43 protein-coding genes and 1 pseudogene (1 of these 44 running past the window's edge) are annotated in these 57,671 nt (G+C 63.6%); 19 read left to right on the forward strand and 25 right to left on the reverse strand.

Features of this window, described 5'->3' with window-relative positions; genetic code table 11:
• A partial coding sequence (locus ABEA18_RS22860) for a recombinase family protein (RefSeq protein ID WP_345453147.1) occupies positions 1–786 on the forward strand: 786 nt, incomplete at its 5' end.
• Positions 787–1,414: 628 nt separating this feature from the next.
• Here the strand turns inward: ABEA18_RS22860 and ABEA18_RS22865 are convergent.
• On the reverse strand, positions 1,415–2,386 hold the full coding sequence (locus ABEA18_RS22865; RefSeq protein ID WP_345453150.1) for an MIP/aquaporin family protein: 972 nt from the start codon (positions 2,384–2,386) through the stop codon (positions 1,415–1,417).
• A gap of 245 nt (positions 2,387–2,631) precedes the next feature.
• Here ABEA18_RS22865 and ABEA18_RS22870 point away from each other — a divergent pair, with 245 nt between their 5' ends.
• Complete coding sequence (locus ABEA18_RS22870; RefSeq protein ID WP_345453153.1) at positions 2,632–3,021, forward strand: hypothetical protein; 390 nt, start codon at positions 2,632–2,634, stop codon at positions 3,019–3,021.
• 342 nt (positions 3,022–3,363) lie between these two features.
• A complete protein-coding gene (locus ABEA18_RS22875; RefSeq protein ID WP_345453155.1) occupies positions 3,364–4,548 on the forward strand; it encodes an FAD-dependent monooxygenase in 1,185 nt (394 codons plus the stop codon).
• Between the two features lie 59 nt (positions 4,549–4,607).
• Here ABEA18_RS22875 and ABEA18_RS22880 read toward each other — a convergent pair whose 3' ends face one another.
• From ABEA18_RS22880 to ABEA18_RS22890, 3 genes are read right to left on the reverse strand one after another with little or no spacing between them, the layout of a single operon-like run.
• Positions 4,608–6,728: a redoxin domain-containing protein gene (locus ABEA18_RS22880; RefSeq protein WP_345453157.1), complete on the reverse strand. Its 2,121-nt coding sequence runs from the start codon at positions 6,726–6,728 to the stop codon at positions 4,608–4,610.
• Entirely contained in the window at positions 6,725–7,756 is a 1,032-nt protein-coding gene (locus ABEA18_RS22885) for a cytochrome c oxidase assembly protein (protein ID WP_345453159.1), read from the reverse strand. Before ABEA18_RS22885 ends, ABEA18_RS22880 begins: the two co-directional genes overlap by 4 nt.
• A 1-nt stretch (position 7,757) precedes the next feature.
• A complete protein-coding gene (locus tag ABEA18_RS22890; RefSeq protein WP_345453161.1) occupies positions 7,758–8,267 on the reverse strand; it encodes a MarR family winged helix-turn-helix transcriptional regulator in 510 nt (169 codons plus the stop codon).
• 49 nt (positions 8,268–8,316) lie between these two features.
• On the opposite strand from ABEA18_RS22890, the gene ABEA18_RS22895 reads away from it, so the two are divergent.
• The 5 genes from ABEA18_RS22895 (at position 8,317) to ABEA18_RS22915 (ending at position 16,627) form a co-directional block, all read left to right on the forward strand.
• Positions 8,317–10,119 (forward strand): chloride channel protein, encoded by a 1,803-nt coding sequence (locus tag ABEA18_RS22895; RefSeq protein ID WP_345453164.1) that lies wholly within the window; start codon positions 8,317–8,319, stop codon positions 10,117–10,119.
• A 285-nt stretch (positions 10,120–10,404) separates the two neighbouring features.
• The gene (gene lgt / locus ABEA18_RS22900) at positions 10,405–11,295 is read left to right on the forward strand and encodes a prolipoprotein diacylglyceryl transferase (protein ID WP_345453167.1); all 891 of its coding nucleotides are present in this window, start codon (positions 10,405–10,407) and stop codon (positions 11,293–11,295) included.
• Between the two features lie 194 nt (positions 11,296–11,489).
• Positions 11,490–13,802, forward strand: a complete 2,313-nt coding sequence (locus ABEA18_RS22905; protein WP_345453170.1) for a transglycosylase domain-containing protein — start codon at positions 11,490–11,492, stop codon at positions 13,800–13,802.
• Positions 13,803–14,259: 457 nt separating this feature from the next.
• A complete protein-coding gene (locus tag ABEA18_RS22910) occupies positions 14,260–15,792 on the forward strand; it encodes a cation:proton antiporter domain-containing protein (protein WP_345453173.1) in 1,533 nt (510 codons plus the stop codon).
• Complete coding sequence (locus ABEA18_RS22915; protein ID WP_345453176.1) at positions 15,710–16,627, forward strand: tyrosine-type recombinase/integrase; 918 nt, start codon at positions 15,710–15,712, stop codon at positions 16,625–16,627. The genes ABEA18_RS22910 and ABEA18_RS22915 overlap by 83 nt, the downstream gene beginning before the upstream one ends.
• Before the next feature lie 27 nt (positions 16,628–16,654).
• Here ABEA18_RS22915 and ABEA18_RS22920 read toward each other — a convergent pair whose 3' ends face one another.
• Positions 16,655–18,799 carry a hypothetical protein gene (locus ABEA18_RS22920; RefSeq protein WP_345453179.1) on the reverse strand — a complete coding sequence of 715 codons (2,145 nt, stop codon included), beginning with the start codon at positions 18,797–18,799 and terminating at the stop codon, positions 16,655–16,657.
• An 834-nt stretch (positions 18,800–19,633) separates the two neighbouring features.
• Here ABEA18_RS22920 and ABEA18_RS22925 point away from each other — a divergent pair.
• Positions 19,634–20,515: pseudogene (locus ABEA18_RS22925) on the forward strand (ParB/RepB/Spo0J family partition protein); the annotation flags it as partial.
• Positions 20,516–20,734: 219 nt separating this feature from the next.
• Positions 20,735–21,043 carry a hypothetical protein gene (locus tag ABEA18_RS22930; protein WP_345453182.1) on the forward strand — a complete coding sequence of 103 codons (309 nt, stop codon included), beginning with the start codon at positions 20,735–20,737 and terminating at the stop codon, positions 21,041–21,043.
• 89 nt (positions 21,044–21,132) lie between these two features.
• Here the strand turns inward: ABEA18_RS22930 and ABEA18_RS22935 are convergent, their stop codons facing one another.
• The 6 genes from ABEA18_RS22935 to ABEA18_RS22960 all read right to left on the reverse strand — a co-directional run bounded on the left by ABEA18_RS22935 (position 21,133) and on the right by ABEA18_RS22960 (position 29,683).
• Complete coding sequence (locus ABEA18_RS22935) at positions 21,133–21,258, reverse strand: hypothetical protein (RefSeq protein ID WP_345453185.1); 126 nt, start codon at positions 21,256–21,258, stop codon at positions 21,133–21,135.
• A gap of 417 nt (positions 21,259–21,675) precedes the next feature.
• Positions 21,676–23,982, reverse strand: coding sequence for a glycoside hydrolase family 3 N-terminal domain-containing protein (locus ABEA18_RS22940; RefSeq protein WP_345453188.1), 2,307 nt, complete (start codon positions 23,980–23,982; stop codon positions 21,676–21,678).
• Positions 23,983–24,282: 300 nt separating this feature from the next.
• Positions 24,283–26,400 carry an amylo-alpha-1,6-glucosidase gene (locus ABEA18_RS22945; protein WP_345453191.1) on the reverse strand — a complete coding sequence of 706 codons (2,118 nt, stop codon included), beginning with the start codon at positions 26,398–26,400 and terminating at the stop codon, positions 24,283–24,285.
• 123 nt (positions 26,401–26,523) lie between these two features.
• The gene (locus ABEA18_RS22950) at positions 26,524–27,411 is read right to left on the reverse strand and encodes a carbohydrate ABC transporter permease (protein ID WP_345453194.1); all 888 of its coding nucleotides are present in this window, start codon (positions 27,409–27,411) and stop codon (positions 26,524–26,526) included.
• Entirely contained in the window at positions 27,408–28,352 is a 945-nt protein-coding gene (locus ABEA18_RS22955) for a carbohydrate ABC transporter permease (protein WP_345453197.1), read from the reverse strand. The genes ABEA18_RS22950 and ABEA18_RS22955 overlap by 4 nt, the downstream gene beginning before the upstream one ends.
• Complete coding sequence (locus ABEA18_RS22960) at positions 28,352–29,683, reverse strand: ABC transporter substrate-binding protein (protein ID WP_345453200.1); 1,332 nt, start codon at positions 29,681–29,683, stop codon at positions 28,352–28,354. Before ABEA18_RS22960 ends, ABEA18_RS22955 begins: the two co-directional genes overlap by 1 nt.
• A 348-nt stretch (positions 29,684–30,031) precedes the next feature.
• On the opposite strand from ABEA18_RS22960, the gene ABEA18_RS22965 reads away from it, so the two are divergent.
• The gene (locus tag ABEA18_RS22965) at positions 30,032–31,123 is read left to right on the forward strand and encodes a LacI family DNA-binding transcriptional regulator (RefSeq protein WP_345453203.1); all 1,092 of its coding nucleotides are present in this window, start codon (positions 30,032–30,034) and stop codon (positions 31,121–31,123) included.
• A gap of 1,232 nt (positions 31,124–32,355) precedes the next feature.
• Here ABEA18_RS22965 and ABEA18_RS22970 read toward each other — a convergent pair.
• The 5 genes from ABEA18_RS22970 to ABEA18_RS22990 all read right to left on the reverse strand — a co-directional run bounded on the left by ABEA18_RS22970 (position 32,356) and on the right by ABEA18_RS22990 (position 37,916).
• Positions 32,356–33,438, reverse strand: a complete 1,083-nt coding sequence (locus ABEA18_RS22970; RefSeq protein ID WP_345453206.1) for a LacI family DNA-binding transcriptional regulator — start codon at positions 33,436–33,438, stop codon at positions 32,356–32,358.
• A 66-nt stretch (positions 33,439–33,504) separates the two neighbouring features.
• The gene (locus tag ABEA18_RS22975) at positions 33,505–34,092 is read right to left on the reverse strand and encodes a gluconokinase (RefSeq protein WP_345453209.1); all 588 of its coding nucleotides are present in this window, start codon (positions 34,090–34,092) and stop codon (positions 33,505–33,507) included.
• A complete protein-coding gene (manD, locus tag ABEA18_RS22980) occupies positions 34,082–35,311 on the reverse strand; it encodes a D-mannonate dehydratase ManD (RefSeq protein ID WP_059387443.1) in 1,230 nt (409 codons plus the stop codon). Before manD ends, ABEA18_RS22975 begins: the two co-directional genes overlap by 11 nt.
• 96 nt (positions 35,312–35,407) lie before the next feature.
• On the reverse strand, positions 35,408–36,808 hold the full coding sequence (locus ABEA18_RS22985; protein WP_345453211.1) for a mannitol dehydrogenase family protein: 1,401 nt from the start codon (positions 36,806–36,808) through the stop codon (positions 35,408–35,410).
• 46 nt (positions 36,809–36,854) lie between these two features.
• Positions 36,855–37,916, reverse strand: coding sequence for an L-idonate 5-dehydrogenase (locus ABEA18_RS22990; RefSeq protein WP_345453214.1), 1,062 nt, complete (start codon positions 37,914–37,916; stop codon positions 36,855–36,857).
• Positions 37,917–38,094: 178 nt separating this feature from the next.
• Between ABEA18_RS22990 and ABEA18_RS22995 the strand changes: the two genes are divergently transcribed.
• The 7 genes from ABEA18_RS22995 (at position 38,095) to ABEA18_RS23025 (ending at position 45,371) form a co-directional block, all read left to right on the forward strand.
• Positions 38,095–39,150, forward strand: a complete 1,056-nt coding sequence (locus tag ABEA18_RS22995; protein WP_345453217.1) for a sugar ABC transporter substrate-binding protein — start codon at positions 38,095–38,097, stop codon at positions 39,148–39,150.
• A 207-nt stretch (positions 39,151–39,357) separates the two neighbouring features.
• Positions 39,358–40,293: an ABC transporter permease gene (locus tag ABEA18_RS23000; protein WP_345453219.1), complete on the forward strand. Its 936-nt coding sequence runs from the start codon at positions 39,358–39,360 to the stop codon at positions 40,291–40,293.
• Positions 40,290–41,279, forward strand: a complete 990-nt coding sequence (locus ABEA18_RS23005) for an ABC transporter permease (RefSeq protein WP_345453221.1) — start codon at positions 40,290–40,292, stop codon at positions 41,277–41,279. Before ABEA18_RS23000 ends, ABEA18_RS23005 begins: the two co-directional genes overlap by 4 nt.
• Positions 41,276–42,790, forward strand: coding sequence for a sugar ABC transporter ATP-binding protein (locus ABEA18_RS23010; protein WP_345453224.1), 1,515 nt, complete (start codon positions 41,276–41,278; stop codon positions 42,788–42,790). Before ABEA18_RS23005 ends, ABEA18_RS23010 begins: the two co-directional genes overlap by 4 nt.
• Positions 42,787–43,647 (forward strand): amidohydrolase family protein, encoded by an 861-nt coding sequence (locus ABEA18_RS23015; protein ID WP_345453227.1) that lies wholly within the window; start codon positions 42,787–42,789, stop codon positions 43,645–43,647. The genes ABEA18_RS23010 and ABEA18_RS23015 overlap by 4 nt, the downstream gene beginning before the upstream one ends.
• Positions 43,644–44,618 carry an aldo/keto reductase gene (locus ABEA18_RS23020; RefSeq protein WP_345453230.1) on the forward strand — a complete coding sequence of 325 codons (975 nt, stop codon included), beginning with the start codon at positions 43,644–43,646 and terminating at the stop codon, positions 44,616–44,618. The genes ABEA18_RS23015 and ABEA18_RS23020 overlap by 4 nt, the downstream gene beginning before the upstream one ends.
• Before the next feature lie 66 nt (positions 44,619–44,684).
• Complete coding sequence (locus ABEA18_RS23025) at positions 44,685–45,371, forward strand: GntR family transcriptional regulator (RefSeq protein ID WP_345453233.1); 687 nt, start codon at positions 44,685–44,687, stop codon at positions 45,369–45,371.
• A 246-nt stretch (positions 45,372–45,617) separates the two neighbouring features.
• Here the strand turns inward: ABEA18_RS23025 and ABEA18_RS23030 are convergent, their stop codons facing one another.
• The 5 genes from ABEA18_RS23030 to ABEA18_RS23050 all read right to left on the reverse strand — a co-directional run bounded on the left by ABEA18_RS23030 (position 45,618) and on the right by ABEA18_RS23050 (position 51,025).
• A complete protein-coding gene (locus tag ABEA18_RS23030; RefSeq protein WP_345453236.1) occupies positions 45,618–46,589 on the reverse strand; it encodes a carbohydrate kinase family protein in 972 nt (323 codons plus the stop codon).
• A 5-nt stretch (positions 46,590–46,594) separates the two neighbouring features.
• Positions 46,595–47,656 (reverse strand): NAD(P)-dependent alcohol dehydrogenase, encoded by a 1,062-nt coding sequence (locus ABEA18_RS23035; protein ID WP_345453239.1) that lies wholly within the window; start codon positions 47,654–47,656, stop codon positions 46,595–46,597.
• A 52-nt stretch (positions 47,657–47,708) separates the two neighbouring features.
• Complete coding sequence (locus ABEA18_RS23040; protein WP_345453242.1) at positions 47,709–48,647, reverse strand: carbohydrate ABC transporter permease; 939 nt, start codon at positions 48,645–48,647, stop codon at positions 47,709–47,711.
• Positions 48,644–49,612 (reverse strand): carbohydrate ABC transporter permease, encoded by a 969-nt coding sequence (locus ABEA18_RS23045; protein ID WP_345453245.1) that lies wholly within the window; start codon positions 49,610–49,612, stop codon positions 48,644–48,646. The genes ABEA18_RS23040 and ABEA18_RS23045 overlap by 4 nt, the downstream gene beginning before the upstream one ends.
• Positions 49,613–49,675: 63 nt before the next feature.
• Positions 49,676–51,025: an ABC transporter substrate-binding protein gene (locus tag ABEA18_RS23050; protein WP_345453248.1), complete on the reverse strand. Its 1,350-nt coding sequence runs from the start codon at positions 51,023–51,025 to the stop codon at positions 49,676–49,678.
• A 287-nt stretch (positions 51,026–51,312) separates the two neighbouring features.
• Here ABEA18_RS23050 and ABEA18_RS23055 point away from each other — a divergent pair, with 287 nt between their 5' ends.
• Positions 51,313–52,233, forward strand: a complete 921-nt coding sequence (locus ABEA18_RS23055; protein WP_345453251.1) for an AraC family transcriptional regulator — start codon at positions 51,313–51,315, stop codon at positions 52,231–52,233.
• Between the two features lie 357 nt (positions 52,234–52,590).
• On the opposite strand, the gene ABEA18_RS23060 is transcribed toward ABEA18_RS23055, so the two are convergent.
• The 4 genes from ABEA18_RS23060 to ABEA18_RS23075 form a co-directional block, all read right to left on the reverse strand.
• A complete protein-coding gene (locus ABEA18_RS23060) occupies positions 52,591–55,038 on the reverse strand; it encodes a tyrosine-type recombinase/integrase (protein ID WP_345453255.1) in 2,448 nt (815 codons plus the stop codon).
• On the reverse strand, positions 55,025–56,260 hold the full coding sequence (locus ABEA18_RS23065; RefSeq protein WP_345453258.1) for a tyrosine-type recombinase/integrase: 1,236 nt from the start codon (positions 56,258–56,260) through the stop codon (positions 55,025–55,027). The genes ABEA18_RS23060 and ABEA18_RS23065 overlap by 14 nt, the downstream gene beginning before the upstream one ends.
• An 89-nt stretch (positions 56,261–56,349) precedes the next feature.
• Complete coding sequence (locus tag ABEA18_RS23070) at positions 56,350–56,865, reverse strand: ATP-dependent DNA ligase (protein ID WP_345453261.1); 516 nt, start codon at positions 56,863–56,865, stop codon at positions 56,350–56,352.
• 131 nt (positions 56,866–56,996) lie between these two features.
• On the reverse strand, positions 56,997–57,671 hold the 3' portion of the coding sequence (locus tag ABEA18_RS23075) for an IS30 family transposase (RefSeq protein ID WP_425550573.1). It continues 603 nt past the right edge of the window; 675 of the gene's 1,278 nt are visible here — the last part of the coding sequence; its start codon lies beyond the right edge, outside the window; the stop codon is at positions 56,997–56,999.

Here is a 57,671-nt window from a genome sequence, read left to right on the forward strand (position 1 = left end):
CACACCGGCCGGTTCACAAAAGTCCCCCGCCTGGCGAAGGAACTGCGTATGCCGACCCCGGCCGGCCGTGGACCGGGCCAGCCCTGGCGGCCGGACGCCCCGCCTCCGGCACCCATCCCCGCCGACACCCCTGGCGCGGACATCCGCGTCGGTTACGCCCGTTGCTCCCACGCGACCCGGGAACTCCAGTCCCAGCTCGATGCACTGGCCGCGCACGGCATTCCGCGCGAAAAGATCTTCGCCGAGCAGGTCTCCAGCCACCTGCGGGTGCGTCCGAAGTTCGAAGCCGCGCTGCAGGCAGCCCGGCAGATCAAAGCCCACGCCCCGCACTGCCGGGTCATCTTCACCGTCTACGAGATGAAACGACTGGGACGGGATTCCGCCGAGCTGACCGCGCTGGCCGATCACCTCGCCGCACACGGCATCGCCCTGGAGATCCTCGCCGGGCCACTCACCGGGATCTACGACCCGGCCGGCACCGGCCGGGTGCTGTTCGCGTTCTTCGCCGCGATGGCCGAAACCGAACGCGAGAACATCCGCGAAGCCACCCTCGAAGGCCTCAACCCGGCCGCCCGCAAGGGAAACAACGGAGGCCGGCCCCCGGTCATCACCGAGGACATGCTGCACACCCTGCTGCGCCGCCGCGCGAACGGCGACTCCCTCCACGACATCCGCAGCGACCTGATCATCCGCAACGGCAAACACAAAGGCCGCAACCCCAGCATGGCCAGCATCTACCGGGCGCTCAGAGCACCAGAAACGCCGGGCCCACCCTCAAGCCGTTGACCAGACCCACCCCTAAATCGCCACGCCCCCGCCGGACACCCGACGCGACGAACCGACCAGACCGCTGCGGTCAGCCATATCCGCCCGATTCTCAGCGAGTACTACGGCGACCCTAAGAGCATCGTGGGCACCGCAAAAGCTATTTCCTTACGGTGATTTTCCCTGCACACCCGACGCTCCTATAGTTGTCAAACGTAAGGTGCTAGTCCGTGGCTGTTCTGTTTCTGCTGTCCACAACCGAGGACAATTCCTCAAGGGTTGCCCACAGCTACCGCTGGCCGGGGGAGCGACTCAATGGCTCCCAAAATTCCCGCTGTGGATAAGTGGATATCCCGAATTGAACCCTGCCGTGGACAGCTCAAAGTCACCTCAATGCAAGGTCGACGTGCCCTGGCCGGTCTCCGTCCGCAGGCGTAAATTGATGAATGGTGTCGCCCGGAGCCAGCCACAGGTCTCCCTCACAGAGGTGTGGAACCGCCAAAATCACCGAATGGGGTGCCCGAACCTCCTCTTCGCAAGGTAGGGCACAGCAGCAGACGGCCGTCGGGACTGCCACGTATCGCTGCGATTCGCAGCTCCCGGGTCCCACGCGGCCGGTGCTGGCGCGGCCGCTTGCTTGGCCTTGTTTTTAGGCTGCCCGTTTCGGTTCGGACGCCGGGGCGATGTCTGCGCCCGCCCGTCCGGGAAGCGTGGGTTCCGCCAGCAGGGTGCGCGCGTGGAGCACGTCCCCGATGAACCAGTCGTAGATCAGCACACCGATCACTCCGCCGACGAGGGGGCCGACGATCGGGATCCAGAAATACCAGCTGAACGCTCCGTCAACGGTGCCCGGCAGTGCCGTCTGTCCCCATCCGGCGAGCCACGCAAACAGCCGTGGTCCGAAGTCACGGGCGGGGTTGATGGCGTATCCGGCGTTCGCGCCGACGGACATGCCGATCGCCGCCACGGCCAGCCCGATCATGAACGGGCCCAGGTTCGACTGCACGGCCGTGTTGCGCATGTCGATGATGGCCACGACGAACAGGACGAGGAAAGCGGTGCCGACAACCTGGTCGACCAGCGGCCCCACGGGATTCCCGTTGAAGTACGGTGCCGGGAACGTGGCGAAAATGGAGTAGGTGGCCAGGCCCTTAGGATCCCCGCGCCCGGTGCCGACAGCCTTGTTATAGGCGTCGATGGCATCGTGATAAAGCAGGTACACCAGCGCGGCGCCGGCGAAGGCTCCGACAATCTGGGCAAGGATGTATGGGCCAACCTTCTTCCACGGAAACTTCCGCCGGACCGCGAAAGCCAGCGTCACGGCCGGATTGATGTGGGCCCCGCTGACCCCGCCGCCGACGTAGATTGCCATCGTTACGGCGATGGCCCATCCCCACGTGATCAACAACCAGTCGCCGGCGGCCATGAAGATCGTGGTGGACGTCGCGGCCCGTCCCGAGCCGGGCAAGGCGGCAACTGCCATGGCCACGACGCCGTCGCCGAAAGCGATCAGGACAAACGTGCCGAGGAACTCGGCGAGGAGTTCACCCCAAGTACCACCCAGTTGCTTGAGGCCGCTTCCCTTGCGGACTGCATTCCTTAGTGGACTGACATCACTCATTCCGAGTGCCTCCTTGAGTCATCCGATTCACCTTTGGAAATTGACAACCCCAGCAACTTCATGGTATGTCGAACGACCTGCGGTAACCAGTCGATTGCCTGAGGTAACCAACGATTTCCCCTGGCATCCATGAGCCGAGGCCTTCCCGTGCCGGCCCACCGTTCCCTGTCGCGGAACAACGGTCCTCGCTAGACTTAAAGCGCGCTGTAGAAAGACGCGGAGTTCGTTTCGGGAAAGGCGCGAACATGACCGACAACAGCAGCTTCGAAGACACTGTCGATGAGACGGGCACGGCGAAGAAGCCAGAAGAACCAGACCTGCGGGGCCGATATGTCGAAGGCGACTATGGCTCAGCCGGGATACAGAGCGGCCGCCATGCGGACGACGAGGAAGGCCAATACATCGAAGGGGATTACGGTGCGGCCGGCAGCGAAGACGGACTGCCCGAACCTCTTGGAGAAAGGGCCAGGGAGTCGGGACGCTATGTAAAGGCAGACTTCGGCGACACTGGATCGACCCCCGGCCGCACCGCCGAGTCCGAGATCGGCCGGTATTCAGAGGGCGACTACGGAACAGACGGCACCGTGGACCCGCTCCGCAAACCCGCCACCGGTGCCGGAACACAGCACAAGTAAGCACCGGCCCTGCCGAACCGGGCTTACCACTCAGCTCCGGCAGGGAATCGGCGGGAGCGATGCCTAAAAACCCAAGCCGCTCAGAAGGCCCTCTCCGGCGCGGCACAGCACCGTTGTTCCTGGCTCTGCCGCAAGTGGGCAGCACGCGGAAATTGAGCAGCGCGCGGAATCGGAGATTCTTAGCCGCCTCGACTTCGCGTTCTCAACCGGAATCCCAACCGTGGGAATGAATCCTTGCTCTGGACAGGCACGGGAAGAAGAGCCAAGAATGAGCCGGCACGGGCCATCGGGACCCTGCCCGGGCGCCTCCTGCCCGGATCGACGGATGCTTCGGGACCGAAGATGAAGGCAGTTGTTGTCGGGGCAGGGATCGCGGGCCTGGTCGCGGCCCGCCAGTTCGGTTTGGCCGGCTGGGATGTCGAGCTCCTCGAAAAATCAGCCGTGCCGCGGCCAGATGGTTACATGATGGACTTTTTTGGTCCGGGAGTGGAGGCCTCGGAGCGGATCGGGCTCTACCCCCGGCTCGCCGCGGTTGCGTATCACGTCGAGGCGGCGGAGTACGTCGACGCGACGGGACGGCCCACTTCCAGCCTCGACTACGACCAGTTCGCCCGCCTTGCCGGAGGAAATGTCCTGAGCCTCCTGCGCCCGGACATGGAGCGGGCCGCCCTCGCCGCGCTTCAGGACGTGGCCCCCGGTAGGGTGCGGGTCCGCTATGGTGCGCCGGTTTCGCGGGTATGGGGCGGTGACGACGGCGTGCGGGTCGCCGTCGATGGCTCCCCGGAGCCGATCAGCGCGGATGTTCTTATCGGTGCCGATGGGATCCATTCCACGGTGCGCGACCAAATGTTCGGTCCCGAAGAGCAGTACTTGCGTCCCTTGGGCATGCGTGCAGCGGCCTTCATCGTGACCGAACCGCTCTTGAACGCCCGGTTCCGGAACCGGTTCGTCCTGACCGATACCATCGACCGGGTGGCCGGGCTTTACAGCCTCCGCTCGGATGAGGTCGCGGCTTTCATGGTCTACCGGGAAAGCACAGACCCGACGGAGGATCTGGGGTCCGGGAGCCCGCGGGAGCGGCTGCGCCGCGAGTTCGCAGGACTCGGCGGGGCAGTGGACAGGCTCCTGGAGCTCTGCCCTGAGCACCCGTACGACGATGTTGTCGCGCAGGTTGTCATGCCGGGCTGGCAGGGAAAACGGACCGTTCTTGTCGGGGACGCCTGCGGGGCCGTGTCCCTCCTCGCCGGTCAAGGAGGCTCGCTCGCCATCGCCGGTGCCGCGCTCTTGGGGGACGTCCTCGGACCGGTGGCCACGGCTGAGGGGATCGGTCCCGCCCTGGCCGGCTTCGAGCGGCGCTGGAGACCCGTGGTTGAGGAGGCCCAGGCAGCCGGGCGGCGGGCAGCGTCGTCGTTCCTGCCGGCAAACGGGTTCCAGCGCCTCCTGCGCCGGTGGATCGTACGGGCAACCCATGTGCCTGGAATCGACCGGATCGTGGCCCGCCAGATCGTGGGCAGGATCGCAAAGTGAAGCCCCGGCCGGGCGCTCGGCCGGGCCGGGCGGTCCCGTAGCTTTGTTTTAGTGCCTCGTTATTGCGGATTGTCTTCGAGGGTGTGGAGGATGTATTCGAGTTGTTCGGTGGTGAACGTTCCTGGGTGGCGTAGGAGCAGCGTGCCGTCCGGGCCGATGATGGCGGTGAACGGCAGGCCTGGTATTTGGTAGGCCCCTGCCGTGGCGCCGCTGGTGTCGGCCAGCAGCGGGTAGCTGATGTGGCTGCGGGCGGCGAGGTCTGTTGCCGGGCCGGCCGGGTCGGCGACGTCGATGCCCAGGAATGCCGTGGAGGATCCGAGGTCCTGGTGGGCTTGTTGGAGGGCGGGTAGTTCCTGGGTACAGGCGGTGCAGGTGCTGGCCCAGAAGTTGAGGACCGTGTATTTGCCTTTTGTCCCGTTCAGGGATGTCGGGGTTCCGGTTTTGTCCAGCGTTGGCAGGGTGAATCCGGGGGCGGGCTGGCCCAGTGCGGCGGGTTTCGCCGCGGTGCCGCCGGAGGGCGTGGGTCCGCCGACCGGGGTGCCGGCCCGGCCGGGCACGAGGTCGGCGGCCGTTTGGGCCATGCCGTGGGCGAAGAGTGCCGTGTTCGCGGATTCGGTGCCGAACTGCCCGATGGCGGCTTCTTTCCCGGCGGGGTTGATGAAGAACAGTTCGGATCCGTGGATGACGTCGTGGGTTTCCGGGTTGATGCCGAGGGGCTCGTGGTATTTGTCGGCCACGGCTTTGAGTTGGGCGGGGGTTCCGGTGCCGAAGACCCAGTTGGGCTCGGAGGCGAGTCCGTGGTCCTGGGTCCAGGCTTTGACGTCCGCGACGGCCGGATGCGCGGTGTTGGCGTTCACGGAGAGGAAGACGACGTCCGCGGCGGCCGCGCCCAGGTCGTGGTCGGCCTCGGTGACGTCCTGGGCCAGGAGAGTGCACAGGTCCTGGCATTGGTCGTCGTTGAAGGAGAGCACGACGGACTTGCCCCGGTATTGGGAGAGGCTGACCTGGGTGCCGTTTTGCCCGGTGAGGGTGAAGTCCGGCGCGGTGTCCAACGGGGCGTGAAGGACGTCGAGTTGCAGGAGTTGGGCCGTGGCGACGTTGATGCCGGGTTCGGCCGTAACGGAGGCTGCGGTGCCCGCCGTCGTTCCTGGCCGGGGCGGGGCCATCAGGAGGATCCCGGCAAGGGACACGGCGATGGTCAGCCCGGCAACTGCCCAGATGCCGGCGGCGATCAGACGGTTCCGCAACGGGGCGGCGCCGGTGGGCGGCGGGGCGTTTCTCATGTGCCGGTGTTCCCTTTCCCGGGGTCGGACGGGGTGGTTGATGCGGGGGGAGGCAGGGGCTCGGTGAGGATGCTGCGGATGATGAGGACGATCGGGGCAAGCACGAGGACGCCGAGTACCAGCGAGGACAGGGCCGGTGCGGCAGCGATCCGGGAGGCAAGCCAGCCCGGGGCCTGCTGAAGGGAAGCTGCCAGGGGCCCTGGTCCCCGCTGGATCCAGCAGCTCGGCCAGCCAGTAATAGGCCAGGTAGGAGCCCGAGACGGTCAAAGTGGCTCCCGAGACTGGTCTAAGCCAGCGTCGAGCTCCCCCGGCCTGACGCAGCGCGGCGGCACCAAAGGCGGTTTTGACCACGGCGGCGGCTGTGACGAAAAGAGCCATGCCCAGGGCGTAGGCGAGGTAGCTCCTGAGCCCGCCGAGGAAGCCTTGGCCGGTGAAGGACCCGGCGACCGCGGCCAGGAATAGCGGCAGGGAGCAGCTCAGTGACCCGGTCGCGTAGGCTACCCCGTACACGGCCATGGCCAGGACCGATCTTCCGGTACGGATCCTTGGCCCGGGAAGGCGGAGGGCTGGTGGGCGGCCGAACAGGGTGGACACCTCGGCCACGGCCATCAGCAGGCCCGCCGTGGCCATGATCGGGGGCAGCCAGCCTGTCGCGAGCCGGGCCCCGGTTTCGAAGAGGAGCCCGAGGACGCCGAACACGGTCACGAACCCTGCGCTGACACTGGCCCCGGCGAGCAGGGCACGGGCCGTCCCGGATCCACGGTGACCGGGACGGCGGCCGCAAAACAGCGCGAGGTAGGCCGGGAGCATCGGGAATCCGCAGGGGTTCACGGCCGCGACGAGCCCGAGCGTGAAGGCGTAGAAGACGGCCCCGGGACCGCTGTCGGGCGGGGTCATCGGCGCAGGGTCCTGTTCTCCAGTGAGCTCAGGTAGGCGTTGTAGTCGGCAAGCTCGGTGTCGCCCTCACGGGACGCGCGCCTGTCAGCGGCCCCGGTGGTGCGCTGGTCCGATTTCTGCCATTTCACGACAAGCACCCCGAGGACCAGGAGGGTCGGAAGCTCCGTGAATCCCCAGGCGATGCCCCCGCCGGCGGCCTGGTCAGCCAGAGGGGACACGTGCCAGCCGGGCACCGGCGTGGTGTAGAACCTGACCAGCAACGCAGTGGACATCATGACCACGACCCCGAAAAAGGCGTGGAACGGGGCGGTAGCGGCCAGTTCGAGCACCGGCAGTACCGGGCCGGCCTTGGCGCGCAGCCCGCCCCGGGATTTCCGCGGGGAAGGGTCGACGCCGATGATCCCCCAGAAGTAGATGAACCCGACGAGAAGGAAGTGCACGAGCATCAGGTTGTGCCCCCACCAGGTGCCCATCAGGTAGTCGAAGACGGGAGTGAAATACAGCCCGTACAGGCTGGTGATGAACAGGGCGAACGTCACGGCCGGATGCATCAGGACGGCGGCAGCCCGGCTGTGCAGGACCCGCAGAACCCCCCGCCTGAGGCTTCCGCGTCCACCCGCTCCTGCCGGCAAGGCCCTGAGCAGCAGGGTCACCGGGGCCCCCATGACCAGGAACACCGGAGCGAGCATGTTCAGGACCATGTGCTGGATCATGTGGATGCTGAAGAGCTCCATCCCGTAGCCCTCGATTCCGGTGGCCGTGACGGACAGCACGGTTGCCAGGCCCAGAAACCACCAGATGCTCCGCACGGCCGGCCAGCGCACACCCCTGCTGCGGAGAACGAGGACACCGCAGCCATAGAGCGCCAGCAGGAGCAGGACGAGCAGCGGCAGAACGGGGACGGGCTGGGGGTGCCAGGCCAGCACGCGGTCCAGGGTGGGTGGCAGGTCCGGCATCCACATCGGCCCGCTCATCATCGCGCCCGGATCCCCGGTGCCCGGTCCCGGCATGGCGGTCGGCGGCGCCATCCTAGATCCCCAGGATCAGGGTCTCGTCCGCGGAGGGCTCCCCGGCGGCGCGGGCGAAGACCTCAAAGCCTGCCCGGACCGCGTCCAGCTCCGCCCCGGAGAGCTTCTCCAGGACCAGTGCGATTTCCTTTTTGCGGGCCCCGGTGACCTCGGCATACACGCGTGCACCCTCTGCCGTCAGGGAGATGATGACCTCGCGGCGGTTGTCGGGGCTGACAGAGCGCGCGATGAGCCCGCCGGCGACCATCCTGTCGGCGAACCGGCTGAAGCTGGACTGGTTCGCCCCTACATGCTGGGCCAGGTCGCCCATCCGCAGCGGTCCGAAGTTGGACAGCACCACCAGGACCCGGAACTGGGGCAGCGTCACCGTGTCCATCACAGGTGCCAGTGACCGGGCGATGACCCCCAGCAGGGCCCGTGAGGCTGACAGGGTGCCCGTGAGGGCGGCATCGTCCGGGGACCCGGATCCCGGATCCCCCGATGGCGGGAGGGCGGTGGTGGTAGTCTTCATACTTGTCATAGTACATATATTGCACCACATCATGCACTGGAGATCTCCCTTGACCGCGCAGCCAGCCCGCTTCCGTCCCTGGTTCGGCCCCGGCCGGACCGGATTTCTCTGGAGGACGTTCACGGGCTCCTCCTATCAGCTGGTGGCCATGGCTGTCGTGGTGGGTGCCGGGGCCGGGTTCGCGGCGGTCGGGTTCCGCTGGCTGATCACCGCGGCGACCTTGTTCTTCAGCGGTACCGCCGATTACTCGGCCGCTCCGGGGGGCAGCGCCCATCCGTGGCTGCCGTGGCTGGGAGGCGCCTTCGTGATCCTGGCCCCGGCGGCCGGGGGCTTGTTGTACGGGCCGCTGGTGAAGCGCTTCGCCCCGGAGGCGCGGGGCCACGGCGTCCCGGAGGTCATGTATGCGGTCAGCCAGCACGGCGGCCGCATCAAGGGCAGGGTCGCCGTCGTCAAGGCGCTGGCTTCGGCGATCTGCATCGGTTCCGGAGGTTCCGTGGGCCGGGAAGGGCCGATCGTGCAGATCGGTTCGGCCCTGGGGTCCTGGCTGGCCCAGACGCTCAGGCTGCCCGAATCCAGGGTCCGGACCCTGGTGGCCTGCGGAGCCGCCGGCGGGATCGCCGCGACGTTCAACGCCCCCATCGCTGGGGTGTTCTTCGCCCTGGAGCTGCTGCTGGCCGACTTTGCCGCCGGCGCGTTCGGCGCCGTGGTGCTGGCCTCGGTCACCGCGTCGATCATCGGCAGGGCCTTCCTGGGCGACCAGGCCTTCCTCCAACTGCCGGCCTTCAACGTCTCCTCGGGCATCGAGTATCCGCTCTTCATCCTGCTGGGCTTGCTCGCGGCCGTCACGGGCATCGGCTTCACCCGGATCCTGTACAAGATCGAGGACGTGTGCGACTGGGCCTGGCGCGGCCCGGAGTGGCTGCGCCCGGTCGTGGGCGGTTTGCTGCTGGGGTCCCTGCTGCTGGTCCTGCCGCAGATGTACGGGGTGGGCTACCCGGTGCTGCAGGCCGGGGTTGCCGGCAGCTATGCCGTCGGTTTTCTCCTGCTGCTGCTCGTGGGCAAAGTAGTCGCCACCAGCCTGACCATCGGCATCGGCGGATCCGGCGGTGTGTTCGCGCCGTCGTTGTTCATCGGCGCGATGCTCGGAGCCGCGTTCGGGGAGGTCGCCGGTTTCCTTGATCCGGCCCTGCACGGCCAGGTGGGAGCCTTCGCGCTGGTCGGGCTGGGAGCCGTTTTCGCCGGCGCGGCCCGGGCACCGATCACCGCGGTGATCATCATGTTCGAACTGACCGGCGAATACTCCATCATCCTGCCCCTGATGCTGGCCATCGTCGTGGCCTCCGGCGTGTCCAAAGTCCTGTCCAAGGACACCATCTACACCCTCAAACTGCGCCGGCGCGGCATTGACCTCGAACGCCACCCCGGCACCGAACTCCTGCGGAGCATAAACGTCGGAGCCGTCATGGACACCCGGCTGCAAGCCCTGCCCGCGGACATGGCCGTCGCCGAAGGAGCCCGCAGGCTGCTCGCCGGGGGACACCTTGCATTGCCGGTAACGGACCGGCAGGGGCTGTTGAGGGGAGTGGTGACCGTGCACTCCCTGTCCGAAGTCCTGAGCAACGACGAGGACCAGGACCGGATCCTTCTGGCAGACATTGCCGAGATGCCGGCCACGGTCCTTCCCACCACGAGCCTCGAATCCGTCCTCGACACCCTCCTGGACTCATCCGCCGGAGCTGGCACCCCGGTCACCGATGAGAACGGCATCCTCCGGGGCTGGATCGACCAGACCTCCGTCCTGCGCATCCTCTCCGGTCCCGGCACACCAGGTCCGGCCCTGACCGGACAATAGTCGTCTTATCGCCGAGTCGGCCTACGGTGCCGTGCCGCGGAGAATCGCGTTCCTGGGGATGTTCCCGCGCGCGGCCTTGGTGTTGGTTGAGGGCCCGCCGTACGGCGAGGCCGGTCCAGATGCCAGCCAGGCACCACCACCAGGGACCGGCGGGCAGTGCCAGGGTGAGGACGACCGCCCCAAGGCTGTTCCGGCCCCGGAGGGCCCTCCGGAACCCGGCTGACTTCAAGGTTGCCGAGCAAGACTGTTTTTGCCCTAACTTCCAGAACAGGATCCCGAATCTCCATGACTGCCAGTGATTCTTTCCTTCCGTCGCCGACCGTGAGTGCCTTTCACCTGGGTCCGGTGACCATCCACTTCTACGCCCTGTGCATCATGGCCGGGATCGCGCTGGCCGTCTGGCTGACTTCCCGGCGTTGGACCGCGCGGGGCGGTGCGCCCGGGCAGGTGCTGGACATTTGCCTCTGGGCGGTGCCTGCAGGGATCATCGGTGGCCGGCTCTACCACGTCGTCACCGACCCGGAGCTGTACTTCCTGCCGGGGAGGAATCCGTGGAATGCCTTTGCCATCTGGGACGGCGGTCTGGGGATCTGGGGCGCCGTGGCCCTCGGGATAGTGGGTGCATGGATCGGCTGCCGCAGGGCAAAGGTCTCTTTGATTGCTTTCCTGGACGCCGTGGCGCCGGGGGTGGTTTTTGCCCAGTCCCTGGGCCGGTGGGGTAACTGGTTCAACAACGAGCTCTACGGGGATCCGACGACCCTTCCGTGGAAACTCCAGATCCATCAGATGGACCCTGCCACCGGGTCAGCGGTGACCGATCCCTCGGGCGCGCCGGTGGTCCTTGGCTATTTCCAGCCCACGTTCCTCTACGAATCGCTGTGGTGCGTCGTCGTCGGGCTGCTTCTTTTGTATGTGGACCGGCGCTTCACGCTCGGGGCTGGAAGCGTGTTCTCCCTGTACGTTGCCGGGTACACGGCGGGGCGCTTCGCTTTTGAACTGATGCGCTCCGACTATGCCAACCTGATCCTCGGACTCCGGGTGAACACCTGGGTTGCCGCCCTGATCTTCCTCGCGGGCGCCGTCGCGTTCGTCCTGCTGTTCCGGCGCAGACGCTCGACGGCCGTGCCCGGAGACTCCGCCCCGCACTCCTCTGAACCGCTGACCGCCAGCGACTGACAGGTCGTGCCGGCACGCCGGCCCGGACCCGACCACACCCAGCCCACGTGCCTGAAATGCGGGCAACGCCCACCACCGGGCGCTTGAGAAGCGCGGGGCACTACGCCCGACAACCAAGACGATCCATCGCCAGAGAACCTGAGGAAGATATGTCAAAGCGGATACCAATTCGGCCCCCGGCGCGTGGACGAGGCGTGGCCCCGGGCGGTGCGGGGTCCAACCCGGCCGCCGCCGCGGCCTCCGGCAGGAACCGGCTCCTGGACACGGGAACAACGCTTGGCCGGGTCCTGGTCTTCCTCGGCGTGAGCGCCGTCTGCGGGATGCTCGTTGCCGGCCTGATGGTGCCCGCCGCGGCCGTGGCCGGGATCACGGCGAACGGCTCGGCCCGGTTCTTCAACGGACTGCCCAGCGAGCTGACCGTGGCCCCTGCCGGGCAGGTGACGAGGGTCCTCGCGGCTGACGGATCCCAGATCGCGACGCTGTTCAACGAGAACCGCACCCAGGTTCCCCTCGAGCAGATGTCCCCCAACATCAAGAACGCGATCATCGCGATCGAGGACTCCCGCTTCTACCAGCACGGGGGCATCGACCCGACAGGCATCCTCCGCGCCCTCGTGACGAACAGCGGCGGGGCCCGGCAGGGCGCGTCCACGCTGACCCAGCAGTACGTGACCAACGTGCTCAACGAGAACCTCATCGCCCAGGGCAAGGACGCCCAGGTCGTGCTCAACGGCCAGAAGAGCATCAACGACAAACTCCGGGAGATGAAGCTCGCCATCGGCCTCGAGAAGCAGTTCACGAAGGACCAGATCCTCGCCGGCTACCTGAACATCGTCGGCTTCAACGCCAACGCCTACGGCATCCAGGCCGCGAGCCAGTACTTCTTCTCCGTCGACGCCAAGGACCTCACCGTGCCCCAGGCGGCCCTGCTCGCCGGCCTGGTCAACGGCCCCTCCCTGTTCGACCCGACCCAGCACCCCGAGGCATCCAAAACGCGCCGGGACCTGGTGCTCGACGCGATGCTCCAGCACGGCTACATCAACGCCCAGCAACACCAGGACGCCGTCAACACCCCGATCCAGCTCAAGGTCAACCCGCCCAAGCAGGGCTGCGCCTACGCCGTCCAGGCCCAGTACTTCTGCGACTACGTCCTCCACCAGATCCAGAACGACCCCGCCTACGGCGCGACACAGGAGGACCGGATCCAGAAAATCATGCGCGGCGGCCTGACCATCAAGACCACCCTGGACCCGCGCCTCCAAGGACCCGCCCAGGCCCAGGTCGACGCCACGACAGGGACGATCCCGGACAAATGGGGCGCCTCCCTCGTGACGGTCCAGCCCGGCACAGGCAAGGTCCTCGCCATGGCGCAGAACTCCCGCACGCTCGCCGGCCAGGGCACCGGCTTCGTCACGACCTACAACTTCAACGTCGACAGCACGGACGCCAACGGCAACGACCTGGGCGGCGTGGGCGGCATGCAGCCCGGCTCGACCATGAAGCCCATGACCCTCGCGGCCTGGCTCGGCGAAGGCAAAACAACGAACCAGATTGTCGACGCGTCAAGGCGTCGCTACGGCGTCAACTACCCGTGGAAGACGACATGCGGGCCCGTCCATGGATGGTTCGACAGCACCCTTCCACCCTCCACGGACCTGCAGAACGATGAACCCGGCTGGTACCGGCCCATGAGCGTCCGGCAGGGCATCTACAACTCAATCAACACCGCGACCTTCGCCTCCCTCGCCGGCCTGAACGACTTCTGCGATGTCCAGCGGGCCGCCGACGCCGTGGGCCTGCACCTGGGCGACGGGAACAACAAGAAAATCGACCTCTCCACCCTGGGCAATATCCTGGGCAGCCAGAACGTCGCCCCCCTGACGATGGCCAACGCCTTCGCAACCTTCGCCGCGGACGGCACGTACTGCGCACCCATCTCGATCGCCGAGGTCGATAACGCCCAGGGCAAGAAAATCGGCGGGCAGGCATCCTCGTGCCAGCCGAACGCCCTGAAACCGGATGTCGCGAAGGCCACCACCAATGTCCTCCAGGACGTCCTCACCAAGGGCTCCGGCCTGCTCATCCCGCAGAAACTCGGCGTCCCGGACGCCGCCAAGACCGGCACCAACCAGTACAACAACCAGACCTGGGTCCTCGGCTACACCAAAGGCCTGGCCACGGCGTCCTTCTTCGGAGACCCCTTCAACGGAAGCGCCGCACGGCTCGGACGCGACATCACGGTCAACGGCAAGTACTACCCCCTGGTGGACGGGGCCTACATCGCCGGACCGCAGTGGGCGCAATACATGCAGCAGGTCGTCGGTCTCTACGACCACGGCGACTTCGACGCCCCGCCGCAGAACCTCATCGGCGGCAACCCGCCACAGAACCGCAGCAGCGACCAGGCCGCCGGCGGGACGGGCCCGGGCCAGGCACCGCAACCGACGGAACCCCAGCTCTCGACAGCAGCCCCGTCGAAACCCGGCAAGGGGAACGGGAAGGGCTGACGCCCTCATCGCGGCAGGCCAGGCCGCGCCTCGGGCAGGCCTGCGAGGGTGTCTGCCGGCCCCGCGGCGCGTCCCGTGGTCGGCAACTCAAACAAGCCGGAACCTTCACCGACATCGGCAAAACGCAAGGCATGAACCGAGCATCACGTAGCCGGCGAAGGACAGAATAAGCGACCCGGCCGAAAGACCGTCGAATCCCTCCAGCGCCTGCATGAGCTGCTGGGTGAGGGGAGGCGAGGGTTCGTCCGTGTTGGCGGGCCCAGCGGGGCAGCTCGAGCGTGATGGGCAGTCCTCGACGCCGGGCCGCGGCAAGGCTTGGGCTGATCTCACCATATGACTAATGAAAGTCCCGATCCTCGCTTGACGGAGCGTGGCAGCCACTATTGACAGGTCAAGCCCTGGTTTCTGACACCCGGCATCAGTTGCCGTTGCCCGTCTCCGGCGTAGCATTCAACACGTGATCGACCTCGAGCCGTTTTCCCTCATCATGCTCTTGGTCGCGGGCGCTCTTCTTGCCACCGTATTGACCCATCGCCTCAGCGCCCGGCTCCGGCTACCTGCGCCGGCATTGTTTCTCCTGGCCGCGTCCCTGGCCTCCGATGTTGTACCTGGGCTCGAACAAATCCCGGTGACGGTGGATGAACGGATCGTCACCGTTGCCTTGGTATTCATCCTCTTCGATGGCGGCATGCACATCGGCTGGCACCGGTTCCGTCAATCCGCCGGGGCCATCGCGTGGATCGGGATCGCCGGAACCGCGGCAACGGCAGCCGCCCTGGCACTGGCCGCACACGTGTTCTTTGGATTCGACTGGGGCGCGGCCCTGCTCATCGGCGCGGCCCTGTCCCCGACAGATCCCGCCGTCGTGTTCTCCGTCCTGGGCGGCCGGGAAATCACCGGCCGCACCGGCACCATCCTGGAGGGCGAGTCGGGAGCGAACGACCCGGTCGGCATCGCCCTGATGATCAGCCTGCTCGGCGCCACCGGAGGCGGGCTTGACGCCATGGCCGGTGGCACGGCGGACTTCATGCTCCAAATGGCCGTCGGTGCGCTCATCGGTTTCTTCGCCGGACATGGCCTATTGGCGCTGATGCGCAAGGTTGCCCTGCCGAACGAAGCCCTGCACTCGGTGGGAACGATGGCGGCTGTCGCCTTCATCTACGCCGCAACAACCTTGCTCCACGGTTCAGGGTTCTTGGCAGTGTTTCTGGCAGGAATCATCATCGGTGACCAACGCGCCCCCCACAAACGCGACATCGAACGCTTCAGCGCCGGCATCGCCAGCCTCGCCGAAATCGTCGCGTTCACAGTTCTCGGGCTCAGTGTCCCGCTCCGGGATGTCTTCCGATCCGGCGAGCTGGGGACCGGGCTGGCCCTTGCCGGCCTGCTCATCCTCATCATCCGCCCCGCTCTTGTCGGATTGCTCATAACACCCATCCGGCTGCGCCGGGGCGAACGCGCATTCATCCTGCTCGCCGGCCTCAAAGGAGCCGTCCCGATCCTGCTGGGCATGTTCATCCTCAGCGCCGGGCCGCCGGACGCGTCACGCATCTACTCCATAATCTTCATCGTCGTCCTGACCTCGGTCATCATTCAAGGCACACTCGTGCCCTATCTCGCCGCACTCCTAAACGTCCCGATGCGCCGCATCGACCCGGAACCCTGGGGGATCGGCCTGCGGTTCACCGACGAACCGCACGGACTGCGCCGCCACGTCGTCGAGCCAGGATCCCCAGCGGATGGCTACCCGCAAGCACGAGATCAACGCCATTGCGGCATTCTGCCGCGATACCGGCACCTGGGGTTGGGACGACGTTCCAGGCAGGCCGCTACTGACGGCCCGGGACGCACCCCGCAGGCAGGAGACAATTCCCCGATACCTGCCCCAGCACGAGCTGGATGCCCTCATGACCGCGATAGGCGCGCTCACCGACCCGTTGCAACGAACCGCGCTGCTGCTGTTGCGGTGGTCCGGTGCCAGAAGAGATGAGATCCGCCGCCTGACTTGTGACTGCCTCGACACCTACGCCAGCGGTCACCCCAGGCTGCGGATCCCTGTTGGAAAAGGCCATTCCGAACGCCTCATCCCTCTGCACCCTGATGCGGCCGCAGCCCTACAGGAAGCTATCAACCAGGCCAAGACCATGAAAGCAGCGTCCCGGCGCGATCCCAATACCGGGCGGTTCGAGAACTACGTCTTCGTCCGCAAAGGCAAACTCCTGTCGTCGGCAACCCTTTTCGATGACGCCTTCGAGAAGGCCTGCAAAGCCGCCGGTCTCGTCGATTCCAATGGAACCAGAACCGTCAGTGCACACAGGCTCCGTCATACTCTTGGCACCCAGCTCGCCGAAGGCGGTGCGAGGATCCAAACAATCATGACGATTCTGGGCCACAAGAGCGCTGCCATGTCCATGATCTACAGCAGGATCTCCGACCCTGAAGTCCGGAGGCAGTATGAGGAAGCACTCGCCTCGGGAAACCGCATCGCGGGCCCCGCAGCCGAAGCCCTGATGAGCGGACAACTCGATGACCAGGCCATCCACTGGCTGCAGACCAACTTCCTCAAGACCGAACTCGAGCTCGGTCACTGCCTCCGGCTACCGGCAGAAGGACCCTGCGAATGTGAGCTGATGCTCTCCTGCCCCAAGTTCCTGACCACCACCGAGTACGCCCCGAAACTTAGGGCACGGCTGGAGCGAGAGGAAGAACTCATCATCGACGCAGAAGTCCGTGGCTGGCCCCGGGAAGTTGAACGTCACCAGTCAACGCAGCGCCGCATTAGGCAACTGCTCAGCGATCTTGATGAGCAACCCGGATCTGGATGAGAACAGCCCCGCAGCAGCGGACGGGTTCTAGTTACCTGAGGTAGCGGCTGACGGACGAAGGTCCTCTCGATCCAGGACCATTAGGCCCAGTTCAGCTTCAATGCACAGGCGTTCGGCGATTGCCCGTGTTTCGGCGTTCACGTTGTCTGGCGCTGCCATGACATAGAAATCGGCATCTAGTTTGCGGGCGACTTCGACGTCTTTGGTCAGCTGGCTCGTGGTGAATTCTGAGGCGCTTGTTTTCACTTCGCCGACGGCCAACCGGCCCCCGTAAAGGCCAACGACGTCAGCCTCGTTTCTAGACTCAGCATCGAAGAACAAGTCAACACCGGGCATAAACCAGGACTGAGTTTGCTGCTCGGTCAACGCTGCGACCGTGAGCAGATGGGGGAATACGCCCTGGTCACTGACATGATCAACGAGACCGTCCAGCCGATAGAAAACCGTTGGGCCTCCGCTTTCCATTGTGTATTGCTGCCTGCCTTCGCATGCAGGGCACTTGGCACCTTCCTTGGAGGGGACCGAGCCCAGCTCCAAGAAACTTGATGTGTGGCACGTCGTACATTTGATCTCAAGCCCACGCTCGGCCCAACCAAGCGCACAGAGACGTTCCAGTGCAACAGCCGCAGCCGCACCTGGCACTCCAGGGATGCCGGAAACATTCCGGTAGATTCTTTTTCCTTGAACCGCCCAGCTACGTGCCAAGTCCATGATCTTCTCTGTCAGCTCACCGGTACCTATGACCTGCGACAGCTCGTTGATGAGCCTTTTCGAGCGCGGAGTTGTAAGGCCGCGGATTGCTTCGTAAATGTTCGGTTCCAAGAGAGCTTGTACCCCCTCCTCACGCTGGTGGAACGCCGCCGCGAGGTTTCCTTTGTCGGAAAGTGCATAAGAACCGACCTTTTCCGTCAGGAGGGCCTGCAAGGCGTCCGGCAGACCGGGAACGGTCAATTCCAGCCGAAACCTTGAGCGGCCGTAGTCGCCGATTTGGATGGAGTTGTCACGCCAGGTCGCTCCGGGCGCGATAAGTGAGGCCACCGGATCGCGGCGTGGCAGACCGTCAAACATCGTGCTTTCGAGCCGCACCAGGGTTCCTCCTTCGACTCTGAAGGAGACGGGGGAATCAAAGTTAACGGAGGTGGCGCGGCCCTTGAAAAAATGCGAGTCAGCGTCCGCTATGGCGCCGTAACGGCGGTCGAAACCAATAAATCGGGTTACCCCTTGGTGAACGGTGTACGTGAAGGGAGCCTTCCGGCGCTCAGTAGTCACTGGAAACCTTGTGGAATACTTGATTTCAGCGTTTTCAGCCCGTGTGAGTTGAAGACGTTTGGCCAGCTCGTGAAGCTCGGACTCGGGGGTGCTTGCGCTGGTGATGATCACATCGGTCGAGAACTCGTTCGGGCGATCCAGGGTTGCCAGCAGTTGCTTATCGAAGTCGATCCAAAATGGGAGGTCTTCGTAAGGCAGAAGGAAGATTGGCATTTTGGCGAATGTACGCGGGCCGAGCGCGCGAACATTCCAGAAGTCCCAACAGTCCTTTAGGTCATCCTTTGTGGTAATCCATAGGACGGTCGGAGTGCTCAGGGGAGCCGGGCTCGCGTAGATTTCATCCAATGAAACCATGGTGCGATCCAGCCATGTGTGTCCACGCAACTGTGCCCGTCCAATGCCATCCCTGTTCACTGGCTTAGACAGCGCCAGATCCTGATCGTGCATTAGTTCCAAATGTTCATCCGACAGCTCACCGCCGGCAACGGCCTGCCACAATTCGCCGGAAGACCCACCAATCACCCACGATGTCGGATAGGCCGGCGCCTCCAGCCAACTGGGATGGCAGGTCAATCGGACCGGTCCGGAGTCGTCAATGCGGTCAATTGGAACCCAAGGCAAGCCAAGTTCGGAAGCAGTCGCATTGGCTTCCGCCTCCGATAGATCCACGTTAACGAGTCCTTCGACGGCTGAAACCGATACAACGTGTCTTACCCAGTCCGTCACATGCCCATCGTCGGAGATGGCAAGGATCGGCTCTGTGACGCCGCCCCACCTTGTACTGGCTTCCTGCACAGCACGCCGGAAACCTCTCCGGCTACCTTCTCGCACGAGGTAAGCAGCGCGGGCTGGAACAATCGTTGCTCGGACCGGCACCAGACCCTGATACTGAACGTCACTCATTAGGACAGTGTTGCATTTAACCTTCGCCGGCTCTCGGCATCACGCCGTAGTAGCGCAGCCCGGCAAGAAACGTTTCCACCGTCCAGGTACTTGAGTGGGCTGAAAAGGCCCCCAACGGCGATACCGGGCTACTCCGGTTCATCACGCCGACGAAGCAAGCTTTGAGGCGGTCGGAAGACCGCAGCGACGTGCTGGAATCCCTTTGTTTGGTGGGTCTTCTTCCAGATGACCAGGCAGAGGATGAATGACAAAAGGTAGCGCAAACATGCAACGGCGGCCAGGCCAATGATTGCCCAGAGTGCAAATGGGTAAGTCGACAGCAATGAATCTCCTGAAACCGCTTTGGTGTGCCGGGGTTCCCAAAGCCAATGACAGGGGGATCAAGCGCTGGAATATCGTTTGGGTGGGTGAACTCATTCGAATTCCCGTCGGTCCGTCGCTCGTGAAAACTTCTCCGCCCCGGCAGAGTGTGTTCAGCACGTCGATTCGGTCCGACCCATCCGGCATGCGTCGGCACTAGGCCGAAACGTCATGCAGCCTCGGCACCTGGCCGAGGTAGGGGAGCATTGCGCTCCCGGTCAACGCCTCCGTGCTTGTACTCGCAGCCCTGGGAACATCGCGTTCCTGTACTGGAGCCCTGAACCGGTCAGCGTCCTGTCGGGTGGGTATCGCTCCCACTGACGCCTCCACTCTACAGGACTCAATGAGGACGTTTGGGAACTGACGCAAGCCGTGTGTCCTCGACAGGGCGAATCCACTGGGTACCCCTACGCTCCCCAAATGCCTCGGGCGAGCCGGGCATCGGAGGAAGACTGTCACTGGCCTTGACCGATGATGGTTGTCCACATAATTGAGTCAGACGAGGAAGCAATCGCCGAATTGGAATCGGTCATCATGGACGAACCCGAGCAGCTGCTCCACGTAGCCCAGCAGCTGCGCGACGAGCGCGAGCGGGCCGCCGCCCTCGCTGCGCTGATCGCGGAACTGGAAACCCAAGGCAAGAGAATCGTGGAAGACGCCGGGAACTACGCCGACGAAGAGAACCTGTACGTCTCAGCGGCAAACCGGGCAGATGGAGAACCGGCCACCGAGGAGGACGCCAACGCCTACCTGATCAGCACCGACTACCGGGGCCAGCACAACGCGAAGCCCGTCATCACCGGCTGGAAAGAACTAGGCTTCACCCCGAAATACGAACGCTACGACGGCGGAACCCAGGCCCAGAAAGGCCCGATGACCGATGAGCAGAAGGCCGAGCGCAAGACCCTGATCGCCAACAACAAGGCCATGGAATCGGCAACTAGCGTGCGCCGCGACTGGATCAAGACCCTGCTGTCCCGCAAGACCGCCCCTAAGGGATGGCAGTACTTCACCGTCCACGCAATCACCCACCACCCCGAAGTAGCCAGCGGCTACGACGGCAAGGTGGCCGCCGAAATGATCGGAGCCAAGTTCGAAGACAGCGACCGCTGGGCGTGGAACCCGCTCCGGGACCACGTCGCCGCGAGCAAGACACGGCCCGAGATCTCCCTGATCGCACTCGTCTGCGCCGGATACGAGAAGACGATCGCCAAGGACTCGTGGCGCTCGGCCAGCGAACGGCACGCCGACTACCTCGGCCAACTCGTGGCATGGGGATACATCCCCGCCGAGGTCGAACAGATCATCCTCGACAAGCACACCACCACCGAAACCAGCGAGGAAGCAGCGGAATAACACCGCCGTGCCGGGCGGAACCTCCACCGCCCGGCACGCCCCCCGACCACTCACCACCCGCAGGCCCGGAACCGTGAAATGTCGGGCGGGCCGCCGCACCAGGGCGAACCCAACGCTGCTGGTCACCAGCGGGGGCCCGCCGTTAAACGCCACCACCAGGCACCGGCACCCCCGGTGCCGCGCTTCAATAATGTCCGGCCCTTAAGAAAGGATGCCCCCATGGACATCATCCGACTCAGCAAGCTCCTCGCCCTACTCACAACAGCCATCGCCGTCGGGGCCGGTCTCGCGGCCATCGCCGCCGACCCTGCCGGCAGGCTCGCACCAGCGGCGATGATTACCGTCATGGCCTTCACCGCCCAGGCTGCTTTCACCCGTAGGCTCAGCCCGTCGGCATTCGTCTACGCAATGTTCGCCTCGCTCGCGGTCTTCGGTGCCTTCTTCCATGGCCCCTGGTTCCTGCTCGCAGCGATCATGTGCTGGAGCGGACACCATGTCCTGCGCCTCCTCCCGGCGGGGACCCGCTAGACTTGCCCGCAGATTTCCTTTTGCAGAGGGAAAACCCCAGGGGCCGGCACATGCCGGCCCCTGGTTGCTTAACCACCAACCAGCCCTGGTCAATGACCGGTTATCTGCCACAGATCCAGACCCATCCTTGCCGCCGTCAACAGCAACGCCGCAGCCGAGATCCAGACGCCGGCGATCTGCCAGGCACTGGCCCGCGGCCGCCGTCCATCCTCCATGCTTCCCCTTCCCCCTCGCCCAGTGGGGAAACCATCTTAGAAGCAAGGAACGACACCCACCCGGCCCGCCGGCTTGGCCCGGATGCGTTGTGCGCCTGATACCCACAACCACCCCGGCAAACCAGCAACGAGCTGTGGACAACCAGCGGCCGGCCGTCCACAAAAAAGACCCGGCGCGCCGTCGGAACCCGGGCGCGCCGCCGGGGTCTTTCGTGCCACGCAGCCCTGAAACAATCTGTGGGTGAGTACTGAGCCCTTGGCCGTCAAGCAACCGTCGAAGACGTCCAGGTGGAGTCAGCGACGGCGGGTGCTCATCGTCCTCTGCTTCAACATTGCGCTCATTGCCGGGTTGGTGATCGTCGGGTCCCAACAAAGGGGCAAAGCGGCGCCGCCACCCGTGCATGATGGCGTGTGGCGTCATCGGGTGATGGTGAAAGGGGCGCGAAGCAGGTCAGTGTCGCGTGAACTGTGGCCGACGAGCAGGTCGAACGCTCCTGGTTCTACGACCCGCCGGCCGCTGGCGTTGACCAGTGAGCATTCGGTGGCCGGGATCGAGATGTCGACGTCGGTGGATTCCCCTGGTGCAATGGTCGCCTGGGCGAATGCTTTGAGTTCCTGTTCTGCCCAGGTGACACTGGTGACGTTGTCTCTGATGTAGGCCTGAACTGTCTCAGTTGCGGTGCGATTCCCTGTATTGGTGAGCGTGACTTGGGCTTTGATCGTGCCGTCGGACGTGATTCGATCGGATTCGAGCCGCAGGTCCGAGTATTCGATGGTGGTGTAGCTGAGGCCTTCACCGAAGGCGAAGAGGGGATCCTGAGTTAAGTCGGCGTAGCGGTTGCCGTGCTGCCCGCGCAACTGGTTGTAGTAGACCGGCAGCTGTCCGGCGTGGCGGGCAAACGTGACAGGCAGCCGACCGCTGGGTTCGATAAGCCCGAGGACGAGTTCGGCGATCGCCCGGCCGCCCTGCATTCCTGGGTTGAAGGCTTCGATGATCGCGGCAGCCCCGTTCAGGACGGCGTCGGGCAGGGTTGATGGCTTGGACTGGATCAGGACCACAACAACGGGTTTTCCGGTGGCGATCAGTGCCTCAAGCAGCGCGTTTTGGCCTCCCTGCAGATCCAGGGTTGCTGTTGACTTCATTTCACCGGCAAGGGCCACGGTGTCACCGACCACGGCAACAATGAAGTCAGCCTCGTTGGCGGCCTCAATCGCGTCGAGCTGCATCGCTATGTTGACGGACGCACTGTGGAACAGCGGCGGCCGCGGCTGGCCGTCCGGGTAAGTGGTTCCGGCCGGGTCCGGGAGTAGTTCGCCGATGTCTGCGCCTCGGGAATGTGTGATCGTCCAGTCTTCGGGGGCGACTTCCCGGAAACCGTCCAGCACGGTGGTGATGAGTTCACGGGGGTGGCCGTCCGGCATCCAGTCGACCTGCCCGGACGCTCCGGCCCAGTCGCCGAGCTGGGCATGCGGGTCATCGGCGTTCGGACCGATGACCACAATAGTCTTGGCGCCGTGGTGCTGGGCCCGGCCATCGGAACCGGCGTCGAGTCCGCCGGCCAACGGAAGGGTGCCATCGTTGCGGAGCAGGACCAGGGCCTTACGGGCCATATTCAGGTTGATGGCCGTGTGCGCCTGGCATCCGATGACTGCTTGCTGGACGTCCTGGTCAGGGAGCCGGGGGTCTTCGAAGAGGCCGAGGTCGAACTTCAGGGTCAGGATGCGGCGCACTGCGTCATCGATGAGTGTTTCGCTGAGCCATCCGTCCTGGACCGCCTGTTGAGCGGCAGTCAAGAACTGCGGAGTGTTCATGATCAGATCGTTGCCGGCCTCGACTGCCACTCCGGCCGCCTCGATGTCGGTGGCGCACACCTTTTGTTCCCACACCATGCGGCCAACGTTGTCCCAGTCGGTGACCAGGGTTCCAGTGAAGCCCCACTCATCTTTGAGCACTTCGTTGAGCAGCCAGCGGTTGGCTGTGATGGGAACCCCGTCGATGGCCTGGTAGCCGAGCATGAACGTCCGGCAACCGGCCGGAACGGCCTTCTCGAACGGGGGCAGGAACCAGGACCTGAGCTTGCGCCGGCTGAGATCGGCCTCGCTGGCGTCCCGCCCGCCCTGGGTTTCGGAGTACCCGACGAAATGCTTCGCTGTGGCAAGCACGGCGGTGTTGTCCGCGAGGCCTTCACCCTGGTATCCGCGGATCATTGCGGTGCCAAGTTCCCCGATGAGGTACGGGTCTTCGCCGAACGTCTCGTTCACGCGGCCCCAGCGCAGGTCCCTGCTGATGCACAGAACCGGGGAGAAGGTCCAGTGCAGCCCAGTGGCTGCAATCTCCACCGCCGCTGCGCGGGCGCCGCGTTCGATAAGATCCGGGTTCCACGTGCAGGCCATGCCAAGCTGCGTGGGGAAGATGGTGGCGCCGGGCCAGAAAGAATGTCCGTGAATGCAGTCGTCGCCCATCAGCAACGGGATCTGCAGGCGTGTTTTGGCGATGAGGTCGGCTGTCTTCAGCATGGTCTCGGGCGAGGCATGCAGGAGGGACCCGCCGAGTTTGACGCAAACGAGGTCCTCGATGTCCCCGCGCGCGTCCAGCTGGAGCATCTGGCCGACTTTTTCGGCCAACGTCATCCGGGACAGAAGGTCCTCGACCCTATCGGCGGTGGGGATCGAGGGGTCCTTGTAGTCGGCCAAGAGTCCTGCGGTAGTTCTTGCTGTGTCCATGGCGACAGGATTGCCTTTCAGAGAAGCGGTCTAAGCGGGAGGCTAATGTGCAGCGACTTCGGGCGCGACGGTCTATTCGGCCGCTAATGAGTGCCGTGCACGGCGCGCTGGCAGGCGGGCCTGTCAACATGCAGTGCGTCCGATGCAGAGGGTGGGCGCCTGTCGGTGGTGTAGACGGAGTCATCGCTGGCGAGATCAGGCAGAGGCCTTGAACACCTGCTGCCGTGCAGGGTCGTTCAAGCGTGATTGGCATGTACGTGCCCGGCACGGCTGCCGGTAGCGGTTCTGTCCGTCTCCTGGTTATCGGGCCGCAGACGAGGCCACTGCGTAGGGTTCTGTGTGGGTTGCCGGTTCTGCGATCAGCTCGATGTGGGGCAGCAGCCCGTTCACGGCGACGGGGGTGCCTCGCCGGGCGCTGACCGTCAGGCGCGATTTGCCCAAGGGCATGTTGGTTAGTTCCAGGTCCGGGCAGGCATCTGGAAGCACCGGGCTTATGGTCAGCGTTTGGTCGCGCATGTTGGGTTCAAGGCGCAGCAGGGTGCGTACGATCAACAATGGAGCGGCTGCGGCCCATGCCTGCGGTGAGCAGCCTGCCGGGAATTCCACTGGAGTAGCGAATTCGGAGCGGTCGAAGCCGCAAAAGAGTTCCGGCAGCCGTCCGGAGAAGAAATCTGCAGCTTCGATGAGCCCCTCCGCGATGCGCTGGGCGTGGGAGACAAATCCGTACCGCATCAGGCCAGCGGCGATGAGGGCGTTGTCGTGGGGCCAGACTCCGCCGTGCTGGTAGCTGGCCGGATTGTAGGAGCGCGTCGACTTCGCCATCGTCCGAACGCCGAACCCGGTGAACATGTCCGATGAGAGCAGGTGGTCGGCCACGGCCTGTGCGTTTTCCGTGTCAATGATTCCAGTCCACAGGCAATGACCCATATTCGAAGCCAGGCTGTCTACAGGTTGCTTCCGGCCGTCCAGTGCCACTGCGTAATATCCGCGGTCAGCCAGCCAGAAGCGCTCGTTGAACCGTTCCTTCAACGACTTAGCCTTCTCGGTGCATCGCGTGGCGGTGTCGTTGTCTCCTCGCGTGCGCGCTAGCTGTGCCCGTGCCAGATATGCGGCGTAAACGTATCCCTGCACCTCGGCCAGGGCGAGCGGACCCTCTGCGGGCGTGCCATCGGCGAAATGGATTGCATCGGCGCTGCCGTCCTTCCAAGCCAGATGCGCTAAGCGGCCCGGCTCCAGACGGACTTCGTATTCGACCAGCCCGTCGCCGTCAAGGTCGCCATAGTGCTCTATCCATTCCAGAGCCGCGTCGGCGCCGGGCAGGAGGTCGTCGATCTCGTCCTTGTCCGCGCCCCAGCGTTCAAGTTCGCCGAGCAGCATCACAAACAGTGGGGTCGCATCGACAGTTCCGTAATAGATGCGGCCGTCCCCAAGCGGAAAGCCTGATCCGGCGGAGCGCATCTCGTGCAGGATCCGTCCGGGTTGCTCTTCGGTGACCGGGTCGGATTTGCGGCCCTGGAAGCCTGCGAGAGCCCGGAGCGTTCCAAGGGGAAGGGACTGGTTGAACGGCAGCATCATCAAGCTCGTCAGGAGCGAATCCCTGCCGAACAGAGTCATGAACCAAGGCACCCCGGCTGCGACTGCTTCTATCTCCGGGCGTCCCGGAACGGTAATCCGTAAGGCGCCCAAGTCCCGCTCGGAGCACGAGAGCGCCCGCTGCAGCGGGGCCCAAGAGGTCGCGTAGCCCGGATAGGCGCTCCGCCAAGCTGCAAGTCCTGTGCCGGGGGGCTTGGAGGCCGCGTGCCTGTCGGCCAGCGCGCCCGGTTCCATGCCGGATCCTGGAGTGGACGCGGTAACATGCACGGACGCCGTCCAGGTGCCGCCAGCCGGGATGCTCACTTGGAACAGCAGCTTCCCGGAGACGGCGTTCGCTCCTTCGGCGACTATTTGCACCTCATGAGCTGTTCCGTTGACGACCCTCGAAATCCGCAGCTCGTCCCCGTTCGCGGACACGATCGGCGGGCGGTCGCCTCCCATGTGCCCGTTGCCGAGGTCGAACCGGCCACTGAAGTCGGCGTCGGCCTCCATCTCGAGGCTGAATTCGGCTGGCTGTGGGCTATAGTTGCGCACCTTCAAATCCTCCCGCAGGCCGGTGCCTACAGTCCGGTACCGCTCGAGGACAAGCGTGGGCTCAGCGCCGGCCTTCGGGGCGGCCTTGGCGATGAAGGTCGCCTCGAAGGGCTCGCCGGCAATGGTTGACAAGCGTTCCGGCGCTTTCCCGTCGATAGTGAGCCGCCAGCGCGAGAGGACCCGGACGTCCTGCACGAACATGCCCCGTACAGCGGAGCTGTCGGTGATGTCTCCCCCTGCACCGCTTATGGCGAATGTGGACCCATCGATCAAAGTGATGTCGGCACTCATGCGCTGCCTTCTTCCTGGCGATCAATGCCGCCATATCTAAGTACGTGCTGAACAAAAACTACGTAGCCGTGCGAGTCTGAAATCGCGTCAATGCGTGTATCCCGGTCTTGCTGCTGCTGTGGCTCAGGATTTGGAGCCGGACAGGGCGACGCCTTCGACGATCTGGCGTTGCGCGAACGCGAACAGGATCAGCATCGGAGCCGCCAACAGGGTCGTGGCGGCCATCAGAGCGGGCCAATCGGACGTGAACTGGCCCTTGAACTGGTTGACCAGCAATGGCAGCGTGAAATTGTCGGTGCTGTTCAGGAAGATCAACGGGTTGAAGAAGTTGTTCCACTGGCCAAGGAAGGTGAAAATCCCCAGCGCCGTCAGCGGGGTGCGCAGCAGCGGCAGGGTAATGGTCAAGAACGTGCGGATCCGGCCGGCGCCGTCGATCTCGGCGGCTTCCTCCAGCTCTACCGGGATGCCTTTGATGTACTGGCGCAGCAGGAAGACCCCGAAGGCGTTGAAGAGCGCGGGCGGCACGATGAGCGCGAGGTGCGTGTCGATCCAGCCCAGCCCGCCCATGATGATGTACTGCGGGATGATCGTGAGTTGGCCGGGGATCATCATGGTCGCGAGGAAGAGCATGAACAGCCAACGGCGGCCCCAGAAATCGATCCGTGCGAACGCGTACGCGGCCATCGCGGAGGTGAGCAGGGAGATCACGGTGACGGTCACGGCGATGTAGGTGCTGTTCCAGAACCCGCGGACGAAGTCGGCCCCGCCCAGTGCGGTACGGAAGCCGTCCAGGTTCCATTCCTCGGGGAGGAGCTTGGGCGGCGGCGTGAAGATCTCCGTCAGGGGTTTGAACGCGGAAAACAGCATCCAGGCGAACGGCAGCGCCATGGCTAGCGCGCCGATGATCAGGACCGCGTGCAGCAGCAGTTTGGGATGGACGGGCCGACGTGAGCGGGGACCGCCTTTGGCGGTCGTGGGCGGGCGGGTGGTGGTGGCTGGGGAGGTGCTCATTCGGAGTAGTGGACCCATCTCTTTTGGGCTGTGAGCTGGAGACCGGTGACCGCCAGCAAGGCCAGGAACAGGAGGAAGGCGAGAGCCGAGGCCTGTCCGAAGTTGAACTCCTGGAAGGCGATCTGGACGACTTCGTACACGATGGTGCGGGCTGCGTCCGGAGCTGTGGTGCCGAAGAAGACATAGATGTAGTCGAACACCTGGAACGAGCCGAGGACCGAGGTAATCGACAGGAACAGGATGGTAGGGGACAGCAGCGGGATGGTGATCCGCTGCAGCTTCTGCCACTCCGAGCAGCCGTCGATCTCGGCGGCCTCCAGGCACGAGCGGTCGATGCTCTGCAGGCCGGCCATGAACATCACCAGCTGGTAGCCCAGGGCCTGCCAGATCCCGACGATCGCGAAAGAGGGGATCACGAACGCGGGGTCCTGCAGCCAGTTGGGCGCGGGCAGCCCGATGTCGCGCAGGGCGCTGTTGACCGGGCTGATGTCGGGGTTGAACAGCCACAGCCAGATCGCCGCAACCGCGACCGATGAGGTGATGACCGGGGCAAAGAAGGCCAACCGGTACACAGGGGTCAGCTTGGGGGCGCGCTGCATCAGCACGGCGAAGAACAAGGCGGTGAGCATCAGTCCCGGCACCTGCAGCACCGTGTACCAGACGGTGTTCACCGCGGAGCGCTGGATGCGAGGGTCGGAGAGGACATCGACGAAGTTGGACAGGCCGACAAAGGAGCCAGTGCCGAAGCCGTCCCAATGATAGAAGGCCAGCACGAGGGCGAAGAGCAGCGGGCCGACCATGAACACGACCATCCCCAGCAGCTGGGGCGTCAGGAACAGGTATCCCGCCACGGTGTCCTTGCGGCGCCGGCGCCGTCGGGTGCCTGCGTTCCCGGGCCCCTGCTGTGGCCGGGTCCGGGAACTGGCTGTGAGGACAGCCATCAGGAATCCCCGTTGATCAGCTTGACGAGTTTTCCGCTGAACGACTTTGGTGTCTCGTTGCCAGCCTTGAACATCTGGTCCACCATCTTTGGGAGCTCGGTGGCCACCTTCGGGTTGCTGATGATCGCCCTGGGGACGGCGTAGCCTTTGGCCGCGATGTCATTGAACAGTTTGCCGTGCGCGGGCAGATTGTCCTCAGTGACGATCTCGTCAAGGCCCCGGATTGACGGGACCGCGTTGCCGCCGCCGGAAAGGCGGAACTTCTGTCCTTCAGCGCTCACGAAGCTGCCCAGGAACTCAAGTGCCTTGGCCTGATTCTTGGAATTGATATTGACCGACATTGCCGCCGTGTTGATAGGCACCGGCATGATGTCCTTGCCGGACAAGGACGGGAAAGGGGCCATGTCATAGCCAAATTTGAGCTTTTTGAGGTTCGGCAGGACATAGCGGGCGGAGCTGTAGGTCGCAACCTGGCCGGCGTAGAACAGTGTGTCACCACTCTGACCCTGCGGGAGGGAGCCCGAGTAGCTGATGTTCCCGGACTTTAGCTGCTCGAAAAGCCATGCCAACGCCTCCTGAGACCTGGCATCGTCGTCGAATACGGCCTTGCCGGACTTGTCGAAGAGCGTTCCGCCGAAGGTGCTCAGCCACCCGAACCAGTCGAACCAACCGGAACCAACCAACAGACCCTTCTTGTTGGTGGCGCGGATCTTGTCCAGCATGTCCGTGAGTGCATTCTGGGTCCACGTGCCCGCCTCGAAGTGGGCAGCCGGGTCGGTGGTGACACCTGCCTCGGCCAGGAGATCCTTGTTGAACCAGAAAACGGCCGGGTTGCAGTCTGTCGGCAGCCCGAACAGCCCGGGGCTGCCATCGGCAGGCCTGCACCATGGGTACAGACCTTCGTAGAAGTCATCGAGCTTCACCGCCGCGCTGCCACTGTCCAGGTACGGGGTGAGGTCGAGCAACTGCTTGGTCTCGATCAGCTTGGACATGTAGATGTCGCCGACGTAGAAGGCGTCAGGAGCGGCGCCGGCAGAGAGCTGCGACAGCAGCTTTGAGAGATAGTCACCCACAACCTGCTGGTAGGTGACCTGCACCCCCAGTTTCGTCGTCAGATTCTGGGAGAGCTGAACGAACCGCTCCGACGAGGGCGGCCCGTCCCAACCCGCCCACTTGATGGGACCACTGGCGGACCCTCCGCCGGAAGCGCCGGCGGAACCGCCGGCGCAGGCTGCCAGTGAGGGAACCGCGGCCAGGCCCAAACCGGCGAACAAGCCGGCCTTGAGGACATTGCGGCGGCCCATATCTGCGGGAAAGAGGGAATTGGACATCGTAGTCGTTCCTTTCGAAGCCTAGAACAATCAGGTGCCAAGCTGGCGGAGTCGAATGCGGAGCCAGACTTGGTGCGGCCGACGCTAGGGTGGTCGCCGGTAGCGGGCAGGCAGCTGCGTTGTCCTCTGCGACGATGCGAGCCGAGCCTTATCGCTTGTTTAACGTTAAACATTGTTTAGCGATAAACAGAAACATAGTGCCGCAGGCCACGCTCGTCAAGGCTCTTTTCCTGGCGGTCTCCAAGATGACTTCTCTATAGCGGGCAAGGAATTCGGGCCGACACGGCCCAGACGGGCGCTTGGATGCTTTCCTTTGACGTCACGAAGAGTACGGAGGAAGATGGCAACATGAAGTTTAACGCTAAAACATCTTTGGGGGCCGGCTCCGGCCGGGATGAGGGCACTCGGAGCAAGCCCCGGTCATCGCGGCCCACGATGGCCATGGTTGCTGAGCGGGTCGGGGTCTCGACGCAGACAGTCTCTTTCGCGCTGAGCTCCCCGGGCAGGCTCAGCCCGGCTACCTTGCGCAAGGTCCTCAAGGCGGTCGATGAGCTGGGATATCGACCGAACCAGGCTGCCCGATCACTCAGGTCCCGTTCCCCGCAAGCTCTCGGCTTCCGGCTATACCCTGCGGATCGTGACGTAGGCGGTGTGATGGCGAGCTACCTCTATGAGCTCTCGGCGGCCGCACGTAAGGCCGGTTACGGCGTCTTCTCTTACGCGGCCGAGACCTACGAGGAAGAGACCCAGATCGTCGAGGAGACCTTCCGCCGGAATACTGTCGACTGCTTCGTGATCACCTGCCCGTCGTCCGACGACCTGCCACTCCCGCTTTTCCTGCTCGAGCGCCAGATTCCATTCGTCGTGTTCGGACGGCCCTGGGGCTTGCCCATGTCGGATTGCTGGTGGGTCGATGTCGATGGGGCCGCCGGTCTCGAGCAGGCGGTGAACCACCTGGTCGAGCTCGGCCACCGACGCATCGCCTACCTCGGCTGGGAGAAATCGGCCGGCCTGGCCGAGGATCGCGAGTCCGGCTGGCAGCGCGCCATGGGCTCGCACGGTCTGCCCACGCGCGGGATGATTGTGCGCGGCCCGGACGACGTCGAGACCGGGCGCCGGGCAGCCGGGGAACTACTCGACCGGCAGACACCGCCGACAGGGATCATCTGTCCAAGCGACACCATGGCAATTGGCGCAATGCGCGCGTGCCGGGAACGAGGACTCGAACCCGGCCGCGACGTCGGCATCACCGGCTACGACGACAGCCTCGGTGCCCGCGTCGTCACGCCCGGGCTGACAAGCATCGCGCAGCCACTGGAAACCGCCGCGAAGCACACCGTCCGCCTGCTGCTGGACCTGCTCAACAACCCCGACAGCAAACCCGAACAGGTGCTGCTGCGGCCCTCACTCGTCGTACGCGAGAGTACGGTGCCACGATGACACCCAGGGAAACGGGCCCGTGTCTGGCCGCCATGGCCGACCTTCCCCTGCAAGGGCTTGCCGTGGCCGCCAGACGGCGGTCGAGACGCGGAGCTTCGCTTTCGACGATCCGGACGGGAAAATGGACGTGAAGAATGGGCCACTATCCCGTTGGCCATGTTCCATAAGAGGTGGTCAAAACAGTGGCTTCAAATCGTCCCGGCAGGGGTCCACTTACGCGAAAAGTGCCTTCTGACCTGGGATTTCATCGCGGTGGCTTTAGCAATTTGTTGCAGCTGAATCAGCGGTCCGGGACACCCACATCGTCGGGGTTCAATTCCGGACGTACACGGATATAACGCAGAACGTGACGAAACGACCGGCCAGACCATGCAGCGTCGGCTGAAACCTCAATCACGACCGGCTTGACGAGGGTCAGCGCAACTGGTGACGCGTCGCGGTTGAATCGGTCCAGGGTTCTTCCCTTCACAACGCTTGGCCATGGATGGAGACTCTCCGGAGGCTTAAGCCATCGCGCCAACGCCCTGCTGTCGGCGGGGCGGAGAACTGATGTCCGGCCAACGATGCGTAACACCCCGTCGATGGGCAAACCGGCCACGATCTCCGTGGGTTGATCGATAGGCCCGACGACGGCCGCGCACACAACATCCAGCTCAGAACGGCTCTTGAGCTTCCACCTTATCTGCACCAAGTCGGCCTAGCGCTAGCGTAAATGGCTTTCGGACGCTTGAGCTGGCTGCGGCTCGTGCAACCCTGCGCTGGGCGGCGCTAGATGTTCTATCGCTTGAGGCCCGAATGACGAGCGAGGACAATTCCCTGGAGTGCGAATGGCTTCGGCGAACGGGACGTTGCGTCTTTGAGCCACGAACCGTTGAAGCCCGCAATGACCAAACCGGCCCCGGGCCTGATGCCAGCCACTTAACCCGCCCTGGAAGCGTCTCAGCCATGCCTCGCCCAGAACCATCCGGTCAATTGAGGCTCTGCCTCAGGCGCCTTCTCGGTACCAGCAAGCATCGCGCCTAAAGCTTTCCCGAAGCATTCCCAGAGGAGCAGGAGTCCTGTTAGTTTTCGCGAGGGCCGGCGGAGCCAAAGCACCGGTCGTCGTTGGCAGCGTTTCGATGTCGGTGCGACCGCGGCCAAGTCCACGCCCGAGATGAATCCGTCCGCAATCAGGTTCTCGGAATTGCGGTTGCCAGCATTCGGGTTCTCCACTTTGTGCCCGGAACTCTCGGTCAATCGTGGGCTTCGACTTCCAACCAAGAGGGGGCGTTGTTCTGGCGCCCGATGGAGCCGCGTATGACGACTTCGGTATCCAGATGAACAGCACGAGCTGGAGTTCCGCTTGCGTCGAGGATCTCAACGAGCAAGTTGATCGCGTTGGTGCCGGTCTGTCCTCGATTCCATCGCACTGTGGTGAGTTGCGGGGTTGTATAGACCGAACCGACTGCGTCACCGAAGCCAACAATGCTCATTCGGTCCGGAACCGTGATTGACGCGGCCTGAAGTTCCTGCATCAGTCCAATCGCCAGCAGGTCGTTGCACGTCAGGACTGCCGTGGCGCCGCTGGCGACGACGTTGCGCGCAGTTAGTCTTCCTCCCTCGACGGTAGGTTCACGAGATGGAATTCCGATGGCTTCCATTCCTGACCATTCACATGCATCTTGGACTTCTGCACCGATGCGTGTGGACATCCACGAATCGCGCGCTCCGGAGACAAAGGCCACCTTGCGGTGGCCGTTCTCGCGGAGGCCGCGGATAGCTTCGCGTACGCCCTTCTTGACGTCTGGAACGACGCAAGGGATGCCCTCGGTCTGACGGTCAATAACCACGAGGGGCGTGTCGCGAGACATCTCGCGCAGCTGATCGTCGCACATCAGCGGGTCGGCCAGAATGAGGCCATCGACGCCGCCTTTGATGCGCTGGATCGTAGCGATTTCTTTTTCGGGCGCTTCAGGGGTTCCGACAAGGATCAGATTGTAACCATGGGCAGTGGCTGTTGATTCCGCACATCGGATTACGTCGAGGAAGGAGGGATCGACGACATTACCAACGATCAGACCAAGAAGGTAGGTTCGTCCGGTGGGCAGTGCTCGCGCAAACGGGTTTACCCGGTAACCGAGCTCGGTGGCGATGTCCTCTATGAGTTTCTGCGTCCTTGGAGCAGTCCTACCTTTCTTCCCGAGGGCTCTCGATACGGTGGAAGCGTTCACTCCAGCCGCGTGGGCAATGTCGTATATCGTGACTTTCGAAGTGGCTGTATTCGGCGAGTTTTGGATCTGTGGTGCAAGGGATGCTGATTCTTCTTCGGCGGACATGTCATGGCCACCGTTCAAAGGTTGCTGAGAAGCGCAATACTCGCTCCAGGCTCCAATCTGCGCGGCTCATGGTCCCGTCGCACCTATACGTTGTGCAGTGGAAGAAGCTGAATTGGCTAGGCCGGCCAGCGCTTCCGCGACCACCTCGCTGACCGGGACGGCGATGTCCACGACGAACCCGGCCTCGTCGGCGTCGAGCGGTTCCAAGGTGGCGAGCTGCGAATCCAGCAGGGCAGGCGGCATGAAGTGGCCGGAACGCCCTTCTGTCCGTTCCCTAAGCACCTCTTTGCTGCCGTGCAGGTGCAGGAAGACAGTGTCCGGGGCCTTTTCACGAATGGCATCCCGGTAGCTGCGACGGAGGGCGGAACAGGCGAGAACCAACCCGCCGTCGCCGGCGTTGGCGAGTTCGGTGCCGACCGTCGCCAGCCACGGCCAGCGGTCTTCGTCCGTCAGCGGGGTTCCGGCAGCCATCTTGGCAACGTTTTCCACCGGGTGGAGCGAATCGCCGTCGAGAAACGGAACTCCCAGCGCCCGGGCGACGAGGTCTCCGATGGTGGTCTTGCCGCAACCGGAGACGCCCATCACCACAATGCGCCGCGGCTGTTCCGCGGCTGCGCCGGGGTCGCCAGCCACGGCGATGTTCCTACCAGTCATGGACGGTGCCGTCCACGAGGCGGTTGTAGGGCAGGTAGGCCTGCTGGTACGGGAAGGAGTTGGCGGCTTCCTCGTTGAATTCGACGCCTAGGCCCGGCTTGTCGCCCGGGTGCAGGTAGCCGTCGGTGAAGGTCATGGACTGCTCGAAGACCGTGTTGGTCTTGTCCGAGTGCTGCATGTACTCCTGGATGCCGTAGTTGTGGATGGCCAGGCCCACGTGAAGCTGCGCGGCGAAACCGACCGGCGAAATGTCAGTGGGGCCGTGGAAACCGGACTTGATCTGGTACTGCGCGGCGAAGTCCATAACCTTCTTCAACGGCGAGATCCCGCCGAAGTGCGTGGACGCGGCCCGGACATAGTCGATGAGCTGTTCCTTGATGAGCGTCTGGAAGTCATAGACCGTGTTGAAGATTTCACCGATCGCCAGCGGCGTAGTGGTGTGCTGGCGGACCAGGCGCAACCCCTCCTGGTTTTCGGCCGGAGTGCAATCCTCGAGCCAGAACAGGTCGTACGGTTCCAGCGCTTTGCCGAGCTTGGCGGCCTGGATGGGGGTCATGCGGTGGTGGCCATCGTGCAGCAGCGGGATTTCCGGGCCGAATTCGTTGCGCACCGCTTCGAACACGGTAGGCAGGTGGCGCAGGTAGGCGCGGGTGTCCCAGTCCTCTTCCTGCGGGAACGCACCGCGGCCGGCGGGCTCGTAGTCGTAGCGCTCACCCGAGGCCTGCGCCTGGGCGGCCACGCCGTAGACGGCCTTGATGCCCGGGATCGCGGTTTGGATGCGGATCGACTTGTAACCGAGTTCCAGGTGCTCGCGGACCGAGTCGAACAAGGACGGGATGTCCGCGCCCGAGGCGTGCCCGTACGCGCGAAGCCCGTTGCGGGAGGCGCCGCCCAGGAGCTGGTAAACCGGCAGTCCGGCGACCTTGCCCTTGATGTCCCACAGGGCCATGTCGACGGCGGCGATGGCGGCCATGGTGACCGGGCCGCGGCGCCAGTACGAGCTGCGATACAGGAACTGCCAGGTGTCCTCGATGCGGTGCGGGTCCTTGCCGATCAGCAGCTGCGCAACGTGTTCCTTCAAGTACGCGGCCACCGCGAGTTCACGGCCGTTCAGGGTCGCGTCCCCGATGCCGGTCACGCCGTCCTCGGTGGTGATCCGCAAGGTCACGAAGTTCCGGGTAGGGCTGGTCACGAAGACTTCAGCAGCAATGATTTTCACAGCTGGTCCTTTCAGGGTTGCTGATCGAGGGTTCGGTTGGTGGTCCCGGGTACCCGGGGAATTGGTGGTTCGCTGTGCCGGAGAGCCGCCGAATGCTTAGGAACGTACTGATCCGGCAAGTTTCTCGATGAGCTCAAGGGCGGACGGGTCCTGCGCGAGTTGCTGATCGATCGTTGCAGTTAGGGATTCGGTACGTTTCCGGCCATCCTGCTGCAGGGCTGCTCTGATCGCTTCGATTGCCGGGTCTTGGATGGTCTCAGCTCCTTGAACCCAGCCAAGCCATGCCGAGATGACTCGCATCGCTCCGGTTGCCGGCCTTCCGGCGGATAGTTCGGCCTGGATGACCGGCAGAGCGCGCATCCTGAGTTTGTGGGTGCCGTCGGCCGCGATCTGGCTTAGTTGGTGGGAAATTCGTTTGTTGCTGAATCTCTCAAGGAGGGCTGCCCGATAGGCGGAGATCTGCAGTTCCTTCGAAGGAAGATTCCGTTCGGCTTCGTCCCAGAATTCCTGGACCCAGCGGGAGCAGTACGGATCCAGGAGGGCTTCGGCGACCGTTGTGTGTCCGCGCTGAAGTCCCGTGTAGGCCAGAAGGGAGTGTGCACCGTTGAGCAACCACAGTTTGCGGTTTTCATATGGTTCGAGGTTCTCCACGAACACGGCGCCCGCGTCCTCCCACGCGGGTCTGCCCATTGGGAAGCTCCCGCTGAGGATCCAGTTCGTGAAAGGCTCCGTCACTACCGGAGAGTGGTCCTCAAGTCCGAGGTATTCGCGAACGATGTCTAGGTCTGCATCAGTGGTGCGCGGGGTGATCCGATCCACCGACGTTCCGACGAAGCTGACATTCTCCGCGATCCAGGACGCCAGGGGCGGATCGGCCGCCTGGGCCAGCCCGAATACGGCGTTGCGAGTGGCCGCCGCGTTGTCGGCGAGGTTATCGCAGCATACGATGGCAATTTCCCCCGCCCGGGCGCTCATCCGGTCGCCGAGGCCGAGGACCAGACGGCCGATCGGCGTCGACGGACCGCCATTGTCGGGAAGGTCTTCCGATTGACGCAGCGCTTGTATGTCGGCCGCCACGGCGGGCTGATCAAGGTCGAGCGCGCCGTTCGGCAGCAGATGGTACCCAGCCTCGGTGATCGTCAGCGTGACGACGGCTGTTGTTTCGGCGCGGAGGAGTTCACGGAGTCTGGCGAGCTCGGAGCCGTCGCGGGCCTCGACGATCGAGGAAACGACTTGGAAGGTATCGCCCGTGGCGGACCGTTCGATCAGCGTGTAAAGGCCATCCTGGGACGCCAAAGCAGTGGCCGCTGCAGGGCTGCGGCCCGTGAAGCAGGCTATGCCCCATTCAGCCTCGGAGTCGGCCTTCCACGTATACCAGGCTTCATGTGCGCGGTGAAAGGCCCCTAGCCCGAGGTGGACGATGCGGATGGGTGGACGCTTTGGTAGGGGGAACGTCTGGGCATTGAGCGTGCGTTGGGCTCGCTGTTGAGTCTCCATGTTTACTGTCCGGTTTCATTTGGCCAAGAGGGAGGGTTCCCGTGGCTTACTTGGCGTCGACTTGGTGACGAGGGCCGATGGCGAGCAGGACTTTGCTTGACTCCGAGGGCCTCGATGCAAGTTCGAAGGCACGGTTGTAGTCACTCCAGTCGATGATGTGGGTGATGATCGGTGTCAGGTCAAGCTGTCCTGATGCCAGAGCCTGGACGACTTCGTCGAATTCGTTCTGGAATCTCCATGAGCCGCTGATCCTCAGCTCCTTGCTGATGGCCCGGGCCGCGGGGAAGGGCACATCGCCTACCCTTTGATTTCCCACCATCACGACGTCACCGCCGCCGCGGGTCGCTTCCACGGCCTGGGAGAGTCCAGCCGGAGTGCCCGAGCATTCGAACGTCGTGTCGAAGTCAACATTCGTTTCCTCCCCACCCGGCTCACCGGGAGACGTCGTGCGGTCTGCGCCCAGCCGCCGGGCAGTGTCCAAGGGGCGGGGGAAGAGGTCACTTACGACGATCTCGCCCGCTCCGCGCAGTCGGAGTACAGCCACAATTGCCAGTCCAATGGGTCCGGCTCCTATGACGAGGATGCGCCGGCCTGTGACTGATCCTGCCCGGTTCACCGCGTGCCATGCCACGCTGGCGGGTTCTGCCATCGCGAAGTGTTCCAGCGGCACTCCCTCGGGCAACGGACGGACGTTGCGGCGGGGTACGACCATCGAGGTCGTGAAACCTCCATGAGTGTGTGGGCGGTGGGCCGCGCTGCCAAGGTACCGTCCGTCGAGGCAAAGATGTGATCGGCCTGCGGTGCACTGCGCACAGGTGCCGCATGAGGTGGCCGGGTGGATGGCGACTGGCGTTCCAGCTGTTGGCCCTGCACCGTCCGCGGCGGCCTGCTGGACTATACCTACGACTTCGTGGCCAAGGATCATGGGATCCGTCAGGACGGATGCGCCCGAGGAACCGTGTTTCCAGTAATGCAGGTCGCTGCCGCAGATGCCTCCCAGCTTTATGTCCACGATGAGTTCGTTCTCAGCTGGAGCTTGGACGGGGAGGGCCTCGAGGTCGAGTTGGCCCGGTCCTCGGATGACGAGCGATTCGCTCATGTGGGACATGATTTTTTCCTCTGTGGCATCTTCGCCAGTCGGGTTTGGATTGACTTCACCAACTCTATAGACAATTCCCGAAAAGTCTATAGAGTATTGGGAATAGCCTATTGAGAGGCTTATTACGCTTAGACTCCGATGGAGAAGTCCGTTGGTGTCTCATGCTCAGCCAAGGAGGACTGAGATAGTGAAGAACCACAACAAGGCAGCATTTACGGGTATTGCGATCGCGTTGGGTGCAGCGCTTGCCATGACCGCGTGTACACCGCAGGGCAGCAGCTCGCAGGGATCAGGTGTCACCTCGCTCGATAAGGTGAACGTTGCTCTGGTTCCCGGGGGTGCCCACCCTTACTTCCAGCCGTGGAAACAGGGCGGGGAGGCCGCGGTCAAGGATTTCGGCATCGGCAAAGTGACATTCAACGAGACCGGTGAATGGGATCAGACCAAGCAGAATTCCGCCATTGACGCGCTCGGGGCGCAGGGCTACAACGCCTTCGGCATCTTCGGGGTCTCGGCAACGGACATCGACACAACATTCCAGGGGCTCAAGAAGCAAGGCTTCGCTGTGGGCGCCTTGGCAGCCTGTCCCGCCGGCGATACCGACAGCGCCGACTTTTGCCTGAGCACGGACACGGGAACGGCCGCCTACACCGCGGCAAAGGCGGCCATCAAGGCAATGGGCGGGTCAGGAAATCTTGTCCACCTGACCGGGAACGCCGTTGACACCAACACCCAACGCCGCATCGCCGGCGTCCAGAAAGCCGTGGCCGAAACGAACGGGTCGGTGAAGCTGCTCACGACCGTGACGGACATCGACAAGGATCTCCAGAGCGCACAGAAGGCCGTTAGCGATCTCCTGGCAACCCGGGGATCCCAGATCAACGGCATCGTAACCACGGCCGGAAACCCCGCGGTCGCCGCCACCCAGGGCGTTGGTGACTCGCACTTGCCGATCAAGGTGATCGCGACGGATGACGATCCAATCGTCATCCGGGCCGTGAAGGATGGGACGATCGCCGGCACCGTCGTTCAGAATCCATACGGTCAGGGCTATGTCGGGACTTGGGCGTTGGCGAGTCTGGAGGCCGGGGTATGCAAAGTTGTAAAACCTGGTTTCTCCATCGACTCAGGGTCTTTCCTGGTCACGAAAGACAACGCGACTACTTACGACAATGAACGTCTCGCAAAGACCAAAGAACTCCTCACCGAGTTCCAGACAAAGCTGTTTGACTGCAAGAAGTGACGCAACCGGGGCCCGTGGCACAACCGCGGGCCCCGGCCGCTTCGGAACACGTGAAGAAATGAGCCATCGATGACGATCGCAGAAAAAAGACCCGCAGTACGACATGTCCCTTCAAACCGTCCCAGGAGATCACCGCTTCGACTCCTCACCAATCAGCGGACCCTGCTCGCGGCACTGACGGCCGCGTTGTTCTTGGGGTTCGGGCTGATGAATCCCCAATTTTTCAATGACAAGTTCGTCGTTTTTCCTCTCCTGCGGGATGCCTCGGTCTTCACCGTCGTCGGCCTTGCGCAAATGTGTGTGCTTTCCATCGGACAGATGAACCTCGCCGTCGGCCGCATGGCCGCCGTAGGGGCCATGGCTTCCGGAGCCTGTTATCAATTCCTCGGAATGTCCCTGCTCGCCGGCGCCGTCGTGGGCTTGATCGTCGGAGGTTTGCTGGGCCTGCTGGCAGGCTGGATCATCGTCAGGTCCCACGTGAATGCGTTCGTTGTGACCCTCGCACTCGACTTCGCCTTGTTAGGGCTGGTAACGCTCGTCTATACAGCGTTGACTGAAAATGCTGCCTTCAGCACCAAGCCGGAAGGCATGGACCTGTTCCGGAACGGTTCCTTCGCCGACGTCTGCGCCTTCGGGTACTGCGGACCAAGGGCCATACCTTTGCTCGCCATCCCTGCACTTCTGGCCGTGTTGCTCATCCACCACCTCTACGCCCGTTCCCGGACAGGCAGGGAAATCCTCGCAACGGGAGCCAACCTGAGGGCAAGTGAGCTCTCCGGCATCCCGGCCGGCAAGCGAATCCTGCTCGCCCACAGCCTCTCGGGTATCCTCGCGGCCCTCGCGGGGATCATGCTGGCCGCGACGACAGGATCCTTCTCGGCAGCCATCGGCTCCGAATTTATGATCCCTTCCTTCCTGGGCCCTGTCCTGGGCGGAACACTGTTGATCGGCGGCGTCGTCTCAGTCATGGGAACTGTCCTCGGCACGCTGCTGACACTGGTAATCCGGATGGGTCTCAGCGTCGCCGGGGCAGGACTCGACACACTCAACATCGCATTGGGCAGTGTGCTGCTGCTCGCCCTGTCGGTGCAACGCGTCCAGCGCATCCGCCGGAGGAAGAAAGACAAGGAAGTCTCCGAATGAAAACCCTGATTGCCAAACTGCCGATTCAAGGCTCGGATGGCACCCTGACGATGATCGTCTGCGTAGGCTTTATCGTCCTGGGCATCGCCTCCGGAGGAAGCCTCTTCAGCCAGCAGGGGCTGCTCAGCTTCCTGGCATACCTTTCGGTGCCGATCCTTATCGGCCTCTCCCAGATGACGGTGCTGGCCGTGGGCCAGCTCAACCTGGCCATTGGAGCCATGGGCGGCGCCCTCTGCGGGCTGATGGCAGTCATGATGGCCAACGGAGCAGTCCCGGTTTGGGCTGCGCTGCTCATCGGACTCGTTGCGGCCACGGTTATCGGAGCGGTCAATGGGCTTCTCGTAGTCATCACCGGGCTTCACGGCTTCATAGTCACCCTCGGCACCATGACTATTCTCCTGGGGGTCCAGTTCTCTCTCGTCCGTTCCTTCACGATCGATGCCTACTCCGACGCGCTGAAATCTTTCGGGCGCGAGAATGTGGCAGGGATCCCGTGGCTGTTCGTGGCCACAATCTGCGTGAGCATCCTTGTCTTCGTGTTCTTCTCCCGATCGGTACCGGGCCGAAGGCTCCTGGCGACAGGCGGAAGCGAGGTGGCGGCGCGCCTGTCCGGCATCTCCAATGCCCGCTCCATGATCCTCGCCTACACAGTCTCGGGGTTTCTGACAGGACTTGCTGCACTGGCCACGATGGCTTCGCTGACGGGAATCAACCGCTCCATCGGCGTCGACTGGCTCCTGCCCAGTTTCGCAGCCCCCATCATCGGCGGAGTTCTGCTCACCGGCGGATCTGTTGCGGTGTACGGGACGATCATCGCCGCATGCTTGCTTCGAATCGTCGATGTCGCCCGCGCCCAATTCCTGCTTGACCCGAGCTGGACCAGCTTTGTCATCGGCGCCGTTGTTCTCTCAACCGTTGCCATCAGCGAGTACCGAAAGCGCCGCACAGCATCCGTCATGCAAAAAAGGGAGGAATTGGCAGTATGAAAAACCGCCTCATCGCCACCGGACTCACCAAGGAGTACCCCGGGGTCAAAGCACTGTCAGCGGCTCGGATCACCTTGGAAGAGGGAAGCATTCACGCCCTCCTTGGTGAAAACGGTGCCGGAAAGTCGACCTTGGTAAAGATCCTCACCGGAGTGCACACACCCGATGCCGGCACATTGGTCGTTGACGGAACCGAAAGGCACTTCAGCAGCCCCATTGACGCGGCCCGCGCCGGAATCGGCGTGGTGCACCAGGAACGGAACGTCGTTCCCTTGTTCTCGGTCGCGGAAAACATCACGCTGCAGGACCCACCTTCACGCAGAGGGATGGTCGATCGGCAACGCCGGGCTGAAATCGTGCGAAACGTGCTCGAAACCCTCGAATTCGACGTCGATCCCGCCACCGCGGTTTCAGAACTTTCGGTGGCCCAGATCCAGCTGGTCGAAATCGGCAAGGCCCTCGCACTGGACTCACGAGTACTTATCCTGGACGAGCCCACGGCGTCCCTGACCGACAACGAAACGGCCAGGCTGTTCACCGTCCTTCGAAGACTCCGCGACGCGGGGACCGCGATCGTGTTCGTCAGCCACAAGCTGGAGGAAGTCTTTGATCTCTGCGACCGGGTCACCATCCTGCGGGACGGTGTGACCGTGGTGGAGTCAGAACCGCTTGCAAACTACACGCAACGAGACATCGTCAACCTCATGGTGGGACGCACCCTCGCCGAGAGGAACGTCCGGCGCCGCACAGTTGACCGCAGCGGAACACCGAAACTGGCCGTGCGCGACCTCGCCACCGAACTCGGACACACAGGCATTTCCTTCGACCTGTACCCCGGGGAAATCCTTGGCCTATACGGGCTCGTCGGAGCCGGCCGCAGCGAACTGGCCCGGTCAATCCTGGGCATCAGCAAAGTGACAGGAGGCGAGATTCTTCTCAACGGCCGGCCGGTGACCATAGGTAGCATGGGCGAAGCACTCAACCGGCACCGAATGGGGTACGTCACGGAGGACCGCAAAGGCGAAGGCCTTTTCCTTGACATGACCGTCCGATACAACATCGCCGCCACCATCTGGCGCCGCATTTCAGGATGGTTCGGAGTCAGACCGAGGCTCGAAGAAGACGCCGCTGCGACCGCGGTGAAGAACCTCAGCATCAAGATTTCCTCGGACCAGCAACTGGTCGGCCAGCTCTCCGGCGGCAACCAGCAAAAAGTCAGCCTCTCCAAATGGCTCGCCGCCAAGACCGATGTGCTCATCATCGACGAGCCCACCGTCGGAGTGGACGTCCGCACGAAAGAAGACTTCCAGGAACTGATCCTCGACCTGGCAGATTCCGGACTGACCATACTCCTCATCGACAGCGACCTTCCCGAGATGATCAACCTGGCCGACAGAATTGCAGTCGTGCACGACTACCGGCTGGTCGGCGTCGTTGACAACAACAAGAATTACGCCGACGTAAGCGCAGCCGTAATTCGCAGTATCCACGAATCTGCGGTGGCAGCATGAGGATCGACGCCCACCATCACGTCTGGACCCTGTCCGAACACCCGCAAACGTGGATGACCCCGGACCAGGCGGAGACGATCGGACGCGACTTCTCTCTTGCGGACTGGTCGGAAGCGGCAACCCCGTCAGGCCTGACCCACTCGGTCATCGTTCAGACCGTGGAAGACGCAAACGAAACCCTCGAGCTGCTCACCCTCGCTCGGCAATCGCCGGCCGCGCTCGGGGTTGTCGGCTGGGTCAAAGCAGGCCCGGATGATCCCGGACAGCAGCTCGCCCGAATCTTGGATCACCCCGGAAGCGAAAAGCTCGTCTCGGTACGGGACCTGACAGAGTACCGGTCAGATCCTGAGTGGCTGGCCGGGGACGAAGCCGGCAGGCTGTTCAAGGCAGCTGGAAATGCCGGTCTGGCCGTGGACCTGCTGATCAGACCGGAGCACCAAGCTGCTGCCGCCCGTGCGGTGGCAAAAACCCCGGAGACCCGGTTCATAGTCAACCATCTGGGAAAGCCGGATATGGATCACACGGGCGCTGCAGACTGGGGCGAAAGCATGGCAGCCATCTCAGGCTCTCCCAACGCCGCAATCAAGCTCTCCGGCATGGCCACGCTTGCCCGGGACTTCAAAACCGTGAGGGGCCGTCTGCCGGAGTATGTCGACGAATGCCTGCGCCTCTTCGGCCCCGACAGGATGATGTTCGGGAGTGACTGGCCTGTCTCCCTCACTGGCGCCTCGTACGCGGACCTCGTCACGGCCGTCACCGCGCCACTGGAAAGTCTCAGCGCCGCAGAACAGGAATCGGTCTGGGCCGGTACCGCGTGCCATTGGTATGGCCTTGAGCTCCCGAAGGAGATCAAATGAAGACGCGAACTATCCGTGGCGGGGTCATGCTGACCGAAGTGGGGCTGGGCACCTCTCAGCTGGGCAACCTTTACACCGAGACCAGCGAAGAGGCCGCCGCAGATGTCATCAGCACCGCATGGCAGGGCGGAATTCGCTATTTTGACACCGCGCCACACTACGGCCTTGGACTATCAGAGCGCCGTCTGGGTTCACTGCTGAAGCAGTATCCCCGGGACGAATACGTCCTCTCCACCAAAGTAGGAAGGCTGCTCGTTCCAAATCCGGGCGGGGACCGCCAGCAGGACACAGAGGGATTCGCCGTTCCCGCTACCCATGTCCGCCGATGGGATCTCAGCAGGGACGGAATCCGCCGGTCCATCACCGAGAGCCTTGACCGCCTTGGACTGGATCGGATCGATGTCGCCTACCTCCACGACCCGGATGGCATGGAGGACGAAGCCATTCGCACGGCACTCCCGGCGCTCGTAGAGCTCCGTGAAGAGGGCATCCTGCGTGCCGTGGGAGCCGGCATGAACCACGCCGCCCCGCTCACGAGGTTCGTACGGGAAACCGACATTGACGTCGTCATGGTTGCCGGAAGGATGACGCTCCTGGACCGCTCAGCGCTCGATGATCTGGTCCCCGCGGCACTGGAGAACGGAGTCAGCGTCGTGGCCGCGGGCGTGTATAACTCCGGCATACTGGCGACCCGCCGACCCGATCCCGGTGCACGCTACGACTATGCTCCGGCCGACCAGCGGTTGATTTCCACAGCGTCCGGGTTGGCCGATGCGTGTGAGGCGTCCGGGGTGGAGCTCCCGGAGGCTGCACTGCAGTTTCCTCTTGGACAGCCGGCCGTTGCATCCGTGGTCGTCGGAGCCAGAAACGGGACCCAGGTCCGAAGTGCCCTGGAGCGTTACGCGGCCGATATTCCCGAGGGTCTCTGGCCGTTGCTCGCCGGTATGGAACAAGCCGCCACGTTAGAATGAGGGTGAGTGGCGGTTGGACCCGCAGACGTCGATAAACACATAGGTTCAATTGCAGCGGAGAAGAATATGTCCAGCAGTCCAGAAGTAGTTGCGCACGCCACGCCCATATTCAAGAAGAATGTGCTGGCCGATGACGTCTACGAGCACTTCAAATCGCTCATCATGGACCACTCGCTGGAACCCGAGACTTCCCTTAAGATCGACGTTCTCGCGCGGGAACTCGGAGTCTCTCCCACACCCGTTCGGGAGGCACTTCTCCGCCTGGAAACAGATTCACTCGTTACCAAGCGGGGAAACCGCTATTTCACCAACCCGGTCATTAATCGCGCAGAATTTGAGGACCTCTGGGAATTCCGGCTGTGCCTTGAGCCCTGGGCCGCCGCACTTGCCGCCCGTCGGGCCACCAACGCGGACCTTGAAAGGCTCCGGACAGAAGTCGAACACCCGGCCGGGATGGGAAAAGAGATGGACTTCAGCAAGTACAGGGCGATGCAGGAGCACGACCAACGGTTCCACGATCTGATCTTTCAGATCGCACGAAACGAATCCGCCCATGACGCCTTCACCCGCGCGCACGTGCACCTACGGACTTTCCGTATTCTCTACGCATCACAACTGGGCCTGGCGGGGCTTCACGAGCATGCTGCGGTAGCAGAAGCCATCGCGACCGGTGACCCCCAAGTTAGCCACGCAGCGATGACCGAACATCTGGAACGTTCCCTCGAACGCCTACGCCCGTTCGTTCAGGGCTAAGCTCGCATCGGCCGCCTGGGAGAAACGAGGCCACGGCGCCGGTTCGTCTTTACCCCTTTAGCCAGCCTTGGGAAGGGCATTGTCCCCATGCCTCGGTGTCCGGCAGGATGCACGGTTGAAGGCGGGGTTCCAGATGCTGCCTTCCTTCTCCGGCGCCCCGTCGTCCAGGTCCTGCAGCCAGTCAGCGTCGAGGGCCCTTTTCCCGAATGTCGTCGTCGCTATTGATGTCTCGAAAGTCGAACGTTCTCAGAGTGGACGTTCCTGAACCGTTGATGTGATGGACAACGGGCCGAGTTCGTCCGTCCGGGGTGGATTGGCGCCGTGCCGGGAGCATGTGATCGCTGCGGCGCGGTTGGCGTAGGCGGCCAGAGCGTGCAGTTCGTCCAACGTTAGGTTCTTCAGTCGCGTTCTGCGACCTGCCCCGAGGGCATCCAGCTGCGCGAGTCCGGAGATCAGCCCTGCCATGAAGGAGTCGCCGGCGCCTACGGTGTCGGCGACGGCGATGGTTTCGGCTGCCTTTTCCACCCGCCCGTTGCGGGACAGGAGCACCGGGCCGGTGGCTCCGCGTGTCAGGGCGATGACCGCCGGGCCGAGTTCCAGCCAGACCTTGAGTGTTTCGTCGAGGGGCCGGTCCGGGTAGAGCCAGCGGAGGTCTTCGTCGCTGGCTTTGACGATGTCGCTGGCGGCCACCAACACTTCCGCGGCCTGGCGCACCGCGGCCGCATCGCGGCTGATCGCTGGCCGGCAGTTTGGGTCAAAACTGACAGTAGCCTGCTCGCGGGCGGATTCCACGAGTGCGAGGGTTGCCTGGTCGCCGGGCGGAAGCACGGTAGCGATTGAACCTGTGTGGACGTGGGTTGACCCCTCGACTGCGGCGAGGGCGGCCAGGGATGCCCCGTTGATGTCCCAGGTGATGGAGAACGTGTAGTCCGCGCCACCGTCGGGTCCCAATGTGGCGAGGGCCGTCGACGTCGGCGTGGTCCCGCCGTTGATCACGTCCACACCATTGGACTGCAGGTGCGCTTCGAGCATGAGCCCGTAAGGGTCATCGGAGTAGTGCGTCACGAGGTTCGTCCTCAGGCCCAGGCGGGCGGCCCCTACGGCCACGTTGAGTGGGCTTCCACCCGGGTGGGCCTGGCTGTCGCCCCTCCCGCGAGGATCTCTGATGATATCGACGAGTGATTCGCCAATGACGGTCACCGTGGTTTCTTGTGCCATTCTTCTCAGCGGCCCGGGTAGACGACGGCTTTGAGCTGTCCCCGCTGCTTACCGGCCTTGAGCGCTTCTTCTGCCTGGGCCAGCGCGAACTTGCCGGTCACGAGGATGTCCAGGTCCACCGTGCCGTCGGCGATCAGCTGGATGGCCAGGGGCCAGGTGTTGGTGTAGCGGAAGACTCCGGAGAGCCAGATCTCCCGGTTCTGGATGTACGAAACGGGGAGTTCGACGTCGTCGCCCCCGAGTCCCACCAGGATCACCCTGCCGGCCGGCCCCACGGCCTTGATCCCGGAACGGACCGCCTGCGGTGCGCCGGAGGCGTCAATGAAGGCATCGACGTCGAGCCCCTCGACGCTGTCTGTCTTCGCGTTGAGCGCGTGCGTGGCGCCATGTTCCAGGGCGAAGGCCAGGCGGTCTTCGGCGATGTCCGTGATGTAGATGTCGGTGGCGCCGAAGGCTCGGGCAGCCTGGGCGGCGATGATGCCGATCGGGCCGGCGCCGGCGATCAGTACGCGGCTGCCGGGCTTGATGTCGGCGCGTTCGCAGGCCCAGAGTCCCACCGAAAGGGGCTCGATGAGGGCTGCGGCCTCGTCGCTGACGTTATCCGGGATGTCGTAGGCGAAGTCGGCTTGGATGGTGACGTATTCGGCGAAGGCCCCGTCGATCGGCGGGGTGGCGTAGAACTCGATGTCCGGGCACAGGTTGTACCGGCCGGCCTTGCACTGCTTACAAGTGCGGCACGGCCGCTGGGGTTCGACGGCGACGCGGTTGCCTACGCGGGCAGGGTCCAGTGCGCTTCCGACGGCGGCGATCCGGCCGGAGAGTTCGTGGCCCAGGATCAGGGGGTGGTCCACGACGTAGTCGCCGATCCGGCCGTGCTCGTAGTAGTGGACGTCGCTGCCGCAGACGCCAACGGCGGCGACCTGGACCAAGACCTGATCAGGTTCCAGCTCCGGCACGGAAAGGGTTTCCAAGGCCATCTCGCCCTGGCGCTGCAAGACGGAAGCGCGCATGGTGGTTGGCAGTTCGGGGTGTGCGAGCATGTGGGGCTGTGCGGTTGGTGTTGTCATCGGAGTAATCCTTGGAAATCGAAGTGGGAGGGCGGTCTGTTGGACGGCGCAGTTACTTGACGGCGCCGAGTGAGAGACCTTGGACGAGTTTGTCCTGGGCTGCGAAGCCGGCGAACAGCACCGGCAGGGAGATCACGACGGCGGCCGCGCATACTTTCGCGAGGAACAGGCCTTGGCTCGAGACGAAGCCGGTCAGGAACACCGGTGCGGTGCCGGCGACGACGCCGGTGAGGACGCGTGCCAGGAGGAGTTCGTTCCAGCTGAAGATGAAGCAGATCAGGGCGGTAGCCGCGATGCCGGGCATCGCCACGGGGGCGATGATCTTGCGGAGGGTCAGCAGGAGGCCTGCGCCGTCGATCTGTGCCGCTTCAAGCATTTCCACCGGGACTTCGGCGAGGAAGGAGCGCATCATCCAGACCGCGATCGGCAGGTTCATGGAGGTATACATGAGGATCAGGAACCAGATGTTGTCCAGGGCGCCGACCGTCTTGGCGAAAAGATACAGCGGCAGGATCGCGGCGACCACCGGCATCATCTTCGTGGACAGGAAGAAGAACATCACGTCGGTCCACTTCTTCACCGGCCGGATGGAGAGCGCGTACGCGGCCGGGATGGCCAACACCAGGACGAGCACGGTGGAGAAGATCGACGCGGTGGCCGAGTTGATCATCGGCGGCCACGGGCTGACCCCGGAACTTGCTCCGAAGAACTCCTTGTAGGCGTCCAGGGTGAGGTTGGCAGCGATGGAGGGCGGGTTGGTGGCCGCGTCCGTTTCCGAGTGGAAGGACGTGAGGATCATCCACAGGACCGGGGCTGCGAAGAGCAGGGCCAGCAGCCAGGCGGCGAGTCCGGCGGCGGTGTTGTTGCGGGTGGGGTCCATGCGGGACTTGGCCCCGCCGAACTTTCCGAATCTGCCGCGGCGGAATCCGCCGTCGAAAGCTGTGCGGTTGTCTGTTGTGTTGCGGCGCGCGGCAGGAGTAAGGGTGCTCATCGTGCTGCCTCCTTCTTGAAGAGCGAAAAGACGGTGCGCAGGGCGAAGGTGGCCACGATGATGGTGCCGATGACCACCACGACGCCCGCGGCGGACGCCAGGCCGTACTCGTTCGCGAAATAGAACGTCTGGTAGATGGCGTAGGGCAGGTTGGCAGTGCCCAGGCCACCGGAGGTGAGGGTGAAGACGGCGTCGAAGTTCTGCACGATGTAGATCGCGCCGAGCAGTCCGCCCAGCTCCATGTATTGGCGCAGGTGCGGCAGGGTCAGGTGGCGGAAAATGTCCCAGCTGCTGGCCCCGTCCATCTGGGCTGCCTCCACGGTGTCCATGGGCCGGGACTGCAGGCCGGCGAGCAGGATGAGCATCATGAAAGGCGTCCACTGCCAGACCAGGGACACGACGACCGCCATCAGCGGGGCCTGGGACAACAGGTCCGGCTGGGGCGGGGTGTTGCTGCCAAAGAGCGACCAGATCCAGGTCAGGATTCCGTTGATCAGCCCATAGGTCGGGTTCAGCAGCGCATGCTTCCAGATCAGGGCCGCAGCGACCGGGACCACCAGGAACGGTGCGATCAGGAGAGTCCTGGCCAGACCTCGGCCGATGAACTTCTTGTCCAGCAGGAGCGCGAGGCCAAGCCCGATCAACAGGCTCGCCAACACCACCGAGACGGTGAGGATGACGGTGGTCAAGATCGCCTGGCGCAAATCCGGATCGGTGAGGACCTGGACGTAGTTGCCGAAGCCCGCGAATCCGGTCTGGTCCGGGCGGAGGCTGTTCCAGTTCAGGAACGAGATGATCAGGGTCACCACGAACGGGAGCTGGGTGACGATGATGAGGAAGATCAGGGCTGGCAGCAGCGGCGCACGCCGGGCCCAGGCCAGGGCGCGTTCACGGGCCTTGGCGTTCGCAGAAGGTTGGGGGGCGCTGCGCCCGGAACGGGAGAGGCGCGCTGTTGCGGTAGTCATGAGGGTCTCCTGCGGTTCCGTGGCCCGCCCGAGGACGGGCCACGGAACCGATTGGTGGGTGGTTTACTTCTTGTACTTGTCGCCGATTTTTTGGGCGGCTTCCTGGCCTTTGGCCAGCGCATCGGAAACGGAGCCCTGGCCGGCAATGGCGGAACTGACGCCCTGGGAGACAGTGGTGCCCAGGTCGGCGAACTCGGGAATGCCGACGAACTGGATCCCCACCACCGGACGTGGCTGGACGCCGGGGTTCTTCGGATCGGCGTTTTCGATCGCCGTACGTTCAGCCTGGAAGAACGGTGCGGCCTTCTGGAAGTCGGCATTCTCATAGGTCGAGATACGTTTCCCGGATGGAACCTTGGCCCAGCCCAGCTTTGAGGCCACCAGATCTTCGTACTTCTGGGAGCTCGCCCAGGCGATGAACTTGCTGGCCGCGTCCTGCTTCTTGGAAGCGGCCTGCACGCCCCAGGACCAGGTCCACAGCCAGCCCGAGGATTTGGTTTCCTTCACCGGTGCCTGGACGTAGCCGATCTTGCCCTTGACCGGCGAGTCGGCTGCTTCCAGTGAACCTGCCGCGGAGGTGGCGTCGTACCACATGGCTGTTTTGCTCTGGCTCATGTTGTTCAGGCATTCGGTGAAACCCGCCTGCGCGGCACCGGCTTCACCGTGGGCGCGGACCAGGTCCACGTAGAACTGGGTGGCGGCGGTGAATTCGGGGGCGTTGACCTTGGCGTTCCAATCCTTGTCGAACCAGGTACCGCCGAAGGTGTTCACCACGGTGGTCAACGGTGCGAAGACCTGGCCCCAGCCGGGCTGGCCGCGGAGGCAGATGCCCTTCATGCCCGGAGCCGCACCATCAACCTTGGCGGCAAGATCGGCCACCTGGTCCCAGGTCGGCTTCTCCGGCATGGTCAGGCCCTTGGCCGCGAAAAGGTCCTTGCGGTACATCAGGAAGGAAGACTCACCATAGAACGGTTCGCCGTACAGCTTGCCATCCTTGCCGGTAAGGGAGGCAGTGTAGGCCGGCAAAATGTCTGACTGGTTGAACGATGCGTCCTTCGCCACGTTGTCCAGCGGAGCGAGCCAGCCGTTCGCCGAGTAGAAGGGGATTTCGTAGTTGGACAGCGACGCGACATCGTATTGTCCCGCCTGGCTGGAGAACTCCTGGCTGATCTTCGCCCGGACGTCGTTCTCCGGCAACACGGTGTAGTTGACCTTGATGCCGGTTTCCTTGGTGAAGTTGTCCGCGGTGAGCTTCTGCAGGTCCTCCATCTGGGGGTTGTTCACCATCAGGACGTTGATGCTGTTCTGGTCGCCAGCGGCGGTGCCGCCACCGGCACCAGAACAGGCCGAGGCGGAAAGTGCGATGCACAGAGCGCCGGCGGCGAGTGAGGCCACACGTATTTTCGGGCGCATTAAGGACTCCTTTGTTCTTCAAGGGGGTGCACAGCCTCTGCACCACGACTGCCGTGTCGAGGTACCGGACTGGAGCGGGGCCTGAGATCGGGGAAGCCGATGTGCCGCCGCTTGGTCCCTCAACACTAGGCGTGTGGGATAGGGCACAACTAGCGCCCCCGTTGCCAATTTCTGATACTAATTTTCCCAATTGATTTTCCGGGGAAGGCGCTAATGTAAGGGAAGCGGTTCACGGCCGCTGTCCAGATTTCATAAAAGTCGAATGCATGGAGTAATGGAGAAACGCTATGAGGACCGCGGATCCGGGCGATGACGCCGCGGCGAGGCTTGCCGAACGGCTTCTGGGCATGCGGGCCAACCGTGAGGTCATTCCGGTCGACCCGAACCACTCGGTCCGGTGGCACGAGCATGACTACCCCAGTCCTGTGGCTCGTTGGAACTACCACCCCGAATATGAAATCCACCTGATCCGGAAAGGTACCGGTAAATTCATCGTCGGAGACCACATCGGCACCTTCGAGGCCGGACAGGTGTCGCTGGTGGGATCGGGCCTCCCGCATGACTGGGTCAGCGACCTTGAGCCGGGAGAAGTGCTGGAACGGCGGGACGCGGTGATCCAGTTCGACGGAAAATGGGTCGACCAAGCAGCCGCCGCGATTCCGGAAATGGTCGAGATCAAACCCCTGTTGGAACAGTCTGCACGAGGGATCGAATTCCTGGGAAGGTCAGCACAGATGGCCGCCGCAGCGATCGAGGCGATGGGCACCACTGCCGGATTGGAGCGGCTGCACCACCTCGTTGAACTGTTTGCGATTCTTGCGCGCGCACCGCAGGAGGATCGCCGCTACCTCGCCGACGAATGGTTCAGGCCCCAGTTGGACGGCCAGGCCGCGGCCGTGGTGGACATCGTCCTCGAGTATGTGTTCAGCAACCACGCCGGCAGCGTCAAGATGTCGGAGGCTGCGGCCCTTGTGGGGATGGCAGAGCCGACATTCTCCAAATACTTCAAACGCTCCACGGGCCAGAACTTCAGCGATCTGGTGCGCAAACTCCGGTTGGCCCATGCACGGCGCCTGCTGGAGCGCAGCGACAAAGCCATCTCCGACATTTGCTACGAAGTGGGCTTCTCGAACCTGTCGAATTTCAACCGGCATTTCCTAAACGACACAGGAGTCACACCGCGGGCCTACCGCCAAGGGGCAGGCTAGGAAGATCGCCACCAGCTGGGCTGCAATGGAAATGTCCGTGCCGGACCTTATCATCAGGTGGCCCTGTTTAGTGGACAGGCGCAGCCCCAGAGCTCCCATGGCGGCAACGAGCCCCGCTGTATCTCATTGGGCGTCGATCACGGCAGCCTCCAGGCAGGTCGACAAGTGTGGCCAGGGAAGACCATCCAGTCACAAGCCTGACCGGGACCCACCCGAAGCGCGGGAGCCTGCTCCCATGAGTGAGATTGGAGTACGGCTGAGTCCCGGCTTGATCAATCTTCCAGCGAAGGGGCCGACATGTGACGCGGCGGGCTCACCCTCGTCCCCGCGCTGAACGCGCGGCCAATGCGTGCATATTCAACCGGATTCCTTGCCGGCCAGTCTCAGGGCCCGCTCGCGCTTGTCGCGGAGGTGTCCCAGCGTGAGTTCAAGTCCATCGACTTCACCTATCCATCCTTCTTTTTCGGCTTGCTCGCGTCTGATTGTGAGGCTTGCTTCAAGTTCATCGAGCCGGGCGATCATCCTGGGCTCAACGTGCAGCATTGGACAACGGACGCAGGCATGCTCATGCGCGCAGGGAGTGCCGTAAGGCCGACCACAGGCTCCCAGCTCGACCTTGCGCTTCTCGAAATGTTCCTCGAATTCTGCCCATTCCTCGTCACTTACGGCTGCGTATTCATGGTCCGGCCGGAGCGTTCTCCGGCGTGCGATATGCATTTGGTAGTGGCGGACCACGTCCTCGTCGAAGACCGCGACATAGCCCCGGGTTGTCTGCAGGTTCGCGTGCCCCAACAGGGCGGCTCCTATGTGGATCGGAAGGCCGTTGTTGACCAGGTCGGTCGCGAAGATCCGTCTGAAGTCGTGCGGGGTGAATGCAAGCCCTTCAAATTCGGGCCGGTCTTCGGCGGCCGCGGTGCAGGCTGCGCGCAAGAGTTTTGCGATCCGGCTGGTGCTGAACACTCCGCGCAGCGGCCCTCTGGAATGCTGGAAAAGGAAGGGGAGCGGCTCGCTGTGTTCCCGCTCCTGCGGGTCCCAACGGCGAATCAAGGGGATGGTCCCAAGATTCTCCTCGTGCCGGCGGATCATTGATGCGATGACATGCAGCAGTTCGGGCGACATAGGGATGACTCTTTCCCTGTCGGTTTTTGACGGTGTGATCACCAAGAGGCCCACGATCTCCCCGTTCGGCCGACGGTATTGCCTGATGGACAGGTGACTGAGCTCGAGCAGCTCCTCGTGGCGAATCCCGGTGAGCCGGAGAACTTCGATGGCCGCCCAGGTCCAGAACGCCCGTTCTTCTTGGTCGGTGATGTTGATCTTCTGCCCCGCCGGGCCGAACACGCGCAACGGCCGTTCCGGCTCGGGAGGAGCTTCAAGTTCAATTCCCCGACGCGCCCGGGGGCCCTTGGCCGGTGCCCTTTGAGGTTTGCGGCGGGTCACGTGGGTGTAGCGGGCCCCGCCAAAATCGAAACCGTCATCGTCCAGGGAACCGGCGGCTGCTTCCCGAAAAGCGTGCAGGCGTTCCTTTTCCGAGGTGACATATCTGACGAGCCGGTCCAGGAGGGGCTGGCGTGCCCTGGTGCGGTCGGCAATGCGTTCGGCCATCCGACGGCGGCCTGCCTTGTAGCCACGGGAAGCGATCGGCGGGATGGGACACTTCGTGGCCCATGGTCCCCACCTCGAGGGGTCCTCCAGCGACCAAGTCTGAAGATCCAGGTACAGGGCCCGCACGGCGATCAGCAGGTCCCAAATGCCCTGCCGGGGCCTGGGACCGTCAGGGGTCTGGATGGTGTCGACCTCCTGCCGCCAGGCCTCGTAGATTTCCTCGGTCAGGTCAAGGTCCTGCTGGTCTGGGTTGATGCGCTCGATCACGCACCAGAAATTGCGTACCAGGAGCCCGGTCAGGCCACGGAGGGTCGAATGGTCCATGCCCAGGGCAGCGCGCTGGTTGATGTAGTCGATGAGCAGCAGCCGGACCCCAGGGTTCTTGACCCCGTGGTAGTCGACGAACTCCTCCACCGTTCGTGGGCCGCCATGCCGGGCTGCCCGGATGGTGGCCGGTGTGCCCTCTGGGAACCGTCCCATGGAATGAAGCACTTCCCAGATCAGGCCGGCAATTTGCCGGTCGTGGTTTCCCTTCTTTCGAACGGCCCGCAGCTCGTGCTGGAAGTGGACTAGGGCGCCCGGGCTCAAATCGGAGGCAGGGATTCCCTGGCTGGCCAGAACGTACGAAAGTTCGGTAAGTGCGCGGTGCTTTTGTGTGTCTGTCGTTGGAGTGTCACGGATGCGGTCTGCGACCTGATCCAGAAGACGGTCCTGCTGGCATTCGCGGAAGATCATCGAGAAATCAGAGACCACGTCACGGTGCAATGTCCGCACAGAAGGGACAATGACGCGCATGGCCACCAACCAGGTCAGCCCGCTGGTCATGGTCCAACTCTTTGTTGGGGGAGGATTCAACGAGGCAAGCCGCTCCACGGACGTGTCCCAGCCGCTGGCGTCCCAACGTTCCTGCCACGTGCTCCCTTCAAAACCCGACAGGTGTTCTGCAACCTTCCGGATGGACCTTCGGCGCTTCTCCAGCATGACCGGTGAACGCGGGAGAAGGGTGCATGCAGCGGTTTGCAGCTCGGCAATGGATGCCTTGCTGAGGTCTCCCAGGGGCATCGGCAGGTTCCGGGGCGCGGCCAGCGGGCTGACCATGGTGCCTTTTCCGCCGATGTGCCGTGAAGCGGGCGGAACCTCGTCGTCGGCCAGTTGCCGGCGGGACCAAATAGCCGTGGTGGCGACACTAGCCCTGGACATTGCTGGTCCTCTTCCGTGCACCGAACACGGCGCTGATGTCCTCGGCCGCGTATCCCGGGCTGTAACCGGGCGACGGCTGGTGTGCGCGGGCGTGGTATTCCTGCATCTTGGCGATGACTTCCTCGGCCCTGGGCACGGTGTAGCGGCTGGTGGTGTGCAGGTCAGCGTGTCCGAGCACAACCTGGACCTCGGGCAAGGTCATCACACCGCTGTTGACCATGCGGATGGAGGCGGTGTGCCGGAGATCGTGCAGCGTCCAGTTCGTCTCCGCAGATGCGTTCGCACGCTGCACGATGCGCCTCGCGGCGGAATAGCTCAACGGCCTCTGAGGGCCGCGAAGCGTCCTCCACAACGGATCATCGGGACTTACTCTGTTGGATCCCAGATACCGTCCTAGCCATGTCATCGCGTCCGGTGACAGCGGAACCCACCGTCTTTCCCTGGTGCCCTTCGAAATCACCGACAAGCGCTGGTTCGCCCAGTCGACGTCATTGGTCCGGGCGCCCAGGAGCTCTTCTGCCCTTGCTCCTGAAGAGACAAAGCACTCAAGCAGTGCCCGGTCCCGGTCACAAGTCATCGACTCGAAAAGCTCCACCCACTGCGCGTCGGGGATCGACCGGGGCAACGCATGACCGGCGCGGCGACGGTACGGTGCCCGACGAAAGGGCTGCTTCGTTTCCAAGGGACTGCGATGCGAGAGCGCCTTGCGGCGATGCGCAGACGACGGGACAGGATTCACCACAGGTCCGCGGGACCAGCGGGCGTGGAACTCATAGAAGTTTCGCACTGCAGCCAGGGTCAGATTGACCGTAGCTGCCCCGTATCCGGCATTGAGATGAGGTTTCCCGGTCTTGATATTGACCCCACCTGGCAGCCCCGAGGACCGCCTGCGCTGCGGGTTGGGGGCGACCATGAGCCAGCCGACAAGTGCCGCCGTTTCCGCCTCCGTGGCACGATCCCAGGAAACACGAACAGTCCAGAGGACCCGAAACCACAGCAGGGCCGCGTAGCAGTACGAGCGCATTGTGCGGGGACTCAGATCAGCAACGGCGAGGTCCCGCATCCAGGTGCTGACCTCCGACACCACCTCACCGTTTGGATCGTAAAGGACATAGGGTTCGTACCGACCAGGTCCCTGCCCAACGCAGCCAACCCTGTCAAGCTCAACAGACCCATCGCGCAGCCCGCGCCGAGTATCGAAATCTGACCATTGCTCTGACATCCGAAATCACCTTCGACGGTTGCAGCTGAGATAGCCCTGCTCCCATGCCTACAGCCACAAAAACCGGAAATGCCGACGGCGCGCGGACACTATGTGCAGTTAACTAACCAGATCCTCTTGCCGCCGAAGTAGGCCTGACTGTCGGCCTTAATGACCAGGCCCTCTAAGCCGGCTCCCGCCAGTTCCTGAAACCACTGGAGGGCAAGTTCCCGGTCGCGGGTGAGCGGCGAGACCGACAGCGGGGGAGACCAGACAGTGGCGAGTTTCTCCAAGAGAGCCCTGCGTTCCCGGAACGGCAGACCGCGGGCGTCATGTCCGGCAACGCACAGCACGTCAAAGGCTGCGAAGTTCGCGGGAAGCTCCCGCACCAAGGCCGCAAGCTGAGTTTTTCCGGCAGAGAGCCGCTGCTGCAGGGCTTCGAAGTTCAGGCGACCGCCGGACCACACCACAGCCTCGCCGTCCAGGATGCAACCAGGAGGGATCTGCTCGCTCGCGGCTGCCAAGACGTCCGGGAAATACCTGCTCAAGTCCTTGCTTTGCCGCGACCACAACGACACCCCATCCGCGCCAACCAGACAAACCGCACGGAAGCCGTCCCACTTCATCTCATACACCGAGCCGCCGGGCTGTCAATGGCCATTAGTTTCGGCCCACCTGCGGCCAGTTAAAGTGCCCGCTGGTGGCCAGTAAAACTGCCCGGTGACTTGAATTCTAGGGGTCGTTGCAACACCCGTGCTTAACTGGCTATCAGTAAATCACGTAGACGCTCGGCTGGGGTGTCCCAGTCCAGTGTCTTGCGTGGTCGGGCGTTGAGTTCCTGGGCGACGTGCTCGAGGTCCTCTGGCCCGTAGGCGTTCAGATCGGTGCCCTTGGGAAAGTATTGGCGCAGCAGCCCGTTGGTGTTCTCGTTGGATCCGCGTTGCCAGGGGCTGGCGGGGTCGCAGAAGTAGACGTCAATGTCGGTGGCGATGCTGAATGTCTTGTGTTTGGCCATTTCGGCGCCTTGGTCCCAGGTCAGGGATCCGCGCAGGTGCGCCGGCAGGGTGGACATGGTCTTGATCAGCCCGTCGCGGACCGATTCGGCGGTGTGGTCCACCGGCAGGTGCACCAGCATCACGTAGCGGGTGGTGCGTTCGACCAGTGTGGCGATCGCCGACTGGTTGTAGGCTCCGGTCACTAGATCCCCTTCCCAATGGCCTGGGACGGCGCGGTCTTCGACCTCTGCGGGGCGTTCGGAAATGTTGATCATCGGGTCCCGGAAACGACTGGTACGTTCCTCGGGGCTTTTCTGTTTTTTGCGGCGTGTCCTCCCGGTGCGCAGGGCCCCTTTGACCTCGCGCTTCAGTCCGCCGCGGGCCTGAAAGTAGAGGGCCTGGTAGATCGTTTCGGGGCTCACGCGCATCTGCTCGTC

The organism is Arthrobacter gyeryongensis, assembly GCF_039543785.1.
Lineage (GTDB): Bacteria > Actinomycetota > Actinomycetes > Actinomycetales > Micrococcaceae > Arthrobacter > Arthrobacter gyeryongensis.

Bases quoted from the DNA above. Each gene is read 5' to 3' on its own strand.
- ABEA18_RS22865 (WP_345453150.1), bottom strand. From the start codon at position 2,386: ATGAGTGATGTCAGTCCACTAAGGAATGCAGTCCGCAAGGGAAGCGGC.
- ABEA18_RS22870 (WP_345453153.1), top strand. From the start codon at position 2,632: ATGACCGACAACAGCAGCTTCGAAGACACTGTCGATGAGACGGGCACG.
- ABEA18_RS22875 (WP_345453155.1), top strand. From the start codon at position 3,364: ATGAAGGCAGTTGTTGTCGGGGCAGGGATCGCGGGCCTGGTCGCGGCC.
- ABEA18_RS22880 (WP_345453157.1), bottom strand. From the start codon at position 6,728: ATGACCCCGCCCGACAGCGGTCCCGGGGCCGTCTTCTACGCCTTCACG.
- ABEA18_RS22885 (WP_345453159.1), bottom strand. From the start codon at position 7,756: ATGGCGCCGCCGACCGCCATGCCGGGACCGGGCACCGGGGATCCGGGC.
- ABEA18_RS22890 (WP_345453161.1), bottom strand. From the start codon at position 8,267: ATGAAGACTACCACCACCGCCCTCCCGCCATCGGGGGATCCGGGATCC.
- lgt (WP_345453167.1), top strand. From the start codon at position 10,405: ATGACTGCCAGTGATTCTTTCCTTCCGTCGCCGACCGTGAGTGCCTTT.
- ABEA18_RS22915 (WP_345453176.1), top strand. From the start codon at position 15,710: ATGACCGCGATAGGCGCGCTCACCGACCCGTTGCAACGAACCGCGCTG.
- ABEA18_RS22920 (WP_345453179.1), bottom strand. From the start codon at position 18,799: ATGAGTGACGTTCAGTATCAGGGTCTGGTGCCGGTCCGAGCAACGATT.
- ABEA18_RS22930 (WP_345453182.1), top strand. From the start codon at position 20,735: ATGGACATCATCCGACTCAGCAAGCTCCTCGCCCTACTCACAACAGCC.
- ABEA18_RS22935 (WP_345453185.1), bottom strand. From the start codon at position 21,258: ATGGAGGATGGACGGCGGCCGCGGGCCAGTGCCTGGCAGATCGCCGGC.
- ABEA18_RS22940 (WP_345453188.1), bottom strand. From the start codon at position 23,982: ATGGACACAGCAAGAACTACCGCAGGACTCTTGGCCGACTACAAGGAC.
- ABEA18_RS22945 (WP_345453191.1), bottom strand. From the start codon at position 26,400: ATGAGTGCCGACATCACTTTGATCGATGGGTCCACATTCGCCATAAGC.
- ABEA18_RS22950 (WP_345453194.1), bottom strand. From the start codon at position 27,411: ATGAGCACCTCCCCAGCCACCACCACCCGCCCGCCCACGACCGCCAAA.
- ABEA18_RS22955 (WP_345453197.1), bottom strand. From the start codon at position 28,352: ATGGCTGTCCTCACAGCCAGTTCCCGGACCCGGCCACAGCAGGGGCCC.
- ABEA18_RS22960 (WP_345453200.1), bottom strand. From the start codon at position 29,683: ATGTCCAATTCCCTCTTTCCCGCAGATATGGGCCGCCGCAATGTCCTC.
- ABEA18_RS22965 (WP_345453203.1), top strand. From the start codon at position 30,032: ATGAAGTTTAACGCTAAAACATCTTTGGGGGCCGGCTCCGGCCGGGAT.
- ABEA18_RS22970 (WP_345453206.1), bottom strand. From the start codon at position 33,438: ATGTCCGCCGAAGAAGAATCAGCATCCCTTGCACCACAGATCCAAAAC.
- ABEA18_RS22975 (WP_345453209.1), bottom strand. From the start codon at position 34,092: ATGACTGGTAGGAACATCGCCGTGGCTGGCGACCCCGGCGCAGCCGCG.
- ABEA18_RS22985 (WP_345453211.1), bottom strand. From the start codon at position 36,808: ATGGAGACTCAACAGCGAGCCCAACGCACGCTCAATGCCCAGACGTTC.
- ABEA18_RS22990 (WP_345453214.1), bottom strand. From the start codon at position 37,916: ATGTCCCACATGAGCGAATCGCTCGTCATCCGAGGACCGGGCCAACTC.
- ABEA18_RS23000 (WP_345453219.1), top strand. From the start codon at position 39,358: ATGAATCCCCAATTTTTCAATGACAAGTTCGTCGTTTTTCCTCTCCTG.
- ABEA18_RS23005 (WP_345453221.1), top strand. From the start codon at position 40,290: ATGAAAACCCTGATTGCCAAACTGCCGATTCAAGGCTCGGATGGCACC.
- ABEA18_RS23010 (WP_345453224.1), top strand. From the start codon at position 41,276: ATGAAAAACCGCCTCATCGCCACCGGACTCACCAAGGAGTACCCCGGG.
- ABEA18_RS23015 (WP_345453227.1), top strand. From the start codon at position 42,787: ATGAGGATCGACGCCCACCATCACGTCTGGACCCTGTCCGAACACCCG.
- ABEA18_RS23020 (WP_345453230.1), top strand. From the start codon at position 43,644: ATGAAGACGCGAACTATCCGTGGCGGGGTCATGCTGACCGAAGTGGGG.
- ABEA18_RS23025 (WP_345453233.1), top strand. From the start codon at position 44,685: ATGTCCAGCAGTCCAGAAGTAGTTGCGCACGCCACGCCCATATTCAAG.
- ABEA18_RS23030 (WP_345453236.1), bottom strand. From the start codon at position 46,589: ATGGCACAAGAAACCACGGTGACCGTCATTGGCGAATCACTCGTCGAT.
- ABEA18_RS23035 (WP_345453239.1), bottom strand. From the start codon at position 47,656: ATGACAACACCAACCGCACAGCCCCACATGCTCGCACACCCCGAACTG.
- ABEA18_RS23040 (WP_345453242.1), bottom strand. From the start codon at position 48,647: ATGAGCACCCTTACTCCTGCCGCGCGCCGCAACACAACAGACAACCGC.
- ABEA18_RS23045 (WP_345453245.1), bottom strand. From the start codon at position 49,612: ATGACTACCGCAACAGCGCGCCTCTCCCGTTCCGGGCGCAGCGCCCCC.
- ABEA18_RS23050 (WP_345453248.1), bottom strand. From the start codon at position 51,025: ATGCGCCCGAAAATACGTGTGGCCTCACTCGCCGCCGGCGCTCTGTGC.
- ABEA18_RS23055 (WP_345453251.1), top strand. From the start codon at position 51,313: ATGAGGACCGCGGATCCGGGCGATGACGCCGCGGCGAGGCTTGCCGAA.
- ABEA18_RS23060 (WP_345453255.1), bottom strand. From the start codon at position 55,038: ATGTCCAGGGCTAGTGTCGCCACCACGGCTATTTGGTCCCGCCGGCAA.
- ABEA18_RS23065 (WP_345453258.1), bottom strand. From the start codon at position 56,260: ATGTCAGAGCAATGGTCAGATTTCGATACTCGGCGCGGGCTGCGCGAT.
- ABEA18_RS23070 (WP_345453261.1), bottom strand. From the start codon at position 56,865: ATGAAGTGGGACGGCTTCCGTGCGGTTTGTCTGGTTGGCGCGGATGGG.